Origin of the sequence: Acholeplasma equirhinis (assembly GCF_017052655.1) — a bacterium.
Taxonomy (GTDB): Bacteria; Bacillota_I; Bacilli_A; order Acholeplasmatales; family Acholeplasmataceae; genus Acholeplasma; species Acholeplasma equirhinis.
In genome coordinates this window covers 1,268,775-1,309,467 of the sequence record NZ_JAFIDC010000001.1, presented here as the reverse complement: position 1 = coordinate 1,309,467, position 40,693 = coordinate 1,268,775, and the positions used below count along the sequence as shown (strand labels likewise).

The 40,693-nt window shown below is 33.0% G+C and carries 40 protein-coding genes, 1 tRNA gene, 1 rRNA gene and 1 other RNA gene (1 of these 43 running past the window's edge); 3 read left to right on the top strand and 40 right to left on the bottom strand.

Annotated features, from left to right (window positions below):
- The 24 genes from JV173_RS06195 to JV173_RS06080 form a co-directional block, all read right to left on the bottom strand.
- Positions 1–382, bottom strand: a 16S ribosomal RNA gene (locus tag JV173_RS06195); the annotation flags it as partial.
- A gap of 182 nt (positions 383–564) precedes the next feature.
- A tRNA-Tyr gene (locus JV173_RS06190) sits at positions 565–649 on the bottom strand.
- A gap of 148 nt (positions 650–797) precedes the next feature.
- Positions 798–971: a DUF951 domain-containing protein gene (locus JV173_RS06185; protein ID WP_307836869.1), complete on the bottom strand. Its 174-nt coding sequence runs from the start codon at positions 969–971 to the stop codon at positions 798–800.
- An 11-nt stretch (positions 972–982) separates the two neighbouring features.
- Entirely contained in the window at positions 983–1,678 is a 696-nt protein-coding gene (gene rsmG / locus JV173_RS06180) for a 16S rRNA (guanine(527)-N(7))-methyltransferase RsmG (protein ID WP_205735421.1), read from the bottom strand.
- Positions 1,671–3,524, bottom strand: coding sequence for a tRNA uridine-5-carboxymethylaminomethyl(34) synthesis enzyme MnmG (gene mnmG / locus JV173_RS06175; RefSeq protein ID WP_205735420.1), 1,854 nt, complete (start codon positions 3,522–3,524; stop codon positions 1,671–1,673). The genes rsmG and mnmG overlap by 8 nt, the downstream gene beginning before the upstream one ends.
- 20 nt (positions 3,525–3,544) lie before the next feature.
- Positions 3,545–5,509, bottom strand: a complete 1,965-nt coding sequence (tkt, locus tag JV173_RS06170; RefSeq protein WP_372433667.1) for a transketolase — start codon at positions 5,507–5,509, stop codon at positions 3,545–3,547.
- Positions 5,490–6,140 carry a hypothetical protein gene (locus JV173_RS06165; protein ID WP_205735419.1) on the bottom strand — a complete coding sequence of 217 codons (651 nt, stop codon included), beginning with the start codon at positions 6,138–6,140 and terminating at the stop codon, positions 5,490–5,492. Before JV173_RS06165 ends, tkt begins: the two co-directional genes overlap by 20 nt.
- 86 nt (positions 6,141–6,226) lie before the next feature.
- An RNA gene (gene ffs, locus JV173_RS06160) (signal recognition particle sRNA small type) lies at positions 6,227–6,320 on the bottom strand.
- 11 nt (positions 6,321–6,331) lie between these two features.
- Positions 6,332–6,790, bottom strand: a complete 459-nt coding sequence (gene tadA, locus JV173_RS06155; protein WP_205735418.1) for a tRNA adenosine(34) deaminase TadA — start codon at positions 6,788–6,790, stop codon at positions 6,332–6,334.
- Entirely contained in the window at positions 6,790–7,374 is a 585-nt protein-coding gene (locus tag JV173_RS06150) for a thymidine kinase (RefSeq protein WP_205735417.1), read from the bottom strand. Before JV173_RS06150 ends, tadA begins: the two co-directional genes overlap by 1 nt.
- Before the next feature lie 64 nt (positions 7,375–7,438).
- Positions 7,439–7,693, bottom strand: coding sequence for a type B 50S ribosomal protein L31 (locus JV173_RS06145; protein ID WP_205735416.1), 255 nt, complete (start codon positions 7,691–7,693; stop codon positions 7,439–7,441).
- Between the two features lie 127 nt (positions 7,694–7,820).
- Positions 7,821–8,330, bottom strand: coding sequence for a Gx transporter family protein (locus tag JV173_RS06140; RefSeq protein ID WP_205735415.1), 510 nt, complete (start codon positions 8,328–8,330; stop codon positions 7,821–7,823).
- On the bottom strand, positions 8,327–8,791 hold the full coding sequence (locus JV173_RS06135; RefSeq protein WP_205735414.1) for a NusG domain II-containing protein: 465 nt from the start codon (positions 8,789–8,791) through the stop codon (positions 8,327–8,329). Before JV173_RS06135 ends, JV173_RS06140 begins: the two co-directional genes overlap by 4 nt.
- A 1-nt stretch (position 8,792) precedes the next feature.
- The gene (locus JV173_RS06130) at positions 8,793–9,875 is read right to left on the bottom strand and encodes an FAD:protein FMN transferase (RefSeq protein WP_205735413.1); all 1,083 of its coding nucleotides are present in this window, start codon (positions 9,873–9,875) and stop codon (positions 8,793–8,795) included.
- Positions 9,876–9,888: 13 nt separating this feature from the next.
- Positions 9,889–10,446 carry a hypothetical protein gene (locus tag JV173_RS06125; RefSeq protein WP_205735412.1) on the bottom strand — a complete coding sequence of 186 codons (558 nt, stop codon included), beginning with the start codon at positions 10,444–10,446 and terminating at the stop codon, positions 9,889–9,891.
- A gap of 1 nt (position 10,447) precedes the next feature.
- A complete protein-coding gene (locus JV173_RS06120) occupies positions 10,448–11,002 on the bottom strand; it encodes an Rnf-Nqr domain containing protein (RefSeq protein WP_205735411.1) in 555 nt (184 codons plus the stop codon).
- Complete coding sequence (locus tag JV173_RS06115; RefSeq protein WP_205735410.1) at positions 10,999–11,913, bottom strand: hypothetical protein; 915 nt, start codon at positions 11,911–11,913, stop codon at positions 10,999–11,001. Before JV173_RS06115 ends, JV173_RS06120 begins: the two co-directional genes overlap by 4 nt.
- Positions 11,910–12,854, bottom strand: a complete 945-nt coding sequence (locus JV173_RS06110; RefSeq protein WP_205735409.1) for an RnfABCDGE type electron transport complex subunit G — start codon at positions 12,852–12,854, stop codon at positions 11,910–11,912. Before JV173_RS06110 ends, JV173_RS06115 begins: the two co-directional genes overlap by 4 nt.
- Positions 12,851–13,927 carry an RnfABCDGE type electron transport complex subunit D gene (locus tag JV173_RS06105; RefSeq protein ID WP_205735408.1) on the bottom strand — a complete coding sequence of 359 codons (1,077 nt, stop codon included), beginning with the start codon at positions 13,925–13,927 and terminating at the stop codon, positions 12,851–12,853. Before JV173_RS06105 ends, JV173_RS06110 begins: the two co-directional genes overlap by 4 nt.
- 2 nt (positions 13,928–13,929) lie before the next feature.
- Positions 13,930–15,234 carry an RnfC family protein gene (locus JV173_RS06100; protein WP_205735407.1) on the bottom strand — a complete coding sequence of 435 codons (1,305 nt, stop codon included), beginning with the start codon at positions 15,232–15,234 and terminating at the stop codon, positions 13,930–13,932.
- A 19-nt stretch (positions 15,235–15,253) separates the two neighbouring features.
- On the bottom strand, positions 15,254–16,480 hold the full coding sequence (glyA, locus tag JV173_RS06095; protein ID WP_205735406.1) for a serine hydroxymethyltransferase: 1,227 nt from the start codon (positions 16,478–16,480) through the stop codon (positions 15,254–15,256).
- Between the two features lie 194 nt (positions 16,481–16,674).
- A complete protein-coding gene (locus JV173_RS06090; protein ID WP_205735405.1) occupies positions 16,675–17,268 on the bottom strand; it encodes a hypothetical protein in 594 nt (197 codons plus the stop codon).
- Positions 17,269–17,357: 89 nt separating this feature from the next.
- The gene (locus tag JV173_RS06085; RefSeq protein WP_205735404.1) at positions 17,358–18,065 is read right to left on the bottom strand and encodes a YebC/PmpR family DNA-binding transcriptional regulator; all 708 of its coding nucleotides are present in this window, start codon (positions 18,063–18,065) and stop codon (positions 17,358–17,360) included.
- A gap of 6 nt (positions 18,066–18,071) precedes the next feature.
- The gene (locus JV173_RS06080) at positions 18,072–18,605 is read right to left on the bottom strand and encodes an inorganic diphosphatase (protein ID WP_205735403.1); all 534 of its coding nucleotides are present in this window, start codon (positions 18,603–18,605) and stop codon (positions 18,072–18,074) included.
- Positions 18,606–18,704: 99 nt separating this feature from the next.
- Between JV173_RS06080 and JV173_RS06075 the strand changes: the two genes are divergently transcribed.
- Positions 18,705–19,112, top strand: coding sequence for an OsmC family protein (locus tag JV173_RS06075; RefSeq protein ID WP_205735402.1), 408 nt, complete (start codon positions 18,705–18,707; stop codon positions 19,110–19,112).
- Between the two features lie 52 nt (positions 19,113–19,164).
- Here the strand turns inward: JV173_RS06075 and JV173_RS06070 are convergent, their stop codons facing one another.
- From JV173_RS06070 to pflB, 7 genes are all read right to left on the bottom strand, one after another.
- Positions 19,165–19,860 carry an HAD family hydrolase gene (locus JV173_RS06070; RefSeq protein ID WP_205735401.1) on the bottom strand — a complete coding sequence of 232 codons (696 nt, stop codon included), beginning with the start codon at positions 19,858–19,860 and terminating at the stop codon, positions 19,165–19,167.
- A gap of 18 nt (positions 19,861–19,878) precedes the next feature.
- On the bottom strand, positions 19,879–20,466 hold the full coding sequence (locus tag JV173_RS06065) for a YdeI/OmpD-associated family protein (protein ID WP_205735400.1): 588 nt from the start codon (positions 20,464–20,466) through the stop codon (positions 19,879–19,881).
- A gap of 62 nt (positions 20,467–20,528) precedes the next feature.
- Complete coding sequence (locus tag JV173_RS06060) at positions 20,529–21,650, bottom strand: glycerophosphodiester phosphodiesterase family protein (protein ID WP_205735399.1); 1,122 nt, start codon at positions 21,648–21,650, stop codon at positions 20,529–20,531.
- 4 nt (positions 21,651–21,654) lie between these two features.
- The gene (locus tag JV173_RS06055; protein WP_240453021.1) at positions 21,655–22,491 is read right to left on the bottom strand and encodes a bifunctional 5,10-methylenetetrahydrofolate dehydrogenase/5,10-methenyltetrahydrofolate cyclohydrolase; all 837 of its coding nucleotides are present in this window, start codon (positions 22,489–22,491) and stop codon (positions 21,655–21,657) included.
- Positions 22,488–24,074: a formate--tetrahydrofolate ligase gene (locus tag JV173_RS06050; protein ID WP_205735398.1), complete on the bottom strand. Its 1,587-nt coding sequence runs from the start codon at positions 24,072–24,074 to the stop codon at positions 22,488–22,490. Before JV173_RS06050 ends, JV173_RS06055 begins: the two co-directional genes overlap by 4 nt.
- 85 nt (positions 24,075–24,159) lie before the next feature.
- On the bottom strand, positions 24,160–24,912 hold the full coding sequence (gene pflA / locus JV173_RS06045) for a pyruvate formate-lyase-activating protein (protein ID WP_205735397.1): 753 nt from the start codon (positions 24,910–24,912) through the stop codon (positions 24,160–24,162).
- The gene (gene pflB / locus JV173_RS06040) at positions 24,899–27,190 is read right to left on the bottom strand and encodes a formate C-acetyltransferase (protein WP_372433666.1); all 2,292 of its coding nucleotides are present in this window, start codon (positions 27,188–27,190) and stop codon (positions 24,899–24,901) included. The genes pflA and pflB overlap by 14 nt, the downstream gene beginning before the upstream one ends.
- Before the next feature lie 171 nt (positions 27,191–27,361).
- Between pflB and JV173_RS06035 the strand changes: the two genes are divergently transcribed.
- A complete protein-coding gene (locus JV173_RS06035; RefSeq protein ID WP_205735395.1) occupies positions 27,362–28,267 on the top strand; it encodes an AAA family ATPase in 906 nt (301 codons plus the stop codon).
- 42 nt (positions 28,268–28,309) lie between these two features.
- Entirely contained in the window at positions 28,310–28,978 is a 669-nt protein-coding gene (locus tag JV173_RS06030; RefSeq protein WP_205735394.1) for a DUF2238 domain-containing protein, read from the top strand.
- Here the strand turns inward: JV173_RS06030 and cls are convergent.
- The 9 genes from cls to rsmA all read right to left on the bottom strand — a co-directional run.
- Positions 28,970–30,472 (bottom strand): cardiolipin synthase, encoded by a 1,503-nt coding sequence (gene cls / locus JV173_RS06025; protein WP_205735393.1) that lies wholly within the window; start codon positions 30,470–30,472, stop codon positions 28,970–28,972. The genes JV173_RS06030 and cls overlap by 9 nt on opposite strands.
- Before the next feature lie 193 nt (positions 30,473–30,665).
- Positions 30,666–31,211 (bottom strand): Abi family protein, encoded by a 546-nt coding sequence (locus JV173_RS06020; protein WP_307836874.1) that lies wholly within the window; start codon positions 31,209–31,211, stop codon positions 30,666–30,668.
- Positions 31,212–31,810: 599 nt separating this feature from the next.
- Positions 31,811–33,028 carry a pyridoxal phosphate-dependent aminotransferase gene (locus tag JV173_RS06015; protein ID WP_205735391.1) on the bottom strand — a complete coding sequence of 406 codons (1,218 nt, stop codon included), beginning with the start codon at positions 33,026–33,028 and terminating at the stop codon, positions 31,811–31,813.
- A gap of 9 nt (positions 33,029–33,037) precedes the next feature.
- Positions 33,038–34,276 (bottom strand): adenylosuccinate synthase, encoded by a 1,239-nt coding sequence (locus JV173_RS06010; RefSeq protein ID WP_205735390.1) that lies wholly within the window; start codon positions 34,274–34,276, stop codon positions 33,038–33,040.
- 93 nt (positions 34,277–34,369) lie between these two features.
- A complete protein-coding gene (gene mfd / locus JV173_RS06005) occupies positions 34,370–37,786 on the bottom strand; it encodes a transcription-repair coupling factor (RefSeq protein WP_205735389.1) in 3,417 nt (1,138 codons plus the stop codon).
- Positions 37,787–37,821: 35 nt separating this feature from the next.
- Positions 37,822–38,397, bottom strand: coding sequence for an aminoacyl-tRNA hydrolase (pth, locus tag JV173_RS06000; protein WP_205735388.1), 576 nt, complete (start codon positions 38,395–38,397; stop codon positions 37,822–37,824).
- Positions 38,397–39,362 (bottom strand): ribose-phosphate diphosphokinase, encoded by a 966-nt coding sequence (locus JV173_RS05995; RefSeq protein WP_205735387.1) that lies wholly within the window; start codon positions 39,360–39,362, stop codon positions 38,397–38,399. Before JV173_RS05995 ends, pth begins: the two co-directional genes overlap by 1 nt.
- Before the next feature lie 228 nt (positions 39,363–39,590).
- The gene (gene spoVG / locus JV173_RS05990; protein WP_205735386.1) at positions 39,591–39,878 is read right to left on the bottom strand and encodes a septation regulator SpoVG; all 288 of its coding nucleotides are present in this window, start codon (positions 39,876–39,878) and stop codon (positions 39,591–39,593) included.
- 115 nt (positions 39,879–39,993) lie between these two features.
- Positions 39,994–40,693: the 3' portion of a 16S rRNA (adenine(1518)-N(6)/adenine(1519)-N(6))-dimethyltransferase RsmA gene (gene rsmA / locus JV173_RS05985; RefSeq protein ID WP_205735385.1), read on the bottom strand. Its footprint extends 98 nt past the window's final position; only the last 700 of its 798 coding nucleotides appear in the window; its start codon lies off the right edge, out of view; the stop codon is at positions 39,994–39,996.

Here is a 40,693-nt window from a genome sequence, read left to right as displayed (position 1 = left end):
TCGGTCAAGGTTTCCCCCATTGCCGAAAATTCCCTACTGCTGCCTCCCGTAGGAGTTTGGGCCGTTCTCAGTCCCAATGTGGCCGGTAGACCTCTCAGTCCGGCTACGCATCATTGTCTTGGTAGGCCTTTACCCCACCAACTAACTAATGCGCCGCAGACCCCTCCTCACTCGATAAATCTTTAAACGATCCAAGATTCCTCAGTTCGTCCTATCCAGTATTAGCTCCAGTTTCCCGAAGTTATCCTCGAAGTAAGGGTAGGTTATCTACGTGTTACTCACCCGTTCGCCACTCCCTAGTATTGCTACTAGAGCGTTCGACTTGCATGTATTAGGCACGCCGCCAGCGTTCATCCTGAGCCAGGATCAAACTCTCCATTAATTTGTTTTTGTTTGATTTTAGCTCTTATTTGTTTTTTGCTTCTTTGTTCATCATCATTCAGTTTTCAAAGACTTTTTGCATTGCACTGATTAGTGCGCTTTCTCATTCTAACACCATTAAAGAACCATGTCAACTATAATCTTAATTAAAATTAATCATGGTATAAAATTGTGTGTTAAGAATGGTGGGGAGGGACAGATTCGAACTGCCGAACCCTGAGGGAACAGATTTACAGTCTGCCGCGTTTAGCCACTTCGCTACCTCCCCGCATTGTGCATGCCTAATTATTCTATCGTAAGACAATTAAAAATGCAACTACTTTTTGTTACTTTTTTATTTAATTTAGTTTAAATAGAAAAGTCTAATATATATCTATATATATAAATAACAAAATTCAAAGGTTTTTTCAAGGAAATTATTTAATTATGCGCTTATTTAACTCAAAACGCATCATAATAATCTCTCTTTTGCATCCACAACATTCTAATTTGATGTCTGCTCCGACTCTTAAAATCTTCCAATCTTTAGATCCACAGACGTGTGGTTTTTTAGTTTTAACAATTTCACCAACAGTATAAGTTCTTTCCACGACCTTCATCCTTAGAGTGGTTTTTTAATCATTTTAGAATATTCTCTTGGGTAGCCAGAAATATGGGATTTTTTTTGCAATAAGATGTTTGCTCTAAAGCCATTTGCTTCTGGTAAATCAAATGTTTCAATTTTATCAACTTCACAGTTTAAAGTCTTTATTGCATTTTTGGCAAGTTCAAGTTCTTCTTGATATCTTGAACCTTTTGGTGCAATGAAGTAGCCATTTGTTTTAAGCATCGGTACACCAAACTCTAAAATCATTTGTAAATCACCTAAAGCACGTGCAGTAACTAAATCAAACTTCATTTGGTTCTTTTTAGCATATACTTCTGCTCTTTCGTGTATCACTTCAAAATCTAACTTAAGTGTTTCTTTTAAAGCGTTTAAGAATTGAACTCTTTTAATTTGGCTTTCGACAATTGTTAACTTTAAATGTGGGTAAATAATTAATAATGGTACACCTGGAAAGCCTGCACCAGAACCCATGTCACAAAGACTTGTTACTTGATTAAAGTCAATGAGTTCACCTAAGAGGCAAGAATCAAGGAAGTGTTTGACATAAACTTCATTCGCTTCCGTGATTCTTGTAAGGTTTGTATGTTTGTTATATTCAATTAGTAAGTCTTTATATTGTGAAAACTTTGTTGCAATTACATCTTTAGCAACAGATGTTTTCTTGATCATGTCAATATATGTATTAAGCATAGCGGTTTTCTAAGTAAATCATTAAAACAGAAATATCTGATGGATTTACACCTAAAATTCTTGTTGCTTGTCCTAAGGTTTCAGGACGTACTTTGTTTAATTTTTCTCTTGCTTCATTTGAGATATTTTTAATTTCTGCATAGTTTATATCATTTGGAATATGACGACCTTCGAAACGTGTGAGTTTTTCAGCTTCACGTTCAGCCTTTTCAATATAACCTTGATATTTAATATGAATATCTACTTGTTCGTATGTTTCTTCTGATTCATCAACTTGTAAGAAGTGTTTTAAAGTTTCAGTACCAAGTTCAGGACGTTTTAATAAATCATATAACATCACGCCTTCATAAATTGGTGCAGATGCCATCTTATTTAAGTAAGCTAAGTTTTCATCGGTTGGATTAATTCTTAATTGTTTTGCTTGTTGAATTAATCTTTGGATGGTTTCTTTCTTATGTGTGAACTTTTGATATTGTGCATCACTTACAAGTCCAATTTGATAACCATATTCACGAAGACGTAAGTCTGCGTTGTCATGTCTTAAAAGTAAGCGATGTTCTGCACGTGATGTTAATAAACGATAAGGTTCATATGTACCTTTTGTAATTAAGTCATCAATTAAGACACCAATATATGCTTCATTTCGTTTTAAGACTAATGGTTCTTTACCTTGAACCTTAAGTCCTGCATTAATACCTGCCATTAAACCTTGGCAAGCTGCTTCTTCATAACCGGATGTACCGTTAATTTGACCAGCACAGAATAAATTCTTAATCACTTTTGTTTCAAGTGAACGATAAAGTTGAGATGGATTAATTGCATCATACTCAATTGCGTATGCGTAACGTACAATACGTGCGTTTTGCATACCAGGTAATGATTTAATCATCTTTTCTTGAACGTGTTTTGGCATGGATGTTGAAAAACCTTGCACATAAATTTCATCTAAACTTAAACTTTCAGGTTCTAAGAAGATTTGATGACGTTCTTTGTCAGCGAATCTTACAAATTTATCTTCAATTGAAGGACAATATCTTGGACCAACACCTTCAACAACGCCACCATACATCGCACTATCATCTAAGTGATTAAAAATAATCTCTTTTGTCTCAGGTGATGTGTGAATTAAATAACAATCTTCTTGGTAACCAAGTGATGTTATTGGTGAATCGTATGAGAATGTTTGGAATTTAGTATCCCCAGGTTGTGGTTGAGCAACACTATAGTCAATTGAATCTTTTGCAATTCTAGGTGGTGTACCAGTTTTTAATCTGATAATTTCAAAACCTAGATCTTTTAATTGACCTGAAATACCATAAGTTGTTTTTTCACCATGAGGGCCAGATGGTGTTTTATCATGTCCAATTAAGATTTGAGATGCAAGATAAGTTCCTGTTGTAATAATAACAGTTTTACCTTTAATTTCTCTACCATCTTCTAAGACAACACCTTTAGCTTCACCATCTTCAACAATGAGGTGATCAACCAAACCTTCAAGAAGTGTTAAGTTCTCTTGGTTTTGAAGTGCTTTTCTCATGATTTTTGGATACTCTAATTTATCAATTTGCGCGCGTAACGCACGTACGGCAGGACCTTTTGAAGAATTTAACATCTTCATTTGGATTTGACCAAGGTCTGCTGCCTTAGCCATTTCGCCACCAAGCGCATCAATTTCTCTTACAACAATTCCTTTTGCTGGACCACCAATCGATGGATTGCAAGGCAAAGTGGCAACCTTTTCTAGGTTACCTGTAATTAAAATGGTATTTAATTTCATTCTCGCCATTGCAAGAGCTGCTTCTACACCTGCATGCCCTGCACCGACAATGATGCCATCATATGTCATTGTTTACTACCTTATTTCTTTTAAATTTCTAAGAATTTAGCTGCTACTTTTTCTTTTGTAAAGCCAAAGACTTCAACAACCTTATTTACAGATGTTGAGACACCAAATGTATCAATACCGTAAACATGTGGTGTAAATCTAAACCAAGAATATGAAGAACCCATTTCAACCGCAAGTGTCTTCACACCTTTTGGTAAGATTGATTCTTGATAGGATGCTGGTTGATTTAGGAAGTTAAAGTGTGAAGGCATCGATACAACGCGTATATCTAAACCTTTCTCTTTTAAGATTTTCTTAGCTTCAACAGCAAGGTGTACTTCACTACCTGCTGCAAGTAAGATACCATCTAATTTCTTTTCTTCTTTGTCAACAATGTATGCCCCTTTATAAACACCTTCTTTTGAAGTTGTTCCTAAATTTACAACATTTTGACGTGTGGTAATTAATGCAGTTGGTGTTTTAGTTGATGTAAAGGCAATTTCTACAGCTGCCTTTGTTTCTTCACCATCTGCTGGTCTAATTACATTTAAATTAGGGATTGATCTTAAACCAATCAGTTGTTCAATTGGTTCATGGGTTGGTCCGTCTTCACCGACTGCAACTGAGTCATGTGAGAAGACAAAGACTGAAGGTAAGTGCATCATTGCTGCTAGACGCACTGGTGGTTTCATATAGTCTGAGAAGACAAAGAATGCACCACTGAATGCTTTAAGTCCACCGTGAAGATTTATACCATTCACAACAGAACCCATCGCATGTTCTCTGACACCAAAGTTGATGTTTCTACCAAGTGGATTTTCTTTTAAGAAGTTTCCATCAGCACCTTTTGCTTTGGTTGAAGATGTTAAGTCTGCTGACCCGCCTATAATATTTAAATTCTTAGCACTTAAAATGTCAAAAGCTTTGCCCATCATATTACGTGTTGCATCTTTTGAACCAGCTTCGTAGACTAATTGTGATAAATCTGCGTTAATTTCACCTTTTAAGAAGGTTTCAAATTGTTTTGCAAGTTCTGGATATTTAATCTTATATGCTGCAAACATACCCTTCCAGAAGTTGTAAGTTTTTTTACCTCGGTTATAAACTTTTGATTTATAAAGTTTGTAAACTTCTTCATCAACTTCAAATGGTTGGTAAGGATAACCTAAATAATTTGCAAAGTACGCACGTTCTTCTTCACCAATTGCTGCACCGTGAACTTTGTGGGTTCCTGCAATTCTTGTACCTTTACCAATAATTGTTTTAACTTCAATAATCGTTGGTTTATCTAATACTTTCTTAGCTTTCTTGATAGCTTGATCGACTGCTTTAATATCATCGCCATCAGAAACTTTTAAGTAATGCCAATTTTGTGCTTCAAACTTTTTCTTAACATCTTCAGTCACAGCATATTTCGTTGGACCGTCAAGTTGAATATCGTTTGAATCGTATAAGACAATCAGTTTACCTAAACCTAAGTGTCCAGCAAGTGAAATAGCTTCTAATGCAACACCTTCTTGAAGGTCACCGTCACCACATAAAACAAATGTATAGTGATCTACGATTGGAAAACCTTCCTGATTAAATCTTGCTGCAAGATGTTTTTCAGCAATTGCCATACCTACAGCATTTGAAATACCTTGTCCAAGTGGTCCTGAGGTTGTTTCAACACCATCTGTTAGACCATATTCAGGGTGCCCTGGTGTAATACCTGGGTAATCTCTAAATTTTTTAATATCTTCAATTGTAATTTTGTATCCTGATAAATGATTTAATCCATAAAGTAACATGGAACCATGACCAGCAGATAAAATAAAGCGGTCGCGGTTAATCCAATGTGATTCTTTAGGATAAACGTTTAAATGTTTTGTAAATAATGTATGTGCCATTGGTGCTGCCCCTATTACAATACCAGGGTGGCCCGAGTTTGCTTTATTTATGGCATCAACACCTAACATGCGTAGGGTATTAATTGCTAATAAATCTTTACTCATTGTTGTTTCCATCTTCATTATTTTCACTCTCAATTTGTTCAACTTCAGCTTCTGCTTCTTCATCAGCTGCTGGTTGGAAATATTGTTTGTAGTAAGCTTCTTGTCCATCTAAGATTTCTTGGAATGCATTTTCTCCAATCGTTTGACGGATTAAGTTTGTTGCAGTTCTATTTTCTTCTTCAACTAATTTCTTTAATTTCTTTTGTTGAAGTGATCCAGTTGCAAAAATTGCGATGAATAAAACAATTGTTGAATATAAGAATAAGTCATTCACCATATCTGGAACAAGTGCTTGTAAAACATAAGCTAAGATCATTAAGAGGACGAAAAGCCCTGCATTTATTAACATGTAGAAGTTTGATAATTTCTTTTGAGCACCGTAGATTTTGTTTGTAAAATCTAACCAAATATCATTCACTTCATTTTGGTATAAACCTTTAACTGCTTCATAGTAGCCCTTATCAACAAATAGACGGTAATTCACGCCATCTGAGGTCCATACTGAGAAACGACCACGACGTGCAAATACTGCATAGTCTGGACGGTCATCTAAATAATACATTTCTAATTTTGCACCACGGTAGTCTTCCACTCTAAATGGTTCACCGACTGCTTTATTGTAATCTTTTGGTAACATTTTCATAATCGTTTTCCTCCGAAATCCTATTAGGGTCTAATATCAATTATATCATAAGGATATAATATGCATCTTTGTTAATAAAACATCTCCATAGGGTATCCTCACCCACACATCAGGTGACTTATGGCTGCTCCACTCAAGGCCTGACCAGGTTCGTTCCTTAATGTTGAATGAGAATACCCTATAGAGATGTTCTATTTTTGTTCTCTTAATTTTTTGAAAAAATCTTTAAGTATTGCAGCACATTCTTCTTCAAGGATACCACCTTGATAGTGAATTTGATGATTAAAGCGATTATCAAGCAATTTCACGACACTTTCAACTGCACCAGCTTTAGGGTCTTTTGCTCCATAATATACTTTTTCAATTCTTGACTGAATCATTGCTCCAGCACACATACTGCATGGTTCTAGTGTAACATAAACTGTACATTTTTCAAGACGCCAACTACCAATTTTTTTAGATGCCTTCTGCATTGCAGATAATTCAGCATGATTTGTAAAATCTTGTTTACTTTCACGCAAATTATGTGCTCTTGCAATTATTTTATCTTCATAGACGATAACAGCACCAACGGGAACTTCGTCTTTAAGATATGCCTTTTCAGCTTCTTTTAAGGCTTCTCTCATGAAGTATATATGTTTATCTTCCATTACTTTTTATTTAAAACCTCATGTGCATGTCGACTTCTTGGTTCGTATGCTTCTGATGCACCAACAACAATAATCGGATCATCATAACTTGCAGGATGTCCATCAATAATTCTTTGTGTGCGTGTTGCAGGTTGACCAGTTTTTACACAAATTGCTGTGAGTTTTGTAACAAACTCAGCAATGGCTAAGAGTTCTGGCATCGGACCAAAAGGTTCACCTTTGAAATCACGGTCAAGTCCACCAACAATGACACGAATACCACGGTCAGCTAGTTGATCTGCAATTTTTACAATGCCCTTATCTAAGAATTGTGCTTCATCAATAATGACAGCATCTACATTCGGTAGTAGTTTTTCTAGGATATCACTAGAATTTTCAATTAAAATTGCATTTTCAGTTAAAAGGTTATGACTAACAATCTCACCTTTAGTTGAATATCTATTATCAATCACTGGTTTAAAAACTTGATAAACTTGTTTCGCGTAGCGAAGACGTCTTGCTCTACGAATCAATTCTTCTGTTTTACCTGCAAACATCGGTCCACAAACCACTTCAATAAAGCCGTTTTTATATGAATGATACATGTACTAACCCCCGTTTTGAAATCATTATATCAAAAAGCGAGATTAATATCTCGCTTTATGTGTTTTATTTTTTAGATTTTTCTAAACGTTTGTTGAACTTATCAACTTGACCAGCTTGAGCGATGAATGATTGTTCACCTGTGTAGAATGGATGTGTATCTGAAGTTACTTCTAAACGAATAACTGGATATGTTTTACCATCTTTTTCATATACTGCTGTATCTTTTGCGTTGATTGATGATTCAATTAAAAACTGTCTTTTTGTTTGAGCATCTTCGAAGATGACTAATCTAGTTTTTGGATGAATATCTTGTTTCATAGTATTTCTCCTTCCGCCATGAGCCAAATTCACTCATAGTAAGTTTCGCCTACTCATTATATCAAATGATATATTAATATGCAATGCTTAATTGATAAGTTTTAAATTATCCCTTAATTTCTATAATTTAGTACGATTTTACCTTAGCTACATGAGAGAAATTCTTTAAGAATCGATCCGCAATGATGCCAGTTAAAATTCCAGCTGGCACACTAATTAATAGCATGATTGGTAAATATAGAATCAAAAGTTCTGTTTCTACTAAATACATACCGACAAGAATTTGTCCAATAGTATGGGTAATTGCACCTAAAACAGATACTGTTACAGTGTGTAGTTTGAACCATTGTTTTAAGATTCCCATCGTAAGAATCGAAAGAATCGATCCACCTAAACCCATCCAAAATGTTAATGTGAATGAGCGATATAAAAGTGCAACAATTAATACTCTCAGTAAAGTGACAAGTGTTGCTTCTCTAAATCGATACATGTAAAGCACGATAACAGTCACGATATTAGCAAAGCCGATCTTAGCACCAGGTACTGGAATAATATTAATTTGCATTTCTATAACATTTAAAACGATAGCAACGGCAGTTAACATAGATAATGTTGTAATCATTCTGGTATTTTTCATACAGCACCATCCAACCCTGTATCAACTTCTTTTTCAAATTTAATATAAACTGCATTAGGAAGCGATATGACAGGTAATCCTTTCCCGTTGTACCAACTGCGACCAACACCAATTTGTTTAGGTGTTTCATCACGTTCAATTCGAATACTTGATGTATCCCAATCAATTTCTATAAATACTTCAGTCCGATTGCCATCAATTTCATATGCACCTAAAACGACATAGGCTAAGTCGCCACCTTCACCTTCAACAGGTGTTGTTGTTTTAGGATATTCTGGGTGTTCTTTTTGAGGGAATGTTTTAACTTGTTTTGTTTTAAAATCAACCTCTATCACAACTTGAGAGCCTTGATATACTTTACCAATATTGCCATCTTGCGTGGTGAAAAATGTCACCCAAACAAAGATGATGCTAAAGATAATTAATAAACCTCCAATTATGATAAAGTCTTGTTTTTTCATATTATTTTGGTTCGTATCCTGACGACATAAAGTATGGTGTGACGGTACCATCTAAATTAAATGTTGCAACTTGAATGTCTTTACCTTCAACGAAATTTTCAATTTCTTCAGGGCTCATACAAAATAACGCAGTAGAATATGCATCAAGTAAACCACCATCAACACCAATTAGAGTAATAGTGTAAAAGTTATTTGACGGTCTTCTTGTTTTTGGTGAAATAATGTGGTGATACCAATTGCCTTCTAGATCTTCCACATATTGAAGATAACTGCCTGATGTTGTAATGTTTTGGTTTTGACCACTGTAATATGCAAAACCATAACCTTGATAAGGCATTAATGGGTTTAACAATTCAAATACATAGTTACCATCTTGTGTTCTAGGGTTGTCTTTACCAAAATCGATTGAAGATGATCCACCATTAATAATGTATTGTGTAATACCTTCTGATTCTATATATTCAACCACTTTTTGTACAGCATAGCCTTTTGCTATCGCTCCCAAATCTAATTTAGCACCTTTTTTAAGGGTGACATAGTATTTTCCAGCTTCTTCATTAAGTAAGACTGGATTTTCAGGCAAGATAATCGCATCAACTGCTTCATATGTTTCTTGAAGTTCTGCTTCTGACACTTTACCTGTTTTTTGATTATTCTTTATAACTTCTTTCCAAATATCAATAATTTCACCCATAGCAATATCAAAATAGCCATTGGTTTCTTCTTGTACTTGTAAGCCAAGTTCTAAAATATTATAAAGTTCTTTTTCAATTTCAACGGTCGCTTCACCGTCAGATGCTGCTGCTTGATTGTTAATATAAGTGATATTATTTACACCAGACTTTAATTTAAAGTTATCTGTTAAATCGTGATAAAAATATAGAATTTCTTCAACATTCTCCATGATTTCTTCTTTTCTCTCTGGCTCTACATACATCGTTACAGAAATTGTTGTTGACATCGCACCAACACCAAAGAACACACGTTCCTTTGAAGGATCATTATGTTGTGGTGTTGATTCTAAACATGCAGTAAGCACGAGAGTGATTAAAATAGATAAAATTATAAGCCAGGTTTTTTTCATAAGACTCCTATGATTAGAAGATACCACCAAGTCCTGTAAGTACTAAGATAATTAAACCAAGTACGATCAACACAATTGGTAATCCTTTAAATGATTTAATCATTGGTGCAACTCTCATTCTTGAAATATTCATTGTTAATAAAATTGTTAGTGCCATAAATCCAAGTAGTGAACCTACAGTTTCTAAAAATGCAAGTTCAAATGATACTGAATTTAATCCTAAAAGTCCAACAAGAATAACAACTGAATTTAGGATGATTGTCTCACCTTTTGGTAATTCAAATTTAAGTTTTGAAACTAAGATTTGATATAACTCATTCAAGATTATCATTAAGATGACTAGAACGAAAATATTTAAATACGTTGCTCCAAGTGGTAATAATACCACATTGTAGATTAAGTAATCAATTAAGAAGACTAAAAGAGAGGCTATTGAAACAACTGATGTTGTCTTTAAAACTGGTTTCACTCTAAATTCATCTTTGGTTAAATTTTCTAAACCAATACCTTGAGTTAGGATATTAGAAAGGATCGCTGCAGCAAGCACGCTAGATAAAAGTGCGAAGATCATATTACTTTGCCTCCTTTTCTAATGGAATCATATTTAAGAATCCATATAAGAAACCAGCAAGAATAAATCCACCTGCAGCACTTGTTAAGAAACTTAAAGCATATTTACTATCAAATAAAACAATTGAAGTTTCTCCAATAATAAGTGCACCAGTTCCTAACGTTTCTCTTAAAAATCCAATAACAACAAGTAATAAGAAACTTGAAATAGCTGTATATAAATGGCCTAATAAAGACATTTTATTATCATCTTTATGCATCATATCAACATTAAATAAAATCAGTGCAAGATACATACTAAAGATTTGATCTAAATTAAAGTATGTAGAAAGTATGATAGATAACGCTGCAATGATTGCTGCAATTAAGATAAGTTTTGCATAAAGATTGAATCTACCTTCTACAAATTTATCAAGTGCAAGTGATGCAAGTTTTACTAACATACTTGAAACAAATAATACGATACCTGCAAGTAATGCTTTTTCAAGTGATTTTGCAATATAAATTAAAGGCACAATACTTAAAAGGCTTATTCTTCTGATTAAATTTAAATTCATGAGATAACCCCCTTAATTGCATCAACGATTTCTCTAATTAAATATTGTGTACCGTTAGAGTTATCCGTTGGACCAGTTGTTGATTCTGGTAATTGATCTACAAGAATATTTTTACCAATAAAGGACGCTAAGAATTCCTTACTTGCAGTAATGAATCTACCGTGTGTATGTTTGTATAATTCATCAGGTAAACTTGCAAATCGAATAATGTTATTTTCATCAACTGCTAAGAATACTGTAACTGATTCTTCATGTGTTGCTGAACGGTCAAAATATGTACCTGTTAATTTATGTTCATAAACTTTATAAATTGAACCACCAAATGTAACAGTTGACACTTTTATACCTGAAATTGTTTGCTCACCAATTAAACCATATTCACCACCAAATAAATCTTTGATGTATTCTACTGGTTCACCTTGGTGGAATGTAATGACATGTTTTATAACGTTTTTAATGCTTGAACGTGATACTTCAATTGTTGTACCACCTGCAGCACCATCAATGAATTGGATATTTTCAAAGAATAATCCATTATAATTTTGAAGTAAGTAATTTCTTACTAGCGGGAAATAACTTGCTGATGTTGAGTCATAAGTTTCAACTTTTTTATCAATCGCATAGACTTTACCATTTGCATCAATTGCAACATATAACTCTAAGTAAAAGTATGAATTGTTTGTTCTTGCAACATAAATGTCTGCTAATTTATTACCAAACATATCCATAACTTCTGCTTGTGAAAGAATGCTAGCATCAATCACTGGTTTTTCATTCACGATTTCAACTTTTTGTCCAAACATTTTATCAACATCACTTGTCGGTAATGCTGTTTGGATTGCAATCATAATAATTGAACCGATGATCATTGCAACAAATGCGATGACTAATAATATATTTTCACGTTTCATCCTAAGAAGACCTCCCCAGCAATTAACATTAACTCATGGATTAACATCTTAGAGTTATTTGGTTCGCCTTCATCATTTGTTGAACCTGTGTAAGCATCTGGAACTTCATTAATCATCATATCTTTAAAGCTTTGTGCATAAACTAATGCTTTAGCATAGAAATTACCCAGTGAATGTTTGTATGACTCGTTTGGTAATAACACACCTAAAATCTTGCCTGATTCATCTAAAGCAACTTGAACCATAATTTCTTTTTCAGTTAATGAACCTGTTTGATATACACCAGCTTTAGTTAAGCTAATTACTTTACCACTCTTTGTAGTACCATTAATAACTTCTACTTTAACGGCTGCTCCTGAAACATTAGATGTTGTTGTTGATGCAATTGTATATTCACCGTAAAACGCTTCATAAGGCATTACAAATGGGAATTTTTCAACTTTAGCATGGTGTGAACCAAGTGCTCGAAACATATCCATTAAAGTGTTCATTGAGACTGAAGTTGCACCAGTTGCTTGATCGGTGATTGTTGGTGATAATTTTTGATATTTATAATCTTGTAATAATTTAGTTGTTTTATCTTGATACATAGTTTGGTTAAGTTCAATTATTTTTAAATCACTGATCTTCTCATCTAAACCAACTGCAATCATAATTTTGATATTACCAAAACCATTTTTTGCATTTGCCTCGTAAACATAACCTAAACCTTCACTACCTTTATAAACTTTAGCTGAAAGTAAGATTTCAACAACATCTATTGTTTCTAATGGATTTGATGTGAAATCTGTTGCATCACTCATCATAATTTTAATTTCAGCTAATGCTTTTTCTTTTTCTTTAGCAAGTTTAATTGGATTAAATATCGCATAACTTCCAATTAATAATGAAAGACTGACTAAGAAGGTAATTGCAAGTGCTAATATACTTTTTAATTTCATATAGCATAACCTCCTAATACTAAGAAGGATACGATTAAGATTGCAATGAATGCAACACTATAACCTAAAATAAATTTTAATTTGATTGGGTTTTTTGCCCATACTGGATAATCAAGTACTGGAACTAACATATTGCCAAGAAGAATCGCAAATGCTACACCTTCTGGTAAATTACCGAATTGTCTAATTGAAAAGACAACTGTACCGATGATTAATCCAAAGATCCAACGACCAGGTCTTGTAATTGGTGATGTTGCTGGGTCTGTAATCATAAATGCTAAACCGAATAATAAACCACCAGATAACACTTGATATAAAACATATTGTGCTAAATATTGTGGATATAACACGAGTCCAGCAACAAAACTTAATGCTGTAAAGATTAAGAGGGCAGAAAGTGCAGGACGGAAGTCAGCACTCTTTCTAATAAATAAATATAGTGCCCCAATTAAAATTGCTAAACTGTTTACTTCTCCTAATGAACCTGGAATATTACCACTGAATAAATCAAGTAAACTATATGAATTGAAAACTTGTGGGAATGATGTTGAAAGTGGTGTTGCACCAGCTGCAGCATCCACTAAACCATAACTACCTGTGAAAAATCCTGTAAAGGTAATCGCAATAAAGATTCTGCCAAGTGCTGCTGGGTTGAATAGGTTAAATCCTAAACCACCAAAAATCATCTTACCAACGAATGCTCCAAATAAAGCACCAATGATCACAACATAGAAATCAATTTGGTCTGGTAATAACATTGCATAAATTAAACCAGATACCGCTGGTGCTGCAAAGTTATTAATTGAATATTTTTTAAATTTGTTAACTAATTTGTCTTTAAAATCAAAACCTTCTACCTTTGTAACTGCTAAGAAATAGATCATTTCAACTAATACAAAGACAATTAATGAAAGTAAGATTCTTGTTAATGCATCAAGACCGAATCTGTAAATTGAAAAGAATGTTACAGGGGTTAACGCAATTAGCACATCAAACATCATTCTTTTTGTTGAGGTTGCTTTACGAATATATGGAGATGTTTGTTTAGAAAAAGTCATATTTTGTTGGTACATAACTATTCCCCTTGTCTAAGAATACGTTTGCCTTGACGCATGTAATCTGTTAAGTGAATCTTAGATGGACATACGAATGAACATAGACCGCATTCAATACATTTATTAACAGATAAAGTTTTTAAGAAATCTTTATCTTTTGCTTTAACCGCGTTCATAATTTGAACTGGTTGAATTTGAACTGGACATGAGTAGACACATGATGCACAGTGAATACATGGGTCTTCATCACTATAGACTGTGTTTTGAACAATCAATGATGTTGCAGTGTGCGTTGAAATAATATCATCCGATGGAAGGTTTGTTCCCATCATTGGTCCGCCCATAATTAAAGTTTTTGGAATATGTGTATCAACATATCCACCAGCTTTTTCAAGTAAGTTATGAATTGGTGTACCGATTCTAATCTTAAATGATTTATTAACAGCACCATCACCTGAGATAACAAAGTATCTTTCTAGGACAGGTAGACCATATTTAACTGCATGGAATAATGATTGTAATGTTGATACGTTAAATGGTACAACACCGTAATCTGCAGGTAATTTACCTTGAGGTACAACAATACCTGTTGCAGATTTAATCGCTTCTAATTCCCAACCTTGTGGGTAGTAATTACCAACAGGTACTACTTGAATATCATACTCAGGATAAGCATTCAATGCGAAGTTAATTCTTTCAACTAACTCCATATATTTCTTCTTAACCGCAATGATACCAGTTTTTGCATTTAACGCACGCATTGCATAAATTAACCCATTGATTAATTCATCCGGATAATTCATCATGAGTTCATAGTCAGAAATTAACTTTGGTTCACATTCAACACCGTTTGCTAAAACGATGTTAATTTCTGCTTTAGTGTTTAATTTAATGTAGGTTGGGAAACCAGATCCTCCAAGACCTACTAGACCAGCATTTTTTGCAATCTCAACATAATCCGCTTTGGTAAAGTTTAAGATTTCCTCATCTGTTCTAGTTTTTACTGATTCATGAACCTCATATTTATAATCGTTTTTAACGATCATACAGTTGACCTTTTGGCCAGAGGCATCATATTTCATTTCATAACCTACAACTTCACCCGATACGGTTGCATGTATTGGTTGTTCGAAAAATGCACCTTTTCTAGTACCAATAACTTCACCGACCTTAACGAACTGACCAAAGACAACACATGTTTCCCCTTCAGGGCAACGTTGGTTTGTCATTGGATAGTAAAGATAAGGTGCTTCAAGATAGTGAACGAGAGGAAGCTTTTTTAAAACCTTTTTCCCATCTGGGATTATTCTTGTTTTCGCAATCATTACTGATCACTCCTTCTTATTAATTGTGTTTGCTTGTGAGTTTAATAACTTCTCTTTTTACTTTCTCTAAAACAATTTCATTATCAAGATTTGTTAATACTTCGTGAATCCATAAGACAACTTGTCTAAACTCAGCTTCTTTAAATCCTTTTGTTGTCATTGCTGCCGAACCTACTCTAATACCAGAGGTATATGCTGGTTTTTCTTTGTCAAAAGGAATTGAGTTTTTATTGATTGTAATATTAACTTTGTAAAGTGCCTCTTCAGCTTTTTTACCTGTGATACCCAATTTAGATTTAATATCGATTAAAACTAAATGATTTTCAGTACCACCTGAGATGACTCGATACCCCAATTCTTTAAAAGTTTCTGCCATCGCTTGTGAATTCTTTACAACTTGTTCTTGGTAATTTTTAAAACTTAGTTCCATTGCTTCTTTAAAGGCAACCGCCTTAGCTGCAATGACATGCATTAATGGTCCACCTTGTTCACCAGGAAATACTGATTTATCAATTTTCTTTGCAATATCTTCATTATTCGTAAGGATGATACCACCGCGAGGACCTCTTAATGTTTTATGCGTTGTTGATGTTACAACATCTGCATAAGGCATTGGAGAAGGGTGAACCCCTGCTGCAACTAACCCTGCAATATGTGCCATATCAACCATTAAATATGCACCAACTAAATCTGCTATTTCTCTAAACTTTTTAAAGTCAATAATTCTAGAATATGCAGATGCACCAGCGATAATCAATTTTGGTTTAACTTCTAATGCAATTCTTTTAACTTCTTCATAATCGATTGCTTCATCTTTTTCAGAAACACCATATGCATATGCATCGTAGAATTTACCAGAGAACGAAAGTTTAAACCCGTGGGTTAAATGACCACCTGCATTTAAACTCATTCCAAGTATTTTATCTCCTGGATTCAGTAATGCATTATATGCTGCCGCATTTGCTTGTGAACCAGAGTGTGGTTGAACATTCACATATTTCGCATTGAAAAGCGCTTTTAGTCTCTCTTGCGCTAATTCTTCTACGATATCGACGAATTCACATCCACCATAGTATCTGTTTTTTGGATACCCTTCAGCATATTTATTCGTAAGGATTGAACCTTGAGCTTCTAAGACTGCTTCTGAAACAAAGTTCTCAGATGCGATGAGCTCAATGTGTGCCTTTTGTCTTTGTGCTTCTTTTTCTATTGCTTCATAAAGTGATGGATCATAATTTTTTAGCATGTGGTTTACCTCTTTAGTTAAATCTATGCTTAAATTATACCATTTTGAACTTTTTATATTTTATATAAAGTTTGAAGGATAAAAAAATGGAAGAATCGATTAGACACTTCCATTTTAAATATTTGACATTTACATTGCAAATGATTCTATAATTGATAACGCTTTCAATTTTTTATCGGAAAATTTGGGATTTTTTACATTTTGTTGTTTTTAAATTTTCTGATAAATTCCGTTACTCTTGGGTTACTTAAATCATACTCCAAATCCTCAAAAACGCTTTGACTAGCGTGTCCTTCGACAATTAAATGGAATTTTTCCATGTATTTCATAAATCGAACACGTGTTTGATACGGCTTTAAAAATTTAATATGTTCTTTGTATTTAACATAATAATCCAAACTTTCAGGTTGCATACCAATAACACCATAATACATTGACATCGTTGCATACTTAATTCCTAAGAGTTTTTTATGCTTTACTTCCTTCATGTATTGCATAAGGGTTAGATCATCATAAAGTGTAAATGCCGCAACTGCAACGAGTAGTTTCATATTTTCTGAATCAATTGTTAAGACTAGTGTCTGGTGTTTTTTAGCATATTCTAGTAGTTCAATAAATTTACCTGTGTGTAATAAATTAAAAGCTTTATATAGTGGGATTTTAGAAATCATTATGACTGGGATTGAAATTAAAGTTGATAAAGCAACCGTGATAACTAAAATCAATTCTCGATCAGGATGATATCTAAAGATAAAAAACACTGCTAAAAATACGAGTGTAAAACTCAAAGTATACAACATTAAAAAAGTAAAATACGCACTTTTTTTCATAAAAACTCTCCCCTTTTTTATTGAAAAAAAAGCGCTATAAAAGCACTTTATTTTACATTGTGATAAACGTTAGATACATCGTCTAAATCTTCAAGACCTTGAAGCAGTCTTTCAAACTTAGCTAAGTCTTCAGGATCAGTAATCTCAACTTCGCTCATTGGAATAAACATAATAGCGTCTTGAGTTGTTTCTAATCCCGCAGTTTTTAATGCGTCTTTAATATTACCGTATTCAGATGGATCGGCATAGATTGTTACTTTTTCATCTTCTGCTTCAATATCGATGACGTTAATATCATTTTCAATTAAGAATTCCAACATTTTTTCTTCAGTAGTTGGCACTTCAAAAACAGCACGGTGTTCAAATTGGTGTAACACTGAACCTGAAACGCCTAATTTTCCGTATGCTTTATTGAATAGTGTTCTTACATCAGATAAACTACGATTTGTGTTGTCAGTTAAGCATTCAACGATGAATAAACTATTACCAGGTCCAAATCCTTCATAACGGATTTCAGTATAGTTTTCTTCACTTCCACCTATCGCTTTTTCAATTGCACGTTTGATAACGTCAGCTGTTACTTGTTCTTTCTTTGCACGCTCAATAATTCTTCTTAAAGCTACGTTCGTATCTGGGTCAGGTGTACCAGCTTTAGCAGCCATATAGATTTCCTTACCATACTTAGAATAAACTTTAGATTTTACAGCGGCAGTTTTTGCCATTGCGACTTTTCTTACTTCAAATGCTCTTCCCATAATAAATTACTTCTTTCCAAATGTTTCTTGATATTTTTCTATTGCTTCGCTGATTACTTTTTCAGCTTCGTCTTTACTTTCTACATCTAGGATGTATGTTTTCTTACCTTCTAATGATTTATACACTTCAAAGAAATGTGTAATTTCAGAAAGCAAGTGATGTGGTAAACTCTTCAGGTCTGTGTATTGGGTTAATGATGGATCACCAAAAGGTATTGCAATAATCTTTTCATCAACTTCATCACTATCAATCATCTTAATGACCCCAATCGGATAACATTCTACAAGTGACATTGGTTCAATGTCTTCTTGACATAGGACAAGTACATCAAGAGGGTCATTATCCCCTGCATATGTTAACGGAATGAAACCATAATTTGCTGGATAGTGGGCAGATGTAAAGAGTACACGGTCTAAGATAATCATCCCCGTTTGTTTATCTAATTCGTATTTTTTCTTACTTCCCTTGGAAATCTCTACACAAACGATGAATCGTTGTGGCTTGATGCGGTCGGGATTTATATCGTGCCAAATATTCATATAATCACCTAATTTTCCTTTTCAGCAACTTTATTGTAACACTAAAAATCGTTTTTTTCTATCTAAAGATAGTATAATATTTCAAAAGAGGTATAGATAATGAAACATGTTTATGAAACTACAATCACAAATATTGACGGTTTAGCGGGAACTGTCAAAGCAGACAGTGGTTATACTTTTACCACCGATGGTGTTAAAAATGCAGATAGTAACCACACAAACCCAGAACAATTAATTGGTGCATCTTGGGCAACTTGCTTAGCTGCAACACTTCACTCAGTTTTAGTAGCAAAAGGCATTAAACCAGTCACTAGAATTGATGTCAAAGTTGATCTTTGGTTTGATGATAAAACACGCTATCAATTTAAATTACACGCCAATGTTGCAATCCAAGGTGTGTCATTAGATGACGCTGAAAAGTATCTTGAAATCACCCATAGATTCTGCCCTGTATCTAAGTTAATTGCAGACAAAGAAGCAGTTACTTGGTCTGTTGCTCAATATTAAAACATTTTAATAAGGCCATTAAAAGAATATCACAGTTTTCGCTGTGATATTTTTATTTTAATGTTAATTCTTTAATCGTTGCAATCTTAAACCCTTGTTGTTTAAGATCTGTTTGTGCAGTATCTACCATATAACCATCATACATTTGTATCATCTCTAAATCATTGGATGAGTCACCAATTGTATAAATATTTTTAGGATTTATACCACTTATTTTCTCTAACACTTTTAAGGCAATACCTTTGTTTGTTTTATTAGAAATAATCTCAACCAATGTTGCATGAGGTAGTGCTAAAACATAACAATTAATTGATTTATAAAGGTTTAATACGTGTGTTGAAAACTCATAACCTTTTAACACATCATTAAATCTCATAGCAATCTTAGTCAGTGGATAAATACTTTCTTCACTTGAAGTTTTTAATCCGACATATTTACATTGTGTAATATATTTTTCATATCTTTTTATATCAGAATTTAAATGATCTATCACATCTTTTTCGATAGATTCATAATATAAAATATTTAAATCTTTATCGAGTAACATACCACCTGATAAGATCAAATAATCAAACGGTATATTGTTTTTTTCGTATTCAACCATAAAGCTTGTATATGCTCTACCGGTTGCAATCACGAATAAATTGCCTTTATTACGATAGTCTTCAATTAATCTAATATTCTCTTTTAATTCTTCTTCATTACGATAAAACGTGCCATCGTAATCGGATACAATCATTTTTTTCATATTTAAACCTATTTCTAATTATTCTGTCATACCTTTTCCATCTAGGATTTGATCGACATATTTGTATATTCTTTTAATTCTAGTTTCTCTTTGTTTAGCATCATTATAATATAAAAGATATGCTTTTTTTCTTCCAGGTGTTAACTTTTCAAAAGCTTCTTTAAATCTTGGAAGTTCTTGGAACACATCAATGAGTTCACTTGGGTATTCTGGCATTGCTTTTTCGATTTGTTCTTTAGCAGGCTTTAAACCTTTGAGTTCATTTTCGATTGCCTCAATCATATATGCTTTAATGATTTGTTCTAATCTTTTAGCTTCTTCTAATGATTGCATTCGAATGATTCGTGATGACTGTTGAAAGTCTCCGTGTGATGTTAATATTTTCTTTTCATCTTTTAAAAGAATACCATTAAAGAAATTAACAGTAAAGTAATTCTTGAAAATACTTAAAATAAATACATTTTTACTCTTAACCATATAAACAGGTTGTCCCCATTTAATTGCTTCATCAACTTCAAGTGATGTTGCGATTTCTCTTAAAAATGTAATTTCTTCTTTCCATTCTTTATATTGACTAATGTGATTTGTTACAGCTTCTGTTTTCATATTCAATCCCCCATAAAAAGAATTAAAGGCATTCGGTATACCAAATGCCTTTTTGTTTAAGATTAGTTTTGTTCTTCAGCTTTCATTTGATCAATTAAAGCTTTTAATAAATCTGGGCGGTCCGTAATGATACCGTCTGCACCAAGTTCAATTAATAACTTCATTTCTTCTGGATCATCTACTGTCCAGTAAAGCACAGCCATGCCTTTTCTGTGAGCATCATTAATCATTTGAGCATGCATAAAGTTCGCACGATAATAATCACCTTCAGGAAGTGCAATATAATCTCTGAAAATACTTGGGATTATATCAAGTAATTTAGCTGTTCCTCCTTGAATTCTCATTGAAGAAGGGTTTGGTAAGATTAAGACTTCTGATTTGATTGGCCAGAAGAAATCTAAGTTAAATGCTGATAAGACTGCCCACATTGTAACTTCACTTGTTGCAGCAGCCATTAACATTTCAGGTGCATTTTCTTTGAAGTAGTCAGTAACTTCATCAGAGAATGATGCAAGTACAACTTTACCTTCTAAGTTAAACTCTCTAACTAAGGAGATGAGTTCCGCTGCAGCAGCTTTATAATCATGAAGACCCGGTGTATAACCGTTTTTATTACCTTCTTCTGGTGCATCTTTAATTTCTAAGATATATAAAACTTTATCATTCACTTCTTCAAAGATGTCTCTGATTCTTGCAGGAATCATTTGTTGCATAATTGGGTCATTCGCATCTAAATCTTTATATGGTTGTTGGCCACCTAAATCTTCTGGTTCTGTGAATGTTCTTGCTAGATAATAATCATCCGCTTTAATTGCTTGAACAATTTCAGCATATGAATGACTACGTACAAAAGCCTTATCAAGTTGAGAACCGGGACTCATTGTTAAATATAAATCGTGTTGTGAAATAAGTTGTCCATCTGCTGTCATAGCAAGGTCAATCTCTAACACTTGTGGATTATAGTGTTCCATTAAATAGTTATATGCAAATACTGTGTTTTCTGGAACAAGTTCTTTAGCACCACCATGTGGAATAATCAGTGGATATTTACCTTCTTTTAAGAATGTATTATTTTTTGATACAGATGAAATCGTAAATGGTACAAAGTTTAAAATGCTAATCACTAAGACAAGTGAAAATAAACTAATTAAAGTCCATTTAACAATTCTTATAAAAATCTTCATGTTGTTATTCTCCTTTTTGTTCTTTATATAACTCGTATAAATTATGCGCTAGTGCACAAATCGTCATTGGACCAACACCTTTTGGAACTGGTGTGATATATGATGCAATACCTTGAACACTTTCAAAATCAACGTCACCAACAAGTTTACCGTCAATTCTATTAATACCTACATCAATAACAACTGCACCTTGTTTAACCATATCTTTTGTAACAAATTTAGCTTTGCCAATAGCAGCAATTAAAATATCTGCTTGTTTCGTAATTTCTGCTAAATTTGTAGTTTTAGAATGGGTGATTGTAACAGTTGCATTTCTATCAAGTAACATTTTAGAAATTGGTGCACCAACAATTTGACTTCTTCCAATAACTACAGCGTGTTTGCCTTCAATTGGAATTTGATAATGATCAAGTAACATCATGATCCCTTGTGGTGTTGCAGGACGTATACCCTTTTTCTTTTGAAACAGTAAACCTTGATTCATGGTGTGGAATCCATCCACATCTTTTTTATAATCAATTGATTCAATCAATAATTCGCTGTTTAAATGTTTTGGAATAGGCAGTTGTAGAAGAATACCATTCACCGAATTATCATGATTTAATTTTTGGATTAAATCATAGACAATTCTTTCTTCAACTCTATCTTCTAGGTTATGAATCTCAACAATCATCCCTAAACTTTCAGCTGTCTTTAGCTTACCTTTAACATATGATTCACTTGCTGGGTCATTACCAATTAATATGATATCAAGTTTTGGTTGACTTGGTAATTTTAAAACAGCTTCTTTTAATTTTTCATTTAAAATGTCTGCTGTTTCTCTACCGTTTAATAAAATCATGAGATAATCTCTCCTTCATCATCGACTCTAAAATCTAGTGCACGTGGATGTTCATTTAATCCAGGCATTGTATTAATGCCTTTTGTGAGTGCCACAATTAGTTTAGCACCATATGAGATTTTTATATCACTAATTTCTAAATTAAAATGACGTGGGCGTCCCTTTAGTGTTGCATCGCCTGATAATGACAATGGCGTCTTTGCAATACAAATCGGGAATTTAAGTGCTTTGAATTGTTCCATTTTGCGTAGTGCACGTTTAGAAAAAATGACATCGTCTGCTCCGTACATATTAACTGCAATCTTTTTAACTTTATCTGAAATTGAATCTTCATATTGATACAGTGGTTTAAAATGAGATCCTTTTTCTGCTTCTTCTTTAACAAGTTTAGCAAGTTCTTGCGTACCTTTACCACCTTTAATAAATCCTTCTGATAATCCAAAAGGAATATGATTCTTCTTCGCCCATGTTTCTAAGAATTGGAGTTCTTCTTTTGCATCGCTTGCAAATTTATTTAAAGCAATCACTCCACGCAAGCCAAGATTGTGAATATTTTCAAAATGCTTTTCTATGTTCTCTAAGCCTTTTTCAAGTGCTTCAACATTTGTTTGATCAAGTTCAGATTCTAATACACCACCATGAAGTTTGAGTGCTTTAATGGTTGCAACGACAACAACAACAGAAACCTTAGTTGAAAGTAGCGGTTGTTTAATATGTAAGAATTTCTCCATACCTAAATCCGCACCAAAACCAGCTTCTGTAATTACGTAATTCGCTAGTTTTAAAGCCATTTGAGTTGCAATCACAGAATTACAACCATGTGCGATATTTGCAAAAGGACCTGCATGTACAAATGCTGGTACCATTTCTTTTGCAAACACTATATTAGGCTTTATCGCATCTTTTAATATAAGTGCTAAAGCATCCTGACAACCTAAATCTTTGACATGGACATTTTGATCATCTTCATTGATACCAATCAAAATATCTGCAAGTCTTTGTTTTAAATCAGGGAAGTCTTTCGCTAATGCAAGGATTGCCATAATTTCAGATGCCGCTGTTATTTGGAACCCATCCGTTCTTGTTTTTAAACCAACCTCGCGAAGCGCGCGATCATTGACATCCAGTGCTCTTTGCCAATAAACTTCTTTAATCTTTAGTTCATTACCAAAATAAATGTGATTATCAATCATGGCAGAAAGTAAATTGTTTGCCGCTGTAATGGCGTGGAGATCACCATTAAAATGCAGGTTAATGTCCCAACCAGGTTCAAGACTAGAAACACCACCACCAATGGCACCACCTTTCATACCAAATACTGGCCCCATAGAAGGTTCTCTTAATGCTAATATGACATTATCACCATTTGCCTTAAATCCTTGTGCAAGGCCAATTGATACAGTTGTTTTACCTTCACCACTTGAAGTTGGATTGATTGCAGAAACTAAAATAAGTTTGCCATCTTTAGCAGCTTCAAGTCGCTTTTTCAATTTTAAATCTACTTTGAATTTATCTTCACCGTAGCTAATAATTTCTTCAGGTCTAATCTTTAAAACATCTTTTAAATATTCATATTTCGTCATTTATTTACCCCTAAAAAAATAAAAGTATCATCGTAATCGATACTTTTATTATACATAGAATATGTATTAAGTTTTGTATAAAGGCTTACACTTTATAAAAGTTGTAACCTTGTTTTAGAATAGTTTCTGCAATCAAAACTTCTTCTTTTGTAGGTTCATTAATATCTTCAAGTTCATACTTAAGTCCCATGGCTTCCCATTTACGAATACCAAACTTGTGGTAAGGTAAAATATCAATGCCTGTGATATTGCTAAGCCCATCGATAAACTCTCTTAATCGTTTGAGGTAGACTTCTTGAGAATTTATCGTTGGGATTAACACGTGTCTTAAAACTGTAGGAACTTTCTTTTCTGATAAAACTTCAGCAAACTTTAAAATGTTTGTATTTGGTGCACCACATAACCACTTATGCATTTCATTATCAATGTGCTTAATATCTAATAGAACTAAATCGGTATATTTTAACAGTTCTTCAAATTCTTCCATGCGTTTTTCTGAAAATGTTCCAGCTGCTGTATCTAAACACGTATGAATACCTTGAGCTTTTGCTTGTTTGAAGAGTTCAGTTAAAAAAGCCATTTGAAGTGTGGCTTCCCCGCCGGATACGGTGAGTCCGCCACCTTTATAGAAGGGCTTGAACCTTTTGTAGTCATTAAGAATTTCGTCTACTGTCATTAATTTATTATCCTCAGTTCCCCAAGTATCACGATTATGACAGAATTTACATCTTAGTGGACATCCTTGTAGAAATAAGACATATCTTAATCCTGGTCCATCAAATGCACCGAAAGTCTCAATTGTATGCACATTTCCTAATAAAGCATTAGAAGTTGTCATGGAATGTACGTTTCATTACCTCTAGTTTTTGTTCGTTAGTTAAATTTGAGAAGTTAACTGCATATCCAGATACACGTACTGTTAAGTTCGGGAATAATTCTGGATGTTCATAAGCTTCTCTTAATGTTTCTCTGTTAAATACATTGACATTTAAATGGTAACCATTTGATACAAAGTAACCATCTAATAATCTCACTAAGTTTTGAACTTGAATATCACCTTCTAAATGTGTGATTGATCCTTCAATTGAAATGTTCTTACCAAGCGCTTTTGGAATAATAGTGAATGTATTTGAAATACCGTCACGGCAATCTTCATATGGTAATTTAGCAACTGATAATAGTGATTTTAATGCACCACTCTTATCGCGTTGGTGCATTGGGTTAGCACCTGGTGCAAATGGTTCACCATAACGACGACCATCTGGTGTGTTACCTGTATTTTTACCGTATACAACGTTTGATGTAATTGTTAATGCTGACATTGTTGCAACTGAATTTCTGTAAGTTGGATATTGACGAATCTTATTCATCATCATTGATACAACTTCTCTTGCGATTGAATCAACTCTATCATCATCATTTCCATATTTAGGGAAATCACCGATTGTTTCAAAATCAACAATGATACCTTTTTCTTCATCATAAATTGGATGTACTTCTGCATATTTAATTGCAGAGAGTGAGTCAGCAACAACTGATAAACCTGCAATACCTGTAGCAAACCATCTTGTCACATGTAAATCATGTAATGCCATTTCTAGTTTTTCATAAGCATATTTATCATGCATGTAATGGATGATATTTAATGCATTAACATAAACTTCAGCAAGTTCAGTTAATGTTTCATCAAATCTTTCCATCACAACATCATAATTTAGTACGTCTGCTCTTAGGACTTCTCTCTTTGTCTTTTCAAAGACTTGATCACCAGAGATTTCATCACGGCCACCATTTAATGCATAAAGTAAAGCTTTAGCAAGGTTAGCACGTGCACCGAAGAATTGCATTTCTTTACCAAGTGCCATTGGTGATACACAACATGCAATTGCGTAGTCATCACCATGGTTTGGACGAATTAATTCATCAGATTCATATTGAATTGATGATGTATCAATTGAAACTTTTGCACAGAAGTTTTTAAATCCTTCTGGTAAGTTTTCACTCCATAAAATAGTAAGGTTTGGTTCTGCTGATGTACCTAAGTTGTATAAAGTTTGTAATAAACGGAACGCAGTTTTTGTAACAAGTGAATTGCCATCAACAGTCATACCACCAAGAACAGCTGTTACCCAAGTTGGGTCACCTGTAAATAATTGATTATATTCAGGTGTTCTTGCAAAACGAATCATTCTTAATTTCATTACGAAATGGTCAACCATTTCTTGAATTTCGAATTCTGAGTATTTACCTTCTACTAAATCTCTTTCAATATAGATATCTAAGAATGCATCCACTCTACCTAAACTCATTGCAGCACCATTTTGTTCTTTAACTGCTGCAAGATATGCAAGATATAACCATTGAATTGCTTCTTTTGAATCAGCTGCAGGTCTTCTTAAATCAAAGCCGTACATATCACCTAATTCAATTAATTCTTTAAGTGATCTAATTTGATCTGTAACTTCTTCTCTAAGTCTGATTACATCTTCAGTCATTGGGAAGACTAATGTGTTTTGTTGTGCTTGTTTTTCTTTGATTAAGAAATCAACACCATAAAGAGGCACTCTTCTGTAGTCACCGATAATTCTACCTCTTCCATACCCATCAGGAAGACCTGTGATGATGTGTGATTTTCTAGCTTTTCTAATTTGTGGTGTATAAGCATCAAAGACACCTTGATTGTGAGTTTTTCTTACATTTGTATATAAATCAATTGTTTCTTGTTCAACTTTATATCCGTATGCTTCAGCAGCTTTAGTTGCTACTTGAATACCACCATTAGGGAAAAAGCCCCTCTTCAGTGGAGCATCTGTTTGTAACCCAACAATCTTCTCTAATTTTTGGTCAATATAACCAGGTTTGTGAGAAATAATTGTTGAAGCAACTTTAGTATCAAGTTCAATTACTCCACCTTTTTCTTTCTCTAATTTTAATAGGTTTTTAAATTGTTCATTTAACGAAAGTGAACTTTCAGCTGCACCTTCTAAAAAGTTAGCGTCACCTTTATATTCTTTATAGTTCTTCTTAACAAAGTCTGCTACATTGATAGAATTATTCCATGCACCAGCATTAAAACCTCTCCATGCGTTTTCCATGTTTTCTTTCTCCTTTAATATGTGTATATTGGACACGATTATCTATTATTATTTTATCGAGGTGTCAAAAAAATTGCTTGGAAAGTTATAATAGAAAGCGTTTTCTAAAAATTAGGTGCTTTTTAGAGTCTATAAATTGTCGTGAATAACACACAATGTGTTATCATAAGTTTATTAAAATGGTGAAAAAATATGAAGAAAGCTATCGTTTTAGTAGGGATTCCTGGTTCTGGGAAGTCTACTTATGGTAAAACACTGAAACTTCCATATTTTTCTTCAGATATGATTCGATTAGAGTTATTTAAAACACTCAAAGCACATCATGATCCTGAAGATGATCAAAGAGTATTTACAAGACTACATGAACTTGTTTTTAGTTTTGGTGATTCACTCATTTATGATGCAACAAATATCGATAGAAAGAAAAGGATTTTTCTTTATAAGGAATTTAAACAACGTGGATATTATGTTGAGGTTCATTTAATTTTAGAACCAAAAGCTTTAGCACTTTTCCAAAATAAACGTAGAGATCCTGAAAGGGTTGTACCTGATTTTGTTGTTAAAGATATGTATCGTGGTATGATGCCACCAAAAATTGGTGTTGATACAGATGATTTTAAAATCATTTCTCAATCTAATTTCTTAAGTGAACCCATTACCTTGGATACTTTTGTTGATTACTTAAAGTCAAATGGAACATATAAAACAATTAGACGATTTATTAATGCTGCTTATTTACCTGAAATTTTAAAACTTGAAGATGATATGGATGTCTTCGCTCATACGGATAAGATGATCTCAAAATCCAAATCATTAGAACTTCTACTTGCATCTTTTTTCCATGACCTTGGAAAAGGTACAACTAAACTCAATAAGTTTAAATTACATGAACAAGTTTCCAGCATGTACGCATTTAGATTCTTCAATGAAATTAAAAATATACCACCCTCCTTAAGGGTATGTGATATTATAGATGTCATTTTACATCATACAAATTATCCAAATATTAAACCTGAAATTCTAGAAAACCAAAAACTAGATTCAAATGTTTTATCTTTACTTGAACAATTTAATTTATTAAATCAAGAAAGCCACTAGTTCAGTGGCTTTTTTCTATAATAGTATTAAGGGGGTATTTTTATGGAAAACAAATCTTCGAATAAAATAATAGTTTTAATTTCACTTATTTCAAATGTTTTAATGTTTGTTGTTGCATTTTATTTACTTATTTACGTTTTAGCAACTGGTGATGACCCAAATGGTCGACTCTTAAGTCATTTTGCAACAACAACATTGACTGCGTTACCTTTAATCGCATATGCAGTTCTTAAAGAAAAAATGAATGTCTTTTTACTCGTCTTTTACACGTTCTATGTATTTGTTGCTGTTTTCTTAGGTGCTTCAATGAACTTTTATAACCAGTTTGAAAACATTAATTATGATAAGTTAATTCATGTATTTTTTGGATACACCACTGCTATTTTAGGATTAATTGTATTAATTAAAACAAACAAACTCAATCAATCATCCCTCTTCTTCAACCTACTATTTATATTCTCATTCGGTATGATGATCGAAGCTGTATGGGAAATGCTAGAGTTTAGTATGGACCAATTACTTGGATCAACAACTCAAGGTGTACCTGTTTTAGGATTTAATGGGAAGTATTTAGTTGATGTTGGTGAAACTATGTTTGATATCATTTCAAACTTTATTGGTGTTTTAATCTTTATAATTCAATTCACTTTTTATACGAAAACAAAAAAAGCCCCAATCATGAGTTTCATGATTAGGGAACTTTCAAAGTAATGGTGAAAATCCTCGAAGTACCGCTCTAAATGTGCGATAGATCAAGTTATGTTTTTTGAAATCAGTCGAAGTAATTTTTCGGCTTTTTTCTTTTGTTTTTTCAAAGTATGTAACCATATCCTGTATGGTTTCTAAATCATTTAACCAAAGATTGTTTTCAAGGTGCATATATAAACTTCTAAAATCTAGATTAGATGATCCAATCATTGCAACCTTTTTATCGGTAATAATCATTTTAGAGTGAATAAATCCTGGTGTGTATTTATATAACTTAACACCATATCTTACTAACTCTTCTGCATAACTTTCAGAAACCATATAGATCAAACGTTTATCTGGTATTGAAGGTAAGATGATATTTACATCAATGCCACTTTCTGCAGCCAGTTTTAACGCTGTAGCAATTTCATTATCTAAAATTAAATATGGTGCAGTAATATAGATTGATTCTTTTGCATCATTAATTAAGTGTAAGTAGATACTTTTTGCTGTTAAATTCTTATCTACTGGAATATCACTAAATGGTATGTAATTTGAATCACCTTTTACAGTATGTTTTAAATAGTACTTTTGATAGTCGACTACCTTTTTAGTTGAGAAATGCCAGTTTTCTAGGAATATTGCTGTAAAGGACCAAACAGCTTCCCCTTCAACCATAATTGCAGCATCATGCCACTGACCAAATACTTTTTTCTTATTGGTGTATTCATCACCAATATTTATTCCACCCGTAAATGCAACTCTATTATCGATTACAACAATTTTTCTATGGTCTCTGTAGTTCATTGAAAAATTGATATGTAGTTTCATTGGATTAAATCTAACAACTTCAAAGCCTAGCTTTTCAAGTTGTTTATGATAATTAAACGGTAATTTAGTTGCTGAACCAAAGTCATCGTAAATGATCTTGATTTCAACACCTTCTTTTTGTTTTGCAATTAATACTTCTAAGATTTCATCCCACATCTTTGATTTAGTAATAATGAAATATTCCATGAAGATAAAATGCTTAGCTGTTTTTAATTGTTGTAATAATTCTTTTTGCTTCTCTTTTCCACTACCTAAGAAAAGAGATTTTGTATTTTTATATGCTGGATAATTTAAATTGACTAAATACATTTGTTGTTTAAGATATTCTTTACCAAATTGACTTTCAACATTTTTAAGTTCAACTTCTCTCACCTTAGATGCTGCAATCATTCTTGATGAACTTGAAAATGATAGACGTTCAGTTCTTGCGTATAAATAAAACATCACACAAAAGACTGGCAACAATAACAACATAATAATCCATAGTAATTTAAACATTGGATTTTCATCATCTGCAATTAAATGAAGTGTAATTAAAAAACCTAAGATCATCGATCCTAAGTGCAGATAGTACCAATCAGATGCAAATACATTTACAAACCAAACGAGAACAGATATTTGAAGTAAGAACATAAGTCCTACAATCATGACACGATTGGTTAAAAATGAGATGAGTTTTCTCAAAGTAATCACACTTTCTTAGTCATAAAGTTATCTTCTTAGTTGTTTAACTTAATCATACCATACATAAAAAAAGAATACACTCAAAATTGAGTGTATTCTAGCATTCTGTATACCCTAGGTCGGGAATACACGCCGCTGTGGCAATAAGATACTTTGATTATATCATATTTTTATAAAAGTAAACAAATATACTTCACATTTCTCCAATTCTATCTTTAAACTTTTTATTAAGCCATTTTCTACCACAAATGACATTCTTGAAATAAAACCACTGAACTCTAGTTTTAATACGATTGGTGTTCACGTATAAGTTTAAAACTTTTATACTATCGCTTAATTTAATAATGTATTTGATTCTTTTTGTACTTAAATTCAATTTCCTTATTAAGGAAGAATTTATTTCAAGTACATTACTGGTTCTAAATCTTGTAATAATTTCGCCATGAGCACAATAATTTCTTAATTCACGTAGAATTTCTAAAGAGTTTAAAAACATAGCTTTATCACCAGGCGTTAATCCAAAATCACTCAATATTAAATTAAACGTGCTCGTATTTAAGCCATATAAAAGCAATATTAAGTCATTAAACATTAAGGTTTTTATAATAACCCAAAGTGGTGGATGATAATATTCATTCACATATTCTCTAAGTATTTTCTGATAATCGACGTAATTTAGTTCGGTAATATTCCCCTTTAACCCAGAAAACAACATATCAAAATGATTCCCTGTTGGTATGGTATTTATAATCGAATAGAATTTCCCCTTAAATACATTGTTAGAGTTTGAATTGAATCTTCCTTTAAATTCTCCCTCTAAAATATTTATGTTTTTATTGGATCAAAAGTACATAACCCCGTAAAAGTGCCATTAAAAATCACATTATACTTAGAATACTTTTTAAAAAAGGTGTGTCTCTTTTTCATATCTGTCCCGTTATAAAATGAATTTATATAGCTGCTTGGTCCTGTCCCATGTAAGGGAATCGTATATTGACCAATATCCATTAACTTTAAATTATCTTCAGCTCTCGGTGGTGTGCTTACTGTTTGTTCTGAAAATCGATATGCGATGATACTTTTTAGTTTGTTTTCGAGCACAGTTAACTGACTGAATGTTTACGTAGTATCTTTTGATCAAGTATCATGATTTTTTTGAAAAGTCTGAAATTTATATTCTTTCTAAAGATTTTAGGTGTTTTTTGTTTTAGAAATAGAGTTACATTACCATTCATAATATTAAAATAATTGTACTTTAAAAGATCTATCTTTACACTTTTAGGATTATCTATTTTTATATTTCTCTCTAAGATCAAATTAATCTGTTCGTCAACTGTTTTAAATGTCTTGTTTTTCGCCATTACCGCTATAATCTCTTCTATCAAGTGTTTTATGTATCTTACCAGCAAGGCCGTAAACTTCTTTTGTTGTAATGCCACAAAGTGCGACTCTAAGGCCACTTTCCATAGGAATTAGATAAATACCTTCCTTAGTTAAGTTTTCAAAATCTAGTTCAGGATTTTTTGACTTAACGAGTACAAAGAACCCACCTCGATAAGGATAAATATCAAGACCTGCTTGTTTAGCTTCTTCTAAGAAAATCTCACCACGACCTTTAAGTGTTAATGTGAGACGTGTTAAAGTTTTTAAGTATTGTTCTTTTTGTGCAACTAATTGATTAAAGATACCAACACCTACAGAAGGAGCTGTACTCCATTTGCCAAGTGCATCATCAATGACATCTTTCTTAAAGAAATCGTATTGAGCTTTATTGTGGTGTAAACCAATTAAACCACCAAGTCTCACACCATACATTGCAAACGATTTAGATGCAGAGAAACAAATTAAGACTTGAACGTGTTCTTTTAAATCCATAAAGAATTCAAATGTCTTTCTTGCATTTTTAAATCCACGTGGATCATAATCAAAATATGCAAGGTCAAACGTTAGAATGATTTCATTTTGATCAAATTTATTTACTATTTTTACGATAGCTTGCCATTCTTCCTCTGACAATTGGAATCCAGTTGGATTATGACAAGGGTCATTTATCACAATAATAATCTTCTTTTGGTTTTTAGCTAAATATGCTAATTGTTCTTCAAAGTCTTTAAGGTTGAAGTGTTCACCATCAAAAAGCTTATGTTCATGGTAACCCATCTTGGCTGTTCTTAGGAAATAATCGTAACGCCAACGAAGATCTGAAACAAGTGCTTTATCACCAATTTCACCATAACTATTAAAAACCATAGATAAAGCACCAGAGCCACCTGGTGTTGAAATACCTGTTAACATGAACTTCTTTTCTAACATTTCACGTTTTTCATCAAGTACCCAATCAATTAAATTCTCTTCGAATACCTTACCACCATCTGTTGCCCCGTATTTGAAAGTCTCAAAAAGATCTAAATTTTTAAATGCTTTTTCTACGTCTGGAATAATCAGCTTACTTTCATCATCATAAAACATTCCAATTGTTGCATCAATGATATTAGGATTAATTTTCTTTTCTGCTTGTGCAATTTTAGCAATTTTTAATATATCTATTTTTCCCATTCGGATGCCTCATAAAACTGGTTTTACTTCAATTGTTTGAATGCGGTCAGGACCAACAGAAACAATTGAAACAGGAATTCCAGTGAGTTCTTCTATTTTTTTAATATAATTCTTTGCATTTGTTGGTAATTCATCAAATGATTTAACCTGTGTAATATCTTCCTTCCATCCTGGAAGAGAAATTGTCATAGGTTCACATCTTTCAAAATCTTTCACACTTGCTGGAATGCTATCAATTTCTTTACCATCTAACAGGTACTTAGTTACAATTTTAATTTCATCCAGTCCTGTTAAAACATCAAGTAAAGTAATCGCGAGTGTTGAAATACCAGAAACACGTTTTGAATAATTGATGACAACCGTATCTAACCAACCAATTCTTCTTGGACGTCCAGTTGTTGTACCAAATTCATTACCAATGATTCTAATTTTATCTGCAAGTTCACCAAAGAGTTCACTTGGGAATGGACCATTACCAACTCTTGTTGAGTATGCTTTAGTTACACCAATAGCACCTTTAATGAACCATGGTGCAAGCCCTGTATTAATTGGAATGCTTGCAGCAGTTGGACTGCTTGATGTGACATATGGAAATGTTCCATGATCAATACATAACAGTACGCCTTGTGCACCTTCAAATAAAATTTTCTTGGTGTGAACCATTTCATTTAATAGATACGATGTATCTTTAACATATGATTTCATAAAGTTTGCTAACTCAAGATATTTTGACACTAGTTCATTGATATCTACATTTGAAAGGTATGCTTTATTTTCTTCAAATTTTTTAGTTAAAATCTCTTTATTGTGCGGTCCTACGAAATCAGCAACTCTGACGCCACGACGACCATATTTATCTTCATAGGTTGGTCCAATACCTTTATGTGTTGTACCAATATTATCTTTAGTTTCATTTCTCTTATCTTTTTCAATGTGATATGGAAGAACGATATGTGCTCGATCTGAAATATATAAATTAAAGCTGTTTTCTAATTTAGATAATTCATCATAAAAAGCCTCTGGATTGATAACCATTCCATTCGCCATGACATTAATTGTCTTAGGATTTAAAATACCTGATGGTAATAAATGAAGTGCATACTTCTTACCATCAAACTTAACTGTGTGTCCAGCATTATTGCCACCTTGATATCTTACAACAACATCTGCACGACTTGTTAAATAGTCAGTAATTTTACCTTTTCCTTCATCTCCCCATTGAGTCCCTAAAACAGCAATATTCTCCATTATGTCACCTCGTAAAAAAAGAAATTGGTTCATTAAAACCAATTTCCATTTTAACATGTTTTTACAATCTATATAAGTTCAATAACTTATATCTTACTTTTTCAAGAGTTGTAGGTATGTTTCTATAAACTGACATGCAAGATATAACCAATGTTCTTGATGATTTCTAACAATCATCGTGATTTCAACGTGACCTCTTGTGGTGCCAAATGCCATCTTAGTCTTAACTTTAGTTGAAGCCTCAAGTAACGCAACACCATCCACTTCATTCGATTTATCGAGAGTTAAGGTCATCTTGACAGATTCTTTGGTTACAGAAGTTTTATCAACACCAATCATATTACCAAGACGTTTATATAGTTTTTCATACATGTATGTTAAGACGTCAACATCAATCTCACCAAAACGGTCAATGAGTTCATTTTTCAAGTCTTCTAATTCTGCTGTTGTATTTAGACTTGCGATACGTTTATGGATTTCAATTCTAACCGGATCTGAATTAATATAGTCGGTTGGAATATGACGCGATGCAAAAACTTGATCTTGAACTTGTACTTTTGGTTCATCTTCAAGTTTACCTTGCATAACCTCATCTAACAATTTCATATAAAGTTCAATACCTACTGAATCAATAAATCCTGATTGTTCATCACCAAGTAAATCACCTGCACCACGAATAGATAAGTCACGAAGTGCAATCTTAAATCCACTACCTAAATCCGTAAAGTCTTCAATAACTGAAAGACGTTTTCTTGCTTCATCGTTAATATTTTTATATGCATCAAACATTAAGTAAGCATATGCAATACGATCAGAGCGACCAACTCTACCTCTTAATTGATAAAGTTGCGCTAACCCAAGTTTATCTGCATCATGAATAATTAATGTATTGGTATTTGGAATATCAACGCCAGTTTCGATAATTGTTGTTGATACTAAAACATCATAATCTTTATCAATAAAATCGGATAAAACTTCTTCTAATTTATTTTTATTCATCTTCCCATGTGCAAAAGTGATTTTTGCATTAGGTACTAACTTTTGAATCTTCATAACAACATTTTCAATCGTTTCAACACGATTATATAAATAGAAGACTTGTCCACCACGCGCAAGCTCTCTATCAATTGCTTCCTTAACCAGTGCATCTTGACGTTCAACAACATACGTTTGAACAGGATAACGATTGAGTGGTGGTGTTTCAATCATTGATAAATCTTTTAAACCGTACATTGCCATTTGAAGTGTTCTTGGAATTGGTGTTGCTGATAAAGTTAAAGTGTCTACATTAACTTTCAATTCTTTAATCTTTTCTTTATGTTCAACACCAAATCTTTGTTCTTCATCAATAATAAATAAACCAAGATCTCTAAATTTAACATCTTCACTCAAGATTCTATGTGTACCAATTACAACATCTACTCTACCTGTTGCAAGTTTTTCTAATGTTTGTTTTTGTTCTTTCGTTGAGATGAAACGTGAAAGTAATGAGACGGTTGCTCCATACTTTTCAAATCGATCTTTAAAGGTATGATAATGTTGTCTTGCAAGTACTGTAGTTGGAACTAAATAAGCCACTTGCTTACCATCTAAAACGGCTTTAAATGCGGCTCTTAATGCAACCTCTGTCTTACCAAAACCAACATCACCTGCAATTAATCTATCCATTGGACGAATGGATTGCATATCTTGTTTGACAGCATCAATCGCAGCCTTTTGGTCTTTAGTTTCTTCATAACTAAAATCGAGATCAAATTGTTTTTGAAGTTCATTATCTTCACTAAATTTAAAGCCTTGTGCAGAGTTTCTCGATGCATAAAGTTTAAGTAATCTATCTGATAGATCTTTAATCTTTTTACGAACAGATGCTTTAGTTTTACTCCATTGTTTTGACCCTAATTTAGAAAGCTTAGGTGCAATACCTTCATGTGAACGGTATTTTAATACAAGTTCAATTTGATCTGTTGGAACATAAAGTGCTTCATTGTTTTCATATACAATATGCAGATAATCTCTCTTCTCTCCAGACAAACTCATTGTCTTTAATCCAAGATATTGTCCAATTCCAAAATCATAGTGTACAACATAATCACCAACTTCAAGTTCTGATGAATCTCTAATTTTAACTGCTTGATTAATAACTGAACGGTATCTAATTTTTGTTCGATGTTTTGTAGAGAAAACAGTGTCTTCTGTTAAACATAAAACATGCTCATTTGTATCAATGAATGACCCCGGCAAATCAGCTTCAATCACATGGATTGCACCAGGTTCATATCCATTTAATACATATTTCATTTTTTGATTGTCAAAGAATTCTTTAACTTTTTCAAATGAAACTTTATTTCTTAAGGCAATAAAAATGTCATAACCACTGTACTGGTTTAAATAGATAAATAATTGATTGAGTTCCCCAAAAAATGCTTCAACATCTTGCACATTGAGTGGTGTTGAAAAAGGATTAGTTGATTGGTAAATATCAATCATTAAATGAACTTTAGGTTTGATTTCATCAAAGTTCAAGCGATAGTTGAGCTTTAAGAAATTATCTCCCATCATTGTTTCAGCATATGTCATTAAGTCTGATTGCGTAGTTTCTTCATTAATAGCAATCTTAAATGGATCAACTGCTACAAGTTCATAACTACCCAAAAAATCTAAAATGGTTGTCTTTTCTTTATTGAAGAATTCAATATAGATATGTAAACCGTCCATTCTTTTTCTAGTATCTAAAAGTTCTAAATCATTATCTAATTTAGCTTGTTCTTTTTCTGAAAGTTGTGCATTACTAAAATACGATTTAATATCTTCGATAGCTTTTAGTTTTTGTGTATTAGTAAAAAAGAGTTCATTTAAAGGTGAAATGTCAATTGAATCGACTTTATCAATACTCTTTTGTGTAACAACATCAAAAGTTTTTATTGTTTCTAATTCATCACCAAAAAAATCTAGTCGATATGGTTCTTTGTTGTTATGTGTAAAAATATCTACGATTGAACCACGAACAGAAAACTCACCAGGTCTTTCAACTGTATAGTTAAAGGTAAATCCATCATAAACAAGTTTTCTTGCAAGTGCTTCAATGTTTACAGAATCTCCAACCCTTAAGGTTTCAACACTATTTTTATAATCTTGTGGTGTTAATTGTCTTTTTAACAATCCTTCTTGTGTTGTAACAACAATATATCTTTTTTCACTATCAATGAGTTTTCTTAAAGTATATAAACGTTCATTTTTAAATTCTGGTGAACCCAGTGCCATCATTGAAGTTAAAACTTGATCTGCAGGATAAAACAAAACATCATCATCACCAAGAATAGATGATAGACTATCGTAATACTTTTGAGCATCATATAGATTTGGAAGTACAACAAGTAAATTCTTGCTATTTTGTTTGAATCTTAATGCTAAAGCAAGTTCAATAAAAGCGTGATTTACATTAGAAAAATGACCTGTTTTACTGGTCAATAGTTTAGATTTTTCAAGTATTTTAAATAAATTGTCCGTCATTTTTTGTCATTTCCTCCACGTAAGAAAGCCCCAGATTATTTGACCTGGGGGGTGTTATATTTATTCATTAAGTTTTCAAAACTCATTTTGTTAATCCAGTCGAAGATTAAATCACGACACTTATCAAAGACAGGCATTAAAACATCAATTTCCTTAGGTGTAAACTTACCTAATACATAATCTGCCTTGTTCATAAGGTTATTATCACCAATACCAACTCTAAGACGTTTAAACTCTTGAGTACCTAATTGAGTGATGATATGTCTTAATCCGTTTTGTCCACCATGACTACCACTACCACGAAGTCTTATTTTACCAAGTTCTAAGGCAGTATCGTCTGAGATAATGATGAGGTTATCTTTTTCAACTTTATAAAAGTTCATTAACGCAATCACTGCTTGACCTGAAAGGTTCATGTAAGTGAGTGGTTTTGCAAGAATGACATCTTCACCATTGATTTTAGTTTTAATGTAAGCTGCTTGAAGTTTGTTATCGACTTTAAGTTCTAAGCTTAAGTCTTTTAAAATTCTGTCGATAACAATAAATCCGATATTGTGTCTTGTTTGTTGATATTCTCGTCCTGGATTACCTAATCCGACGATTAATTTCATTAGACATCCTCAGTAATTCTGTTAAAGATTTGAGAAATTGGTTCATCATTTAGAATGTGAATAATTGCTTCACCTAATAAATTACCAATTGATAATTGTTTAATTTTTGTTTGACGTTTAGCAGGATCTAAATAGATTGTATCTGTTAAAACAAGTTCTGTTAATTGAGATTCTTGAATCTTTTTAGTTGCATCACCTGTTAAGACACCGTGTGTAACTGCAGCATACACTTCTTTAGCACCTGCTTGAAGTAATGCTTTTGCACCGGCCATTAATGTACCACCTGTATCAACGATATCATCTAACATGATACATGTTGCACCAGCGACATCCCCAATGATATTCATAACTTCAGCTTCATTAGGTCTTGGTCTTCTCTTATCAATAATCGCAAGCGGTGCTTGGAAGAAGGTTGCGAAAGTTCTCGCTCTTGTTACACCACCATGGTCTGGTGATACAACGACGATATTATCTAACTTTTTCTTTTTAAAGTAAGATGCTAAAAGTGGAGCTGCTGGGAAGTTGTCGATTGGAATGTCGAAGAACCCTTGGATTTGGGCAGCATGTAAGTCAATACATACAATACGGTCGATACCTGCAACAGTTAGTAGGTTTGCAACTAACTTAGCAGTAATTGGTTGACGTGATTTTACCTTACGGTCTTGTCTTGAATAACCAAAATAAGGCATGATGATTGTAATTGATGCTGCAGATGCACGTTTTAACGCGTCTGCTAAAATTAATACTTCCATGATGTGATCGTTTGCTGGTTGGCTTGTTGGTTGTACAACAAATACATGATTACCACGAACGGATTCTTCAATATTTGTTGTAATTTCACCATCAGCAAAGCGAACAACTTCTACATTTGATAGTGGAATATTCGCGGCTTTGGCAATTTTCTCTGCTAGGGGTCTATTTGCCGAAAGACTAAATAATTTAACCTTTTTTTCTTCGATACTCATATCTACACCTCGCTTATACAAAATCATTATATCATCCAAAGATGATAAATGTAGGCTGTTTTAACTCACAATGAAAGCGAAATGAAAATTTACAAAAAAATCACACACTAATGAACAAAAAAGCCGCATATAGCGGCATGATGTTCATCATCAAAAAATCGAAGATCTTCGAGCGTTACTATATATTAAATTCAGACTAACTCGTCTTTGAGCTAATCTTGGTGCTAGTTAGTCCCCTAATGACTCTTCTGGCACTTGTGTTAGAAGTGCTTCATTATAAGCTTTAATGATTGCATCTTCAACATGTTTGCGCATTTCTTGATGAATCGGATGAGCGATATCTCTAAACCCACCATTTGGCATCTTCTTGCTTGGCATTGCAACGAAAATTCCGTTTTCCCCTTCAATGACGCGGATGTCATGAACTACAAAAGCATCGTCGAATGTGATAGTGACTACGCCCCTTAATCGTGAATCACTAGCTACAAGCCTTACTCTCACGTCTGTTACTTGCATTTTGCCCCTCCTAGTTGTGTAAAACTACAATTATTATAGCATATTTTTTCAATAGTCAAGCGCTTACATTTCAAGTTGGTAAAATTTTTTTCATGTTTTGGCATAAAAAAGGAAATCAACTGAGTGATTTCCATTGTTTTGTTATTTCAATAAAGTCTGTAACCGTTAATAGTTCTGCTCTTGTATTTTCATCAAACCCAAATCGCTTTAAGAATTCCAACACCTTATCTTTTGGAAGATCAAACCCTGTTGATAAATTATTTAGAAGCGTTTTTCTCTTATGTTGGAAAGACTTTTTAACAATCTCGATATAAAGTTTTTCGAGTTCTGGTGTAAGTCTTCTTTCAAGTTTAGTAATCTTAATTACCATAGAATCAACTTGTGGTACAGGTGTAAACATTTTTCTACCCACATTAACAACTTTAGAGACTTCTGCATAATACTGCAAGATGGCAGAAAATGCATTGTATGATTTAAGGTTTGTTTCTGAGATCACACGGTCCCCAACTTCTTTTTGAACCATGATTGTAGCACTTTTTAGATTATCAATTTCTAAGAATTTGAAGATGATTGGTGTTGTAATGTTATAGGGTAAATTCCCAACCAGATGAATTTCTTCATCACCAAAGTAGTTTTTAAGTCTAGTTTGAACATCATCTTCTAAAAAATCTTTGAAGAAAATGGTTGCTTTATCAGATTCAAAACTTTTAAGTGTTTCCTTTAAACTTAAGTCGATTTCATATGCAAAGTATTTTTTAGCATCAAGCGATAAAAATTGGGTTAGTGCACCCAATCCTGGTCCGATTTCAAGTACA

Excerpts from the sequence above, each read along its gene's own strand:
- JV173_RS06165 (WP_205735419.1), bottom strand. The coding sequence starts at position 6,140 with ATGAAAATGTTACCAAAAGATTACAATAAAGCAGTCGGTGAACCATTT.
- tkt (WP_372433667.1), bottom strand. The coding sequence starts at position 5,509 with ATGGAAACAACAATGAGTAAAGATTTATTAGCAATTAATACCCTACGC.
- spoVG (WP_205735386.1), bottom strand. The coding sequence starts at position 39,878 with ATGCAAGTAACAGACGTGAGAGTAAGGCTTGTAGCTAGTGATTCACGA.
- JV173_RS06125 (WP_205735412.1), bottom strand. The coding sequence starts at position 10,446 with ATGATCTTCGCACTTTTATCTAGCGTGCTTGCTGCAGCGATCCTTTCT.
- JV173_RS06135 (WP_205735414.1), bottom strand. The coding sequence starts at position 8,791 with ATGAAAAAACAAGACTTTATCATAATTGGAGGTTTATTAATTATCTTT.
- JV173_RS06060 (WP_205735399.1), bottom strand. The coding sequence starts at position 21,650 with ATGAAGATTTTTATAAGAATTGTTAAATGGACTTTAATTAGTTTATTT.
- pth (WP_205735388.1), bottom strand. The coding sequence starts at position 38,397 with ATGAAATTAATCGTCGGATTAGGTAATCCAGGACGAGAATATCAACAA.
- JV173_RS06075 (WP_205735402.1), top strand. The coding sequence starts at position 18,705 with ATGAAACATGTTTATGAAACTACAATCACAAATATTGACGGTTTAGCG.
- JV173_RS06110 (WP_205735409.1), bottom strand. The coding sequence starts at position 12,854 with ATGAAATTAAAAAGTATATTAGCACTTGCAATTACCTTCTTAGTCAGT.
- JV173_RS06115 (WP_205735410.1), bottom strand. The coding sequence starts at position 11,913 with ATGAAACGTGAAAATATATTATTAGTCATCGCATTTGTTGCAATGATC.
- JV173_RS06050 (WP_205735398.1), bottom strand. The coding sequence starts at position 24,074 with ATGACGAAATATGAATATTTAAAAGATGTTTTAAAGATTAGACCTGAA.
- JV173_RS06010 (WP_205735390.1), bottom strand. The coding sequence starts at position 34,276 with ATGGAGAATATTGCTGTTTTAGGGACTCAATGGGGAGATGAAGGAAAA.
- JV173_RS06070 (WP_205735401.1), bottom strand. The coding sequence starts at position 19,860 with ATGAAAAAAATGATTGTATCCGATTACGATGGCACGTTTTATCGTAAT.
- JV173_RS05995 (WP_205735387.1), bottom strand. The coding sequence starts at position 39,362 with ATGAGTATCGAAGAAAAAAAGGTTAAATTATTTAGTCTTTCGGCAAAT.
- glyA (WP_205735406.1), bottom strand. The coding sequence starts at position 16,480 with ATGCTAAAAAATTATGATCCATCACTTTATGAAGCAATAGAAAAAGAA.
- JV173_RS06130 (WP_205735413.1), bottom strand. The coding sequence starts at position 9,875 with ATGAAAAAAACCTGGCTTATAATTTTATCTATTTTAATCACTCTCGTG.
- tadA (WP_205735418.1), bottom strand. The coding sequence starts at position 6,790 with ATGGAAGATAAACATATATACTTCATGAGAGAAGCCTTAAAAGAAGCT.
- JV173_RS06140 (WP_205735415.1), bottom strand. The coding sequence starts at position 8,330 with ATGAAAAATACCAGAATGATTACAACATTATCTATGTTAACTGCCGTT.
- mfd (WP_205735389.1), bottom strand. The coding sequence starts at position 37,786 with ATGACGGACAATTTATTTAAAATACTTGAAAAATCTAAACTATTGACC.
- JV173_RS06100 (WP_205735407.1), bottom strand. The coding sequence starts at position 15,234 with ATGATTGCGAAAACAAGAATAATCCCAGATGGGAAAAAGGTTTTAAAA.
- JV173_RS06055 (WP_240453021.1), bottom strand. The coding sequence starts at position 22,491 with ATGATTTTATTAAACGGTAGAGAAACAGCAGACATTTTAAATGAAAAA.
- JV173_RS06030 (WP_205735394.1), top strand. The coding sequence starts at position 28,310 with ATGGAAAACAAATCTTCGAATAAAATAATAGTTTTAATTTCACTTATT.
- JV173_RS06065 (WP_205735400.1), bottom strand. The coding sequence starts at position 20,466 with ATGAAAACAGAAGCTGTAACAAATCACATTAGTCAATATAAAGAATGG.
- JV173_RS06080 (WP_205735403.1), bottom strand. The coding sequence starts at position 18,605 with ATGAATATTTGGCACGATATAAATCCCGACCGCATCAAGCCACAACGA.
- JV173_RS06035 (WP_205735395.1), top strand. The coding sequence starts at position 27,362 with ATGAAGAAAGCTATCGTTTTAGTAGGGATTCCTGGTTCTGGGAAGTCT.
- JV173_RS06145 (WP_205735416.1), bottom strand. The coding sequence starts at position 7,693 with ATGAAACAAGATATTCATCCAAAAACTAGATTAGTCATCTTCGAAGAT.
- pflA (WP_205735397.1), bottom strand. The coding sequence starts at position 24,912 with ATGACAACTTCTAATGCTTTATTAGGAAATGTGCATACAATTGAGACT.
- JV173_RS06105 (WP_205735408.1), bottom strand. The coding sequence starts at position 13,927 with ATGTACCAACAAAATATGACTTTTTCTAAACAAACATCTCCATATATT.
- rsmG (WP_205735421.1), bottom strand. The coding sequence starts at position 1,678 with ATGCTTAATACATATATTGACATGATCAAGAAAACATCTGTTGCTAAA.
- JV173_RS06085 (WP_205735404.1), bottom strand. The coding sequence starts at position 18,065 with ATGGGAAGAGCATTTGAAGTAAGAAAAGTCGCAATGGCAAAAACTGCC.
- JV173_RS06120 (WP_205735411.1), bottom strand. The coding sequence starts at position 11,002 with ATGAATTTAAATTTAATCAGAAGAATAAGCCTTTTAAGTATTGTGCCT.
- JV173_RS06150 (WP_205735417.1), bottom strand. The coding sequence starts at position 7,374 with ATGTATCATTCATATAAAAACGGCTTTATTGAAGTGGTTTGTGGACCG.
- mnmG (WP_205735420.1), bottom strand. The coding sequence starts at position 3,524 with ATGACATATGATGGCATCATTGTCGGTGCAGGGCATGCAGGTGTAGAA.
- JV173_RS06015 (WP_205735391.1), bottom strand. The coding sequence starts at position 33,028 with ATGGGAAAAATAGATATATTAAAAATTGCTAAAATTGCACAAGCAGAA.